This is a genomic window from Rugosimonospora africana (assembly GCF_016862975.1).
Classification (GTDB): domain Bacteria; phylum Actinomycetota; class Actinomycetes; order Mycobacteriales; family Micromonosporaceae; genus Rugosimonospora; species Rugosimonospora africana.
The window spans coordinates 1-50,336 of sequence record NZ_BONZ01000106.1 but is presented as its reverse complement, the minus strand read 5'-3'; the positions used below and the strand labels follow the sequence as shown (position 1 = coordinate 50,336).

General features: G+C 71.9%; 52 protein-coding genes and 1 pseudogene. 29 read left to right on the top strand and 24 right to left on the bottom strand.

Features of this window, described 5'->3' with window-relative positions; translation table 11 throughout:
• Window positions 1–1,074 (bottom strand): PHP domain-containing protein (locus tag Raf01_RS44825; RefSeq protein WP_203924265.1); only part of this gene is annotated, 1,074 nt, incomplete at its 3' end.
• Between the two features lie 155 nt (window positions 1,075–1,229).
• On the opposite strand from Raf01_RS44825, the gene Raf01_RS44820 reads away from it, so the two are divergent.
• Window positions 1,230–2,102 (top strand): DUF1932 domain-containing protein, encoded by an 873-nt coding sequence (locus Raf01_RS44820; protein ID WP_239134474.1) that lies wholly within the window; start codon window positions 1,230–1,232, stop codon window positions 2,100–2,102.
• Here Raf01_RS44820 and ybiA read toward each other — a convergent pair.
• Complete coding sequence (gene ybiA / locus Raf01_RS44815) at window positions 2,099–2,671, bottom strand: riboflavin biosynthesis intermediates N-glycosidase (RefSeq protein WP_203924264.1); 573 nt, start codon at window positions 2,669–2,671, stop codon at window positions 2,099–2,101. The two genes, Raf01_RS44820 and ybiA, sit on opposite strands and share 4 nt — an antisense overlap.
• Before the next feature lie 163 nt (window positions 2,672–2,834).
• Between ybiA and Raf01_RS44810 the strand changes: the two genes are divergently transcribed.
• A complete protein-coding gene (locus Raf01_RS44810) occupies window positions 2,835–3,140 on the top strand; it encodes a hypothetical protein (RefSeq protein WP_203924263.1) in 306 nt (101 codons plus the stop codon).
• Between the two features lie 58 nt (window positions 3,141–3,198).
• On the opposite strand, the gene Raf01_RS44805 is transcribed toward Raf01_RS44810, so the two are convergent.
• Together Raf01_RS44805 and Raf01_RS44800 are read right to left on the bottom strand one after the other, a co-directional pair.
• Complete coding sequence (locus Raf01_RS44805) at window positions 3,199–3,594, bottom strand: cupin domain-containing protein (protein WP_203924262.1); 396 nt, start codon at window positions 3,592–3,594, stop codon at window positions 3,199–3,201.
• A gap of 64 nt (window positions 3,595–3,658) precedes the next feature.
• Window positions 3,659–4,294 carry a DUF6518 family protein gene (locus Raf01_RS44800; RefSeq protein ID WP_203924261.1) on the bottom strand — a complete coding sequence of 212 codons (636 nt, stop codon included), beginning with the start codon at window positions 4,292–4,294 and terminating at the stop codon, window positions 3,659–3,661.
• A gap of 128 nt (window positions 4,295–4,422) precedes the next feature.
• On the opposite strand from Raf01_RS44800, the gene Raf01_RS44795 reads away from it, so the two are divergent.
• The gene (locus Raf01_RS44795; RefSeq protein ID WP_203924260.1) at window positions 4,423–5,250 is read left to right on the top strand and encodes a DUF1295 domain-containing protein; all 828 of its coding nucleotides are present in this window, start codon (window positions 4,423–4,425) and stop codon (window positions 5,248–5,250) included.
• 22 nt (window positions 5,251–5,272) lie between these two features.
• Here the strand turns inward: Raf01_RS44795 and pip are convergent, their stop codons facing one another.
• Window positions 5,273–6,223 carry a prolyl aminopeptidase gene (pip, locus tag Raf01_RS44790; protein WP_203924259.1) on the bottom strand — a complete coding sequence of 317 codons (951 nt, stop codon included), beginning with the start codon at window positions 6,221–6,223 and terminating at the stop codon, window positions 5,273–5,275.
• A gap of 453 nt (window positions 6,224–6,676) precedes the next feature.
• On the opposite strand from pip, the gene ahcY reads away from it, so the two are divergent.
• The 3 genes from ahcY (at window position 6,677) to Raf01_RS44775 (ending at window position 10,462) form a co-directional block, all read left to right on the top strand.
• Window positions 6,677–8,137, top strand: coding sequence for an adenosylhomocysteinase (gene ahcY / locus Raf01_RS44785; RefSeq protein WP_203924258.1), 1,461 nt, complete (start codon window positions 6,677–6,679; stop codon window positions 8,135–8,137).
• Between the two features lie 170 nt (window positions 8,138–8,307).
• On the top strand, window positions 8,308–9,096 hold the full coding sequence (locus Raf01_RS44780; protein WP_203924257.1) for a DUF6585 family protein: 789 nt from the start codon (window positions 8,308–8,310) through the stop codon (window positions 9,094–9,096).
• A 70-nt stretch (window positions 9,097–9,166) separates the two neighbouring features.
• Entirely contained in the window at window positions 9,167–10,462 is a 1,296-nt protein-coding gene (locus tag Raf01_RS44775; RefSeq protein WP_203924256.1) for an FAD-binding protein, read from the top strand.
• Here Raf01_RS44775 and Raf01_RS44770 read toward each other — a convergent pair.
• Window positions 10,444–10,872: a hypothetical protein gene (locus Raf01_RS44770; protein WP_203924255.1), complete on the bottom strand. Its 429-nt coding sequence runs from the start codon at window positions 10,870–10,872 to the stop codon at window positions 10,444–10,446. The genes Raf01_RS44775 and Raf01_RS44770 overlap by 19 nt on opposite strands.
• 286 nt (window positions 10,873–11,158) lie before the next feature.
• On the opposite strand from Raf01_RS44770, the gene Raf01_RS44765 reads away from it, so the two are divergent.
• The 6 genes from Raf01_RS44765 (at window position 11,159) to Raf01_RS44740 (ending at window position 15,970) form a co-directional block, all read left to right on the top strand.
• Complete coding sequence (locus Raf01_RS44765) at window positions 11,159–11,497, top strand: hypothetical protein (RefSeq protein WP_203924254.1); 339 nt, start codon at window positions 11,159–11,161, stop codon at window positions 11,495–11,497.
• Window positions 11,498–12,034: 537 nt separating this feature from the next.
• The gene (locus Raf01_RS44760) at window positions 12,035–12,784 is read left to right on the top strand and encodes an amino acid ABC transporter ATP-binding protein (protein ID WP_203924253.1); all 750 of its coding nucleotides are present in this window, start codon (window positions 12,035–12,037) and stop codon (window positions 12,782–12,784) included.
• 52 nt (window positions 12,785–12,836) lie between these two features.
• Window positions 12,837–13,742 (top strand): glutamate ABC transporter substrate-binding protein, encoded by a 906-nt coding sequence (locus Raf01_RS44755; protein WP_203924252.1) that lies wholly within the window; start codon window positions 12,837–12,839, stop codon window positions 13,740–13,742.
• A gap of 19 nt (window positions 13,743–13,761) precedes the next feature.
• Window positions 13,762–14,418: an amino acid ABC transporter permease gene (locus Raf01_RS44750; protein WP_239134473.1), complete on the top strand. Its 657-nt coding sequence runs from the start codon at window positions 13,762–13,764 to the stop codon at window positions 14,416–14,418.
• Window positions 14,415–15,281: an amino acid ABC transporter permease gene (locus tag Raf01_RS44745; protein ID WP_203924251.1), complete on the top strand. Its 867-nt coding sequence runs from the start codon at window positions 14,415–14,417 to the stop codon at window positions 15,279–15,281. The genes Raf01_RS44750 and Raf01_RS44745 overlap by 4 nt, the downstream gene beginning before the upstream one ends.
• 41 nt (window positions 15,282–15,322) lie before the next feature.
• Window positions 15,323–15,970, top strand: coding sequence for an MOSC domain-containing protein (locus Raf01_RS44740; protein WP_203924250.1), 648 nt, complete (start codon window positions 15,323–15,325; stop codon window positions 15,968–15,970).
• Between the two features lie 181 nt (window positions 15,971–16,151).
• Here Raf01_RS44740 and Raf01_RS44735 read toward each other — a convergent pair whose 3' ends face one another.
• Genes Raf01_RS44735 through Raf01_RS44725 form a run of 3 tightly spaced genes read right to left on the bottom strand, consistent with a single transcriptional unit; the run spans window position 16,152 to window position 19,050 of the window.
• The gene (locus Raf01_RS44735; protein WP_203924249.1) at window positions 16,152–17,834 is read right to left on the bottom strand and encodes a GMC family oxidoreductase; all 1,683 of its coding nucleotides are present in this window, start codon (window positions 17,832–17,834) and stop codon (window positions 16,152–16,154) included.
• Window positions 17,828–18,586, bottom strand: a complete 759-nt coding sequence (locus tag Raf01_RS44730; protein ID WP_203924248.1) for a gluconate 2-dehydrogenase subunit 3 family protein — start codon at window positions 18,584–18,586, stop codon at window positions 17,828–17,830. The genes Raf01_RS44735 and Raf01_RS44730 overlap by 7 nt, the downstream gene beginning before the upstream one ends.
• A complete protein-coding gene (locus Raf01_RS44725) occupies window positions 18,586–19,050 on the bottom strand; it encodes a hypothetical protein (protein ID WP_203924247.1) in 465 nt (154 codons plus the stop codon). The genes Raf01_RS44730 and Raf01_RS44725 overlap by 1 nt, the downstream gene beginning before the upstream one ends.
• A gap of 67 nt (window positions 19,051–19,117) precedes the next feature.
• Here Raf01_RS44725 and Raf01_RS44720 point away from each other — a divergent pair, with 67 nt between their 5' ends.
• A complete protein-coding gene (locus tag Raf01_RS44720) occupies window positions 19,118–19,666 on the top strand; it encodes a metallophosphoesterase family protein (protein WP_373319765.1) in 549 nt (182 codons plus the stop codon).
• A gap of 40 nt (window positions 19,667–19,706) precedes the next feature.
• Here the strand turns inward: Raf01_RS44720 and Raf01_RS44715 are convergent, their stop codons facing one another.
• The gene (locus Raf01_RS44715; protein ID WP_239134472.1) at window positions 19,707–20,501 is read right to left on the bottom strand and encodes an SAM-dependent methyltransferase; all 795 of its coding nucleotides are present in this window, start codon (window positions 20,499–20,501) and stop codon (window positions 19,707–19,709) included.
• A gap of 72 nt (window positions 20,502–20,573) precedes the next feature.
• On the bottom strand, window positions 20,574–22,043 hold the full coding sequence (locus Raf01_RS44710) for an MFS transporter (protein WP_203924246.1): 1,470 nt from the start codon (window positions 22,041–22,043) through the stop codon (window positions 20,574–20,576).
• Between the two features lie 176 nt (window positions 22,044–22,219).
• Between Raf01_RS44710 and Raf01_RS44705 the strand changes: the two genes are divergently transcribed.
• Window positions 22,220–22,909 carry a hypothetical protein gene (locus tag Raf01_RS44705; RefSeq protein ID WP_203924245.1) on the top strand — a complete coding sequence of 230 codons (690 nt, stop codon included), beginning with the start codon at window positions 22,220–22,222 and terminating at the stop codon, window positions 22,907–22,909.
• Between the two features lie 38 nt (window positions 22,910–22,947).
• Here the strand turns inward: Raf01_RS44705 and Raf01_RS44700 are convergent, their stop codons facing one another.
• Window positions 22,948–23,523 (bottom strand): MarR family winged helix-turn-helix transcriptional regulator, encoded by a 576-nt coding sequence (locus Raf01_RS44700; RefSeq protein WP_203924244.1) that lies wholly within the window; start codon window positions 23,521–23,523, stop codon window positions 22,948–22,950.
• 157 nt (window positions 23,524–23,680) lie between these two features.
• Here Raf01_RS44700 and Raf01_RS44695 point away from each other — a divergent pair, with 157 nt between their 5' ends.
• Window positions 23,681–26,224, top strand: a complete 2,544-nt coding sequence (locus Raf01_RS44695; protein ID WP_203924243.1) for an FUSC family protein — start codon at window positions 23,681–23,683, stop codon at window positions 26,222–26,224.
• Window positions 26,225–26,347: 123 nt separating this feature from the next.
• Here the strand turns inward: Raf01_RS44695 and Raf01_RS51115 are convergent.
• Window positions 26,348–26,542, bottom strand: a pseudogene (locus Raf01_RS51115) (MerR family transcriptional regulator); the annotation flags it as partial.
• A 236-nt stretch (window positions 26,543–26,778) separates the two neighbouring features.
• On the opposite strand from Raf01_RS51115, the gene Raf01_RS44690 reads away from it, so the two are divergent.
• From Raf01_RS44690 to Raf01_RS44680, 3 genes are all read left to right on the top strand, one after another.
• On the top strand, window positions 26,779–27,315 hold the full coding sequence (locus Raf01_RS44690; protein WP_203924242.1) for a LuxR family transcriptional regulator: 537 nt from the start codon (window positions 26,779–26,781) through the stop codon (window positions 27,313–27,315).
• Between the two features lie 84 nt (window positions 27,316–27,399).
• Window positions 27,400–28,917, top strand: a complete 1,518-nt coding sequence (locus Raf01_RS44685) for an MFS transporter (protein ID WP_203924241.1) — start codon at window positions 27,400–27,402, stop codon at window positions 28,915–28,917.
• Window positions 28,918–28,964: 47 nt separating this feature from the next.
• On the top strand, window positions 28,965–29,429 hold the full coding sequence (locus tag Raf01_RS44680; RefSeq protein WP_203924240.1) for a MerR family transcriptional regulator: 465 nt from the start codon (window positions 28,965–28,967) through the stop codon (window positions 29,427–29,429).
• A 30-nt stretch (window positions 29,430–29,459) separates the two neighbouring features.
• Here the strand turns inward: Raf01_RS44680 and Raf01_RS44675 are convergent, their stop codons facing one another.
• The gene (locus Raf01_RS44675) at window positions 29,460–30,452 is read right to left on the bottom strand and encodes a lysophospholipid acyltransferase family protein (protein WP_239134471.1); all 993 of its coding nucleotides are present in this window, start codon (window positions 30,450–30,452) and stop codon (window positions 29,460–29,462) included.
• A gap of 126 nt (window positions 30,453–30,578) precedes the next feature.
• Here Raf01_RS44675 and Raf01_RS44670 point away from each other — a divergent pair, with 126 nt between their 5' ends.
• A complete protein-coding gene (locus tag Raf01_RS44670; RefSeq protein WP_203924268.1) occupies window positions 30,579–31,985 on the top strand; it encodes a cytochrome ubiquinol oxidase subunit I in 1,407 nt (468 codons plus the stop codon).
• 17 nt (window positions 31,986–32,002) lie between these two features.
• Window positions 32,003–33,046 (top strand): cytochrome d ubiquinol oxidase subunit II, encoded by a 1,044-nt coding sequence (gene cydB, locus Raf01_RS44665; RefSeq protein ID WP_203924239.1) that lies wholly within the window; start codon window positions 32,003–32,005, stop codon window positions 33,044–33,046.
• A gap of 163 nt (window positions 33,047–33,209) precedes the next feature.
• Here the strand turns inward: cydB and Raf01_RS44660 are convergent, their stop codons facing one another.
• On the bottom strand, window positions 33,210–33,941 hold the full coding sequence (locus Raf01_RS44660) for a hypothetical protein (RefSeq protein ID WP_203924238.1): 732 nt from the start codon (window positions 33,939–33,941) through the stop codon (window positions 33,210–33,212).
• Between the two features lie 335 nt (window positions 33,942–34,276).
• On the opposite strand from Raf01_RS44660, the gene Raf01_RS44655 reads away from it, so the two are divergent.
• Together Raf01_RS44655 and Raf01_RS44650 are read left to right on the top strand one after the other, a co-directional pair.
• A complete protein-coding gene (locus tag Raf01_RS44655; protein WP_203924237.1) occupies window positions 34,277–34,633 on the top strand; it encodes a VOC family protein in 357 nt (118 codons plus the stop codon).
• Window positions 34,634–34,842: 209 nt separating this feature from the next.
• Window positions 34,843–37,233, top strand: a complete 2,391-nt coding sequence (locus tag Raf01_RS44650; protein ID WP_203924236.1) for an ATP-binding cassette domain-containing protein — start codon at window positions 34,843–34,845, stop codon at window positions 37,231–37,233.
• A 264-nt stretch (window positions 37,234–37,497) separates the two neighbouring features.
• Here the strand turns inward: Raf01_RS44650 and Raf01_RS44645 are convergent, their stop codons facing one another.
• The 3 genes from Raf01_RS44645 to Raf01_RS44635 form a co-directional block, all read right to left on the bottom strand.
• Entirely contained in the window at window positions 37,498–37,791 is a 294-nt protein-coding gene (locus Raf01_RS44645; RefSeq protein WP_203924235.1) for a DUF1330 domain-containing protein, read from the bottom strand.
• Window positions 37,792–37,903: 112 nt separating this feature from the next.
• The gene (locus tag Raf01_RS44640) at window positions 37,904–39,358 is read right to left on the bottom strand and encodes an MFS transporter (RefSeq protein WP_203924234.1); all 1,455 of its coding nucleotides are present in this window, start codon (window positions 39,356–39,358) and stop codon (window positions 37,904–37,906) included.
• Between the two features lie 26 nt (window positions 39,359–39,384).
• Window positions 39,385–39,747 carry a MarR family winged helix-turn-helix transcriptional regulator gene (locus tag Raf01_RS44635; RefSeq protein WP_203924267.1) on the bottom strand — a complete coding sequence of 121 codons (363 nt, stop codon included), beginning with the start codon at window positions 39,745–39,747 and terminating at the stop codon, window positions 39,385–39,387.
• Window positions 39,748–40,245: 498 nt separating this feature from the next.
• Between Raf01_RS44635 and Raf01_RS44630 the strand changes: the two genes are divergently transcribed.
• Window positions 40,246–41,025, top strand: a complete 780-nt coding sequence (locus tag Raf01_RS44630; protein ID WP_203924233.1) for a dienelactone hydrolase family protein — start codon at window positions 40,246–40,248, stop codon at window positions 41,023–41,025.
• A gap of 185 nt (window positions 41,026–41,210) precedes the next feature.
• Window positions 41,211–42,017 carry an aminoglycoside phosphotransferase family protein gene (locus tag Raf01_RS44625; RefSeq protein WP_308442705.1) on the top strand — a complete coding sequence of 269 codons (807 nt, stop codon included), beginning with the start codon at window positions 41,211–41,213 and terminating at the stop codon, window positions 42,015–42,017.
• Window positions 42,018–42,112: 95 nt separating this feature from the next.
• On the opposite strand, the gene Raf01_RS44620 is transcribed toward Raf01_RS44625, so the two are convergent.
• The 3 genes from Raf01_RS44620 to Raf01_RS44610 all read right to left on the bottom strand — a co-directional run bounded on the left by Raf01_RS44620 (window position 42,113) and on the right by Raf01_RS44610 (window position 44,657).
• A complete protein-coding gene (locus Raf01_RS44620; protein ID WP_203924231.1) occupies window positions 42,113–43,354 on the bottom strand; it encodes an MFS transporter in 1,242 nt (413 codons plus the stop codon).
• Window positions 43,351–43,971, bottom strand: coding sequence for a TetR/AcrR family transcriptional regulator (locus Raf01_RS44615; RefSeq protein WP_203924230.1), 621 nt, complete (start codon window positions 43,969–43,971; stop codon window positions 43,351–43,353). Before Raf01_RS44615 ends, Raf01_RS44620 begins: the two co-directional genes overlap by 4 nt.
• Before the next feature lie 104 nt (window positions 43,972–44,075).
• Window positions 44,076–44,657 carry a sugar O-acetyltransferase gene (locus Raf01_RS44610; protein ID WP_239134469.1) on the bottom strand — a complete coding sequence of 194 codons (582 nt, stop codon included), beginning with the start codon at window positions 44,655–44,657 and terminating at the stop codon, window positions 44,076–44,078.
• 170 nt (window positions 44,658–44,827) lie between these two features.
• Here Raf01_RS44610 and Raf01_RS44605 point away from each other — a divergent pair, with 170 nt between their 5' ends.
• From Raf01_RS44605 to Raf01_RS44595, 3 genes are all read left to right on the top strand, one after another.
• The gene (locus tag Raf01_RS44605; RefSeq protein WP_203924229.1) at window positions 44,828–45,913 is read left to right on the top strand and encodes an aminoglycoside phosphotransferase family protein; all 1,086 of its coding nucleotides are present in this window, start codon (window positions 44,828–44,830) and stop codon (window positions 45,911–45,913) included.
• 104 nt (window positions 45,914–46,017) lie between these two features.
• Window positions 46,018–46,287: a hypothetical protein gene (locus tag Raf01_RS44600; protein ID WP_203924228.1), complete on the top strand. Its 270-nt coding sequence runs from the start codon at window positions 46,018–46,020 to the stop codon at window positions 46,285–46,287.
• Window positions 46,284–46,700, top strand: a complete 417-nt coding sequence (locus Raf01_RS44595; RefSeq protein WP_203924227.1) for a hypothetical protein — start codon at window positions 46,284–46,286, stop codon at window positions 46,698–46,700. Before Raf01_RS44600 ends, Raf01_RS44595 begins: the two co-directional genes overlap by 4 nt.
• Before the next feature lie 227 nt (window positions 46,701–46,927).
• Here Raf01_RS44595 and Raf01_RS44590 read toward each other — a convergent pair whose 3' ends face one another.
• A complete protein-coding gene (locus Raf01_RS44590) occupies window positions 46,928–48,082 on the bottom strand; it encodes a coiled-coil domain-containing protein (protein ID WP_203924226.1) in 1,155 nt (384 codons plus the stop codon).
• Between the two features lie 96 nt (window positions 48,083–48,178).
• On the opposite strand from Raf01_RS44590, the gene Raf01_RS44585 reads away from it, so the two are divergent.
• Window positions 48,179–49,261, top strand: a complete 1,083-nt coding sequence (locus tag Raf01_RS44585) for a site-specific integrase (RefSeq protein ID WP_203924225.1) — start codon at window positions 48,179–48,181, stop codon at window positions 49,259–49,261.
• An 87-nt stretch (window positions 49,262–49,348) separates the two neighbouring features.
• Window positions 49,349–49,753, top strand: coding sequence for a hypothetical protein (locus tag Raf01_RS44580; protein ID WP_203924224.1), 405 nt, complete (start codon window positions 49,349–49,351; stop codon window positions 49,751–49,753).
• Window positions 49,754–49,879: 126 nt separating this feature from the next.
• On the opposite strand, the gene Raf01_RS44575 is transcribed toward Raf01_RS44580, so the two are convergent.
• Window positions 49,880–50,209 carry a putative quinol monooxygenase gene (locus Raf01_RS44575; protein WP_203924223.1) on the bottom strand — a complete coding sequence of 110 codons (330 nt, stop codon included), beginning with the start codon at window positions 50,207–50,209 and terminating at the stop codon, window positions 49,880–49,882.
• A gap of 12 nt (window positions 50,210–50,221) precedes the next feature.
• Window positions 50,222–50,336, bottom strand: a 115-nt coding sequence (locus Raf01_RS44570; protein ID WP_308442706.1) for a VOC family protein, incomplete at its 5' end; no start/stop codon positions are given.

Below are 50,336 nucleotides of genomic sequence, written 5' to 3'. Positions count from 1 at the left end.
GTTTCGGTCGCCGTACCGGTGCCGGGCGCCCTGCTCGGTGAGGTGGCGTAGCCAGCTCATCTCGGTGTGCCCGGGGCCCACCTCGCAGTCGGGGAGCGCGGGCGCGACCAGGTTCAGGTCGAACGCCAGGTCGGCGCCCAGCACGGCGGTGTGCGCGACCGCGCCGGGGTAGGCCGCGAACCGGGCCGCCATCTCGTCGCCGCCGCGCAGGTGCGCGACCGCGGCCGGGGGCAGCCAGCCGTCCATCTCGTCCAGCGAGCGGCGGGCCCGTACCGCGGCCAGGGCGGTGCCCAGCCGGTGCCCGCTGGGCCGGGCGTAGTGCACGTTGCCGGTGGCCACCGTGGCCAGCCGGTACCGGCGGGCGAGGGCGGCCAGGACGTCGTTGGCCTCGCCGTCGCCCGGGTACCCGTGGTCGGTCAGCTCCACCACCACGCCGTCGCGGCCGAACAGGGCCACCAGCCGGTCCAGCTCCCGGGCGGCGGCCGGGGCGCCGCCGGTGGCCAGCGCGGCGCGCACGTGGCCCTTGCGGCAGCCGGTCAGCACCACCGCGTGATCGCGCAGGGTCGTCGCGGTCTGTTCGAGGTCGTACGCCGGCCGGCCCTTCTGGCCCCCGGCGAGCTGGGCCAGGGAGATCGTCCGGGCCAGCCGGGCGTACCCGGACCGGCCCCGGGCCAGCACCAGCAGGTGCCGCCCGAGCGGATCGGGCTCACCATTCTGCGGTTCAGACAGCCCCAGGGACAGCTCGGACCCGAAGATCGTGCGCAGGTCCAGGTCCCGGGCCGCCTCCGCCACCCGGACCACGCCGTACAGGCCGTCGTGGTCGGTGACAGCCAGGCCGGAAAGACCCAGCCGGTACGCCTCCTCGACCAGCTCCTCCGGGTGGCTGGCCCCGTCGAGGAAGCTGAAGTTGGTGTGGCAGTGCAGCTCCATGTAATCCACCGAGGAGGTGCCGCGGACGAGCGCGGGCGCACGGCCGGCGCCCGGCGGGTCGGGCAGCAGCGGCCCGGACCCGGGCAGTCCGGACAGCACCGCCTCCAGCCGAGACCACGGCACATCCGGGTTGCCGAACGCCACTACACACCTGCTGACCTGCGAGAACACTGTACCACTCGATTAGAACATGTGTGCGATACGGATTTCCGGCGGGGCCGGGTCGGTCCCCCGGTAGGGTGAGGTGCCATGATCAACGACCACCCGGCAACCGGCCGGGCCCCGACGGGGAGGACGCGGTGACCGTCATCGGCATCCACAGCGCCGGCCACATGGGCGCCGGGCTCGGCTGGGCGTTGCGTTCCGGCGGGGCCGGCGTGATCACCACGACGGCCGGGCGGTCCAGTCGCACCGGCCGGCTCGCGGCCGACGCCGGCCTGACGCTGGTCCCGTCGCTCGACGACCTGGTCCGGGAGGCGGCCGTCATCCTGGTCGTCACGCCGCCCGGCGCGGCCCGATCCGCCGCGACCGACCTGGCGGCGGCCGCCGCCCGTACCGGCGCCGCTCCGCTGGTCGCCGACCTGAACGCCGTCGCTCCGTCCACAGTGGACGATGTGGCCGGCATCCTCGCGCCGCTGGACTTCGTGGACGGCTCCATCTCCGGGCCGCCGCCGACGGTACGGCCGGGTGCCCGGCTCTACTTCTCCGGTGCGCGGGCCGCCGAGCTGGCGGAGCTGCCCTGGCGCCACGTCGAGGTCCGGGTGCTCGGCGACCGGCCGGGCACCGCGAGCGCGCTGAAGATGTGCACCGCCAGTGTCTACAAGGGAACGGTCGGGCTCTACGCGCAGGCGATGCGTACGGCGGCGGCGCACGGCGTGCTCGCGGACGTGCTCGCCGACCTGGCCGGTAGCGGCGGGCACGAGCGGCCGGAGTACGACGTGGCGCTGGCGGCCAGCAAGGCGCACCGGTACGTGCCGGAGATGCGGGAGATCGCGGCCACCCAGCGGGCGGCCGGCCTGACCCCGGCGCTGTTCGAGGCGTTCGCCGAGGTGTACGCCGGGATCGCCGGCACCGAGCTGGCGGAGGCCGCCCCGGAGTCGGTCAGGACCGCCGACCCGGACGAGGTGGTCCGACGGCTGCGTCCCCGACCGGCGGCCGGCCGGGCCGGCTAACCAGCGGTCGTCAGGATCTCCCGGGCGCGCATCAGCGCGAAGCCGAGCAGGTTGCGTCCGCGCCAGCGGGTCGGGTCGGCCGCGAGTGGATCCGCGGCGGCGAGCCCGATGCCCCAGACGCGATCCACGGGACTCGCTTCGACCAGCACCCGGTCGCCGGTGCGGAGCAGGTAGTCGCGCAGGTCCGGATGCTGCCCGAACTTGGCGACGTTGCCGTCGGTCACGAGGTCGAAGCGGTGCGCGTCCCAGGTCGCGTCGTCGAAGGCACGCACCTGCCGGCCGAGCGCCTTGACCGCACCCGGCTTCGTCGTCGCCAGCATGCGCTGCGCGGTCGTCTCGTCACCGAACAGCCGGGCCTTGCCGACCATCATGTAGTGCTCGGCCGAGGCGTACCGGACTCCGTCCACCACGAACGCGGCCGGCCACCACTGGCTCAGGCATTCCGCGCCGACAGCGCCGTCGCGTCGCGGCCGGTGTCCCCAGAAGAGCAGGTACTTGACCCGGTCACCGCGGTTGACCAGTGCGCACAGGTCATCGACGTTGTGCGGGGCGGAAGCGGTCGCGGACACGCTGAGCATGGTGGCAGACACCGGTGATCGCGGGCCACCGGGTTTGGCGCGTCTGGCGACGCACCGGGACGCGACGCGACGCGGACCAGTCGATTCGGCGGATGGCGGGCCGACCCGTTAGCGTAGGACCCCGCGAAACGGGGACCTGTGGGAGGACGAGCGCATGTTGGGGATGGGCAAGCGGTACCGGGTCGTGCTGCGCGGCGAGGGCGGTGGCGTCCGGGCGTGGTCCGCGCAGACCCGCAACCAGGCGCTGGCGCGCTTCGGTCAGCGGGTGGCCGCCGGTGGGTTCTCCCCGTGGGATGGGCAGCGGTTGATGGTGGTGTCGGAGGAGGAGTGGGCCAAGCTGGGCGGCCCGGAGTTGGTGATCGACGGCGGCGGTGAGGAGTTGGTGGGCGCGTCGGCCGGTGGCGGTTCCGCGGGCGGGGCGCGGCGGTTGTTCGGGCTGTTCTCACGGTCGAAGCCCTGACCGGTCCGGCCCCGGTGCGTCTGGCGCGACGCGCCGACCCGGACCAGTAGTCGGGCGGTCAGTTCAGTTCGTGCCCGGTCGTGCTGTCCACGTGGCCGGGGATCTGTCCCTCGTGGCGGTCGCCGGTCGTCGAGGTGCCCGACGGCTCGAACATGAGGATCGACCCGCCCGGCGACGAGGGCTTGTGCTCGGTGCCCCTCGGTACGACGTACGTGTCGCCGGCCCGCAGCGCGACCGTGGTCTCGACGCCCGCCGCGTCGCGCATCGCGATGTCGAAGTGCCCGTCGAGCACCAGGAAGAATTCGTCGGTGTCGTCGTGCACGTGCCACACGTGCTCGCCCTTGGTGTGGGCGATCCGCACGTCGTAGTCGTTCATGTGCGCCACGATGCGTGGGCTGTAGATCTCGTCGAACGACGCGAGCGCTTCGGAGAGGTTGACGGGCTGCTTGGTCATCCACTCATGGTAGGCGGTGACCACTGCGCGCCTGTCCGTGCGGGCACGGTGGGCAGCGGCCCGGCTACCGGAAGACCAGCACGGTGAACAGGAACACCGCACCCTCGGCGAGTGCGCCCAGCAGGGTCAGCGGGACGAGCGCGGCTAGGCCGCGCAGCCGGTCGGCGGCGGACCGGCCCAGCAGCGGTGGCATCAGCACGCCGAGGCCGGCCATCAGCGCGGTCTCGCCGGCCTGGTGCAGCACGACGCCCAGGTAGAGCGCCTCGGCGAGGAACACGGCGCCGATCGCGCCCAGGGCCACCGCCCGGTGGGTCGGCTTGCCGCCCCGAAACAGTGCGCCGGCGGTACCGAAGATGGGGCCGGCGACGGCGGCCACGCAGATCCACACGGCAGGGCCGCGCAGCGTGTCGCCGTTGACGTCGTCGTGCAGGAACAGGGTGGTCGAGCCGTAATACCCGACGACCGCGAACGCGAGCAGCAGCGTACCGGCCAGCGCGGCACGGGCGCCGCGCACCGGCAGCAGGGCACCGGCGCCGAACGCGGCCAGCGACCAGACCGCCCCGGAGTTGCCGAGGTGGTTGAGGACGCCCGGCAGCGTGCCTTGCATGAGGAGAGTCACCCCGCCGACGGCGAGGCCGGCGACGGCGGCGATGGCCAGCGGGACCGCGGTGGTCCGGCGGTCCGGCAACGAGTCGATCACCGAACGATCATGCCGCGCCACCCGACTGCTCGCATCGGGGGACGCCCTGAGGAATCCCTGATCGGGTCGGCCGGCCCGACGGGCCGCCCGGGGTGGGCCCGCCGCCGGTTCGTCAGTAGGGTGCGGGCATGTCCGCGTTCGTTGTCTGCCTCACGATCTTCGCCGGAGTCTGCGCCGTCGTCTGGGTGGTGTCGCTGGTGACGGACGAGTATTCCTGGGTCGACCGGATCTGGTCGATCATGCCGGTGGCCTACGTCGCGGTGTTCGCCGGCGCCGCCGGGTTCGCCGATCCCCGGCTGGACACGGTGTTGGTGCTGGTCGCCCTGTGGGGAGCCCGGCTGACCTTCAACTTCGCCCGCAAGGGCGGGTACGCGCCGGGCGGCGAGGACTACCGCTGGGTCATCCTGCGCGGCCGCATGCGGCGCTGGCAGTTCCAGTTGTTCAACCTGTTCTTCATCACCATCTACCAGAACCTGATCCTGCTGCTGATCTGCCTGCCCGCGATGACCGCGCTGCGCCACCGCGGCCACCTCGGCCCGGTCGATGTCGCGCTGGCAGTGGCGTTCCTCGTCTGCCTGGTCGGCGAGACGGTCGCCGACCAGCAGCAGTGGAACTTCCAGCACTGGAAGAGGGCCGAGGTGGCGGCCGGTCGGCAGCCGCATCCCCGGTTCGTGGGGACCGGACTGTTCCGGTACTCCCGGCACCCGAACTTCTTCTTCGAGCAGGCGCAGTGGTGGCTGGTCTTCGGGTTCGGCGCGTCCGCCGCGGGTTCGCCGGTGCAGTGGACGGTACTCGGGGCGGTGCTGCTCACCCTGCTGTTCGTCGGGTCAACCCGGTTCACCGAGAGCATCAGCCGTTCCCGGTACCCGGAGTACGCCGACTACCAGGCGGCGACGTCTCCGGTCATCCCGTGGCCGCCCCGGCGGCTGCGGCCGGGCCGGGCAGCCACCTCCTGACCGGCTGACCGGGCGACCCGCCTCAGCCGCGGGTGGCGAAGAGGTCGGTCGCGGCCACCAGCGCCTCGCGCATGCCGGCGCTGCCGTCGTGCCCGGCGTCGTGGAACAGCAGCAGTTCGCTGCCCGGCCAGGCATGCGCGAGTTCCCACGGGGTTCCCAGCAGGTTGCCCGGGTCCAGCGCGCCCTGGACGATGACGCCCGGGATGCCGGCGAGCAGTCCGGCCTGCCGGAGCACGATGCCCTCCTCCAGCCACGACCCGTGACTCCAGTAGTGGGTCACGATCCGGGCGAAGGCCAGCCGGTACTCCGGATCCTGGAACCTGGGGTACGGCGGTGCGGTCGGCACGATCGCGTCCTCCCAGGCACACCAGTCCCGGGCGGCCTTGTCCCGTACCGCCGGATCGGGGTCCTCCAACAGCCGGTTGTACGCGGCGGCGAGGTCACCGTCCCGGTCGGCCTCGGGTACGCCGTCCCGGAATCGCGCCCACGCCTCGGGAAACAGTCGCGCGAGGCCCCGGGTCAGCAGGTCGGTCTCGGACCGGCGGGCGGTCACGGCGCTGACCAGCAGCAGTTCCGAGACCCGTCGCGGGTGCCGTTGCGCGTACACGAGTCCGAGCGCCGAACCCCAGGAGCCGCCGAAGACCAGCCACCGGTCGATGCCCAGGTGCTGGCGCAGCGCCTCGAGGTCGGCGACGAGGTGGTCGGTGGTGTTAGTGGACAGGTCGGCGGCGGGGTCGCTGGCGTGCGGGGTGCTGCGCCCGCAGTTGCGCTGGTCGAACAGGACGATCCGGTACGCGTCGGGATCGAAGGTGCGGCGGTGGCCGGGGGAGGACGCGCTGCCCGGGCCGCCGTGCAGCACCACGGCGGGTTTGCCGTCCGGGTTGCCGGACGCCTCCCAGTAGAGGGTGTTGCCGTCGCCGACGCCGAGCATCCCGCTGTCGTACGGCTCGATCTCCGGATAGTGCTGCCTCATCTGCCCACCCCCGAAACCTCGCCCGGCAGTGACGTCGCCCGGCGGTAACGTCGCCCGGCGGTGGCCGGGTCAGGCGAAGCAGGCTACCGCAATCCTCTCCGGTCGCGGGTTCGCGAAGCCTCCCGGGTTCGGGATCCGGTTGCGGTCGCCGGGACGGCAGCGGTAGCGTCGGGTGCATCGCGGCTCGTTCCGCGGTCAGGTCCGAGAGGCGCTGCGACGGACGCGTGTCCGCCACGCTCGGTCCCTGACTACCCGTAAAAGGGCGCCTCCTGTCACCAGGGAGGCGAGTTTCCTGCCACCGGTCGCCGTGTTCCGGCTCTCCACGATCCGCCATCACCGCCGTGTCGCTGTCGGCCGCCGGTGACGGAGTGAGGGTTCGCGTCACACGTCGAACAGCCGTGCCCACGGCCCGGCGGGAGGACCTCACGACCTCCCAGGAAGTGAGGAAGACGCATGAGCGTCACGTTCCAGAAGGTCAACGGACTGGAGTTCGCGGTCGCGGACCTGGCGCTGGCGGCGTACGGCCGTACCCAGATCCGCCTCGCGGAGCACGAGATGCCGGGACTGATGGCGCTGCGGCGCGACTATGCCGCGGCGCAGCCGTTGCGGGGCGCCCGGGTCGCCGGTTCGTTGCACATGACCGTGCAGACCGCGGTGCTGATCGAAACGCTCGTCGCCCTGGGGGCGCGGGTGCGCTGGGCGTCGTGCAACATCTTCTCGACCCAGGACGAGGCGGCGGCGGCCGTGGTCGTGGGTCCGGACGGCACTGTGGAGGAGCCGGCGGGCACGCCGGTGTTCGCCTGGAAGGGCGAGACCCTCGACGAGTACTGGTGGTGCGCCGACCAGGTGTTCCGTTTCTCCGACGGCGACGGGCCCAACACGATCGTCGACGACGGCGGTGACGCCACCGTTCTGGTGCACCGGGGCGCCGCCTTCGAGGCGAAGGGCGAGGTGCCCGAGGCGGCCGACGACGACTCGGAGGACTACGTGGCCATGCTGGCCACCCTCGCGCGCAGCCTGCGCGAGGACGACCGGCGGTTCACCCGGATCGCGGCCGGCATGCGCGGTGTCACCGAGGAGACGACCGCCGGGGTAACCCGCCTGTACCGGATGGCGCGCGACGGTGAACTGCTGTTCCCCGCCATCAACGTCAACGACTCGGTCACGAAGTCGAAGTTCGACAACAAGTACGGCATCCGCCACTCGTTGGTCGACGGCATCAACCGGGCCACCGACGTGATGCTCGGCGGCAAGCTCGCGGTCGTCTGCGGGTACGGCGACGTCGGCAAGGGGGCCGTGGAGTCGCTGCGTGGCCAGGGTGCCCGGGTGGTGGTCACCGAGATCGACCCGATCTGCGCGCTGCAGGCCGCGATGGACGGCCTGGAGGTGGTCCGCCTCGAGGACGTCATCGAGCGGGCCGACGTCGTCATCACGACCACCGGGAACACCGGCATCGTGCTGGTGGAGGACATGGCGAGGATGAAGCACCAGGCGATCCTGGGCAACATCGGCCACTTCGACGACGAGATCGACATGGCCGGGCTGGCCCGGGTGCCGGGCATCCTGCGTACCCGGGTGAAGCCGCAGGTCGACGAGTGGACGTTCCCGGACGGGCACGCGGTCATCGTGCTGTCCGAGGGCCGGCTGCTCAACCTCGGCAACGCGACCGGCCATCCCAGCTTCGTGATGTCCAACTCGTTCAGCAACCAGACGATGGCGCAGATCGAGCTGTTCACCAAGCCCGGTGAGTTCGACCGGCAGGTGTACCGGCTGCCCAAGCGGCTGGACGAGAAGGTGGCGCGCCTGCACCTGGACGCGCTCGGCGTGCGGCTGACCGAACTGCGCCCGGATCAGGCGGAGTACATCGGCGTGGACGTCGCGGGGCCGTACAAGCCCGAGCACTACCGGTACTGATCCGATCCCCGCTCCCGGTGGCCGGCCGGACGACCAGTCTGGCTCTGACACCGCGCGACGACCCAGACCAGTCGGGTCGCGGGCCGGCCACCGGGCGGATACCATCTATCGATCATGATCACCCTATCGGTGCCGATCGATGGTAGCCAGGGCGCGGGGAGCGGAGTGCGATGACGCAGCACAGCCCGGACGGCGTGGGGCAGCAGATCCCGCCGGAGGTGGCGGCCGCGGCCGCGGCGTACCAGCTCGGACCGTACGTGGCTCTGTTCGGCCCCAATCGGCTGCCGAAGCGCACCGCCGGCGCCATCATCTTCGGCGTGCTCGCCGTGATCGGCGTGGTCGTGCTGTTCACGTCGTTCTGGCCGATCGGGGTGCTGCTGCTGCTCGCCTGCGCGTTCGGCGCCGTGCAGTTCGCCCGGTCGTTCTCCGTGACCCGCAGCCCACGGCGGATCCACCTGTACGCGGGCGGCTTCGTCTACGTCGATCCGCCGGCGGCGCCCGTGGTGTACCGGTGGGACCTGATCCCGGCGGTGTACCAGAGCATCACCAAGCACTATCGCAACAGCGTCTACACGCACACCACGTACGTCTACACGGTGCACGGGCAGGGCGACGCCAAGGTGGTGCTGACCAACTTCTGGGACCGCATCGAGGCGCTCGGCGAGAGGATCGAGCGCGAGGTGACCCGCGTCCACCTGCCGATGGCGGTGGCCGCCCTGCAGCGGGGTGAGCCGCTGCGCTTCGGCGACCTGACCGTTGCCCCGAACGGGCTGATCAGCGAGAAGCGGGGTCTGCTTCCCTGGTCCGACATCGAGAAGGTGCAGGTGCGCGCTGGGTTCATCCACGTCAGCCGGGCCGGCAAATGGCTGTCCTGGTCCAACACGCAGGTCGCCCACATCCCCAACCTGTTCGTGTTCCTGACCCTGGTGGACTCGTTGGGGCCGGGGATTCGGCGCTGACCGGGCTCGCCGGCGTCCGCCGGTCACGCGGATCATGGGGCCTGCCCACGGTGGTCGTATGCTGGCGGCGATGGACAGCGTAATCGTGCCGGCCGATGGGGTCTCCGAGGGACACATCACCAACTGGGCCGGCAATGTGACATTCACGGCAACTCGCCTGCACCGGCCGTCTTCGGTCGACGACCTGCGCCGCTTGGTCGCGGACGCGCCGCGGGTCCGGGTGCTGGGCACCGGCCACTCGTTCAACCGGCTCGCCGACACCGACGGCGTCCTCGTCTCTGTTGCCGGGCTGCCCCCGTCGGTCGAGGTGGACCCGGCCGGCCGCGGCGTGACGGTAGCCGCGGGCGTCCGGCTGGGCGACCTGGCCACCCGGCTGCACGCGCAGGGGTACGCGCTGGCCAACCTGCCGTCGCTGCCGCACATCTCGGTCGCCGGTGCGGTCGCGACCGGTACCCACGGCTCCGGTACCCGCAACCGCAACCTGGGCGCCGCCGTGTCGGCGGTACGGCTGGTCACCGCGGACGGCGACGTGCGCACCGTGCGCCGGGGCGAGGACGAGACGTTCGACGGCACCGTGGTGGCGCTGGGCGCGCTGGGCGTCGTGACCGGCCTGACGATGGACATCGTGCCGACCTTCGACGTCCGTCAGTACGTGTACGACGACATGCCGCTGGACCGGCTGGTGGAGCGGCTGGACGAGGTGCTGTCCGCCGGGTACAGCGTGAGCCTGTTCACCGACTGGGCCGGTGAGCGGGTCAACCAGGTCTGGGTCAAGCACCGCGTCGGCGATCCGGGCGAGCCGCCGGCCGGGCCGTGGCTGGGCGGCACACCGGCCGACGGTCCCCGGCACCCGGTACCGGGGATGTCCGCCGCGTACGCGACGGCGCAGCAGGGCCGGCCCGGCCCGTGGCACGAGCGGCTGCCGCACTTCCGGCTGGAGTTCACCCCGAGTAGCGGCGAGGAGTTGCAGACCGAGTACTTCGTCGCGCGCGAGCGGGCGGCCGCGGCGATCGCCGCCGTCAACGAGATCCGTGAGCGGATCGCGCCCGTGCTGCAGATCTGCGAGCTACGCACGATCGCGGCCGACGAACTGTGGCTGAGCCCGAACTACCGGCGGGACAGCCTGGCGCTGCACTTCACCTGGGTTCCCGACATCGCGGCGGTGACGCCGGTGGTCGCCGAGATCGAGCGGCGGCTGGATCCGTTCGCGCCCCGGCCGCACTGGGGCAAGGTGTTCACGATGGCGCCGTCCACGGTCCGCTCCCGGTACGAGCGGCACGCCGACTTCGTGCGGCTTGCCCACCGGTACGACCCGGCGGGCAAGTTCCGCAACGACTTCGTCGATTCCTACCTGGCGGCGGGCTGAGACAGCAGGGCCACCATGTCGTGGTGGTTGAGGTAGACGACGATGCGTAGCCGTCCCTCGTCGCGCCGCAGCAGGAAGGTGGACTCGATCCGCAACCGCTGTGCGCCGGTGCGCTCGGCGGTCCAGGCGGCGCGCACCAGCACGTGTCGGGCGTCGAGGTCGAGTTGGCTGGCGTCGGCGAGTTGGAGCGGGCCGATTCCCGCTTTCGCGAACAGCTGGCGCCGCGCGGGCAGGGCGGCGACGAGCGTGCCGCGGGCGAGCACCCTGGCCTGGTTCGGGTCGAGGGTGAGGAACTCCTCGGCGAAGTGTTCGCCGGAGTCCGCGTCCGGGTTGGCGCCCCGGGCCGCGTATTCGGCGAAGAAGGCGTCGACGTCGGGGGAGAGAGTCGTGGTCCAGGTAGAGGTAGTCACCGGACGATGCTAACGCGACTCGGACATAGCATAACATAAACGAAGATTTTCCGCAAGCGCTCGCGGGTCACGATCCGACATCGGCGCGTGCGGGCGGGTGGCGTGCACCGGATAGTCCTCTGTGGACACTCGCCGGTCCGGTGAAGCGGCAACCGCAGGAGCCGCCCGTCCACGCGGGTTCCGCGCTGCCCCGATTGTGACCGAACTGGAAATTATCCAACACTTTCGAATGCATCACTGCCGTGTAGCGTCGAACGCGATGCGCAGTAGGTGGAGCCGGCGGCACTTGACGACGACCTCTCTGGTCGCCGTCGCTCTCGCTGCCCTCCTCCTTCTCGGCCTGGCCCGGGTGGCGGTGGCAGGCCCGCACCGCGATCCCGCCGCCGGTGTCGTCGCGACCCATTCCGTCGCCGGGCACACCGCGCCCCTGCTCGCGTTGCGCGCGTTGCGGGCGCGCACCGGGCTGCCCAGGGCGGCGCATCCGCTCGGCGGCGTGCCGGCCGGGCTCGGTCTGGCTGTCGCGCTGCTCGCTCTGGCCGCTGTCGCCGGGCGCCGGGCGTCGCAGCCCGCCCGCCGGTTGTCGGCGCCGGACGTGCGCGGGCCGCCGCGCGTCGCCGCCCGCTGAGCCGTTCTCGCGTCTGGTGCGCTGCCCCGCGCGCCACGCCCGTCGCTCGTGACGAGTCGCTCCGTGACGCGTCGTTGGTGATTCGTCGTTCGGGATCAGCCGTCGCGGGTCGGTCGCCTCTCCAGCCGCCGTGGGCGGTGGCGGGAGTCGCAGTACGCCGCGTCGCGTTTCCGTGGCATCGCGGGCGGTGTGCCCGACTCGGGCGTGAGTCCTGACCCGCGTTCCATTCCCCGTCTCGTTTCCGTTCCGTGGGCGGCAACCGGCGCAGGCCGGGAATGCCGCCTCGCGAGTTCCCTGAGCGCGTAGCCATACCGTTCCGGCACAGCCACAGCCTCAGCACAGCCACCGTCCCGGCACAGCCACCGAGGAGGAGTCAGCAGTCATGTCCGGCATCCACAGCGCTCCCGCGCGGTTCCCGCACCGGACCGTCTCCTGTGGACCGGTGCCGCGCAGGCCCGTGCCCCGGCGGCCGGTGACCCCGCGACCGGTCGACCCACCGGCACCGGTAACCCGCACCCAGTCCCAGGACGGTTCCCGATGACCGATCCCAGCACCCCGCTGATCGCCGTCGAGCACGTCGACAAGTGGTTCGGTTCCCTGCACGTACTGCGCGACGTGAACCTCGACGTACGGCGCGGCGAGGTCGTCGTGGTCGTCGGGCCGTCGGGTTCCGGCAAGTCCACGCTGTGCCGGGTCATCAACCGGATCGAACCCATCGACTCCGGTGTCATCCGGGTCGACGGCCGCCCGCTTCCCGCCGAGGGTCGGGCCCTGGCCCGGCTGCGCGCCGACGTCGGCATGGTCTTCCAGCAGTTCAACCTGTTCTCCCACCGGTCCATCCTGGACAACGTCACGCTCGGTCCGGTCAAGGTGCGCGGCATCCCGCGCGAGCAGGCCAGGCGCCGGGCCCGGGAGCTGCTCGCCCGGGTCGGCATCGCCGATCAGGCGGACAAGATGCCGGCGCAGCTGTCCGGCGGGCAGCAGCAGCGCGCCGCGATCGCCCGCGCGCTGGCGATGGACCCGAAGGTGCTGCTGTTCGACGAGCCGACCTCCGCCCTCGACCCGGAGATGATCAACGAGGTGCTCGACGTGATGACCACGCTCGCCGGCGACGGCATGACGATGGTGGTGGTCACCCACGAGATGGGCTTCGCCCGGCGGGCCGCGGACCGGGTCGTGTTCATGGCCGACGGTCAGCTGCTGGAGCAGGCGCCGCCCACCGACTTCTTCGACCATCCGCGGACCGACCGGGCCCGCGACTTCCTCTCGAAGGTTCTCACCCACTAGCGCCGCCGAGGGACGGCCGTGGGGCCGCCCGACCGGGGGAAGGGAGACATTCATGCGTACCACCCGAATGGCCGTGGTCGCGGCGGTCAGCGCGCTCGCGCTGGCGGTCGTCGGCTGCGGAAGCACCAAGGATCTGGACAGTGGCAGCGGCAGCGGCACGCAGCAGAACAACAGCACCGGGTACCAGCTGAAGGCGGCCACGAGCCTGTCCGGCTCGGTACAGGCCATCAAGGACAAGGGCAAGCTCGTCGTCGGTACCAAGTTCGACCAGCCGGGTTTCGGCCTGCAGAACCCGACGACGCAGAAGGTCGAGGGCTTCGACGCGGAGATCGCCCGACTGATCTCCATCAAGATCTTCGGCTCGCCCGACAAGGTGGAGTTCAAGGAGGCCAAGACCGCAGTCCGCGAGCAGGTCATCCAGAACGGCGAGGTCGACCTGGTGGTGGCGACGTACACCATCAACGACGCCCGCAAGCAGAAGATCGACTTTGCCGGCCCGTACTTCCAGGCCGGGCAGGACATCCTGGTGCGCAAGGACAACAGCACCATCGCCAGCGTCACCGACCTGGCCGGCAAGAAGGTGTGCACCCAGCAGAACTCGACGTCGCTGAAGAACCTCCAGGACAAGGTGCCCGGGCTCAAGGCACAGACCCTGGACAGCTACGCGCTGTGCGCCGAGGGGGTCAAGGACGGCACGTACGACGCGCTGTCCACCGACAACGTGATCCTGCTCGGACTGGTGAGCAAGAGCCCCGACGAACTCAAGGTGGTCAACAAGCCGTTCACCACGGAGCCGTACGGCATCGGGTTGAAGAAGGGCGACACCGCCCTGCGGTCGTTCGTCAACGACGCGCTGGACGAGGTCTTCACCAACGGCGACTGGGACAAGGCATGGGCGAAGACGGCCGGCCAGTTCCTGCCTCAGGCACCGGCCAAGCCGTCGGTCGACCGGTACTGACGCGGGCAGCGGGACGGCCGTGAACGGCGTCGACTTTCTCGCGGACAGCCTGCCGGTGTTCTGGGCGGGCTTCCGCATCACGGTGCTGCTGGCGCTGGCGTCCTACGCGGGCGCGCTGATCCTCGGCGCCGTGCTGGCCGTCCTGCGGATCAGTCCGGCGGCTCCCGCGCGGGCCGCCGGACTGGCCTACGTGGAGTGGTTTCGCAACGTGCCGCTGCTGGTGCACCTGTTCGTGGCGATCCTGTGCCTGCCGAAGCTCGGGGTGCGGATCGGCCCGTTCACGGCGGCCTTCCTCGTCCTGGCCATGTACACCGCGGCCCAGGTGTGTGAGGCGCTGCGTTCCGGGGTCAACGCGGTGCCCCGGGGCCAGGCCGAGGCGGGTCGGGCGCTGGGCCTGACGTTCGGGCAGAACCTGCGGCACGTCATCCTGCCGCAGGCCGCCCGGACCGTCGTCCCGCCGCTGGGCAGCGTCTTCATCGCGCTGGTGAAGAACACGGCGGTGGCCAGCCTGATCGGTGTGGTCGACCTGACGTACCAGTTCGGCGAGCTGGCCCGGGACGAGCCCGGCCAGGTCATGACGTTGCTCGTCGCGGTCGCGTTCGGCTATCTGGTGATGACGATTCCCGCCGGGTACGCGGTCGCCCGGCTGCAGCGACGGGCGGCGGTGGCGCGATGACCACAGTGGACGAAGAGCGTCCGGCACCACCGGAGCTGGCCCCGGCACGCCGGGTGCGCCCGACTCCGGCGACTGCACTCTACGACGCGTTCGGGCCCCGTGGACGCCGGCGGGTGCTGGTCGCCACCGTGGTGTCCGTCGCGGTACTGGCCGGCTTCGCCGTGTTCGTGCTGTACCGGCTCGACCGGTACGGTCACCTGCAGCGGGCCCGCTGGTCGTACGTGCTGTCGCCGGAGATCCTGCGCTACCTCGGCGAGGGGATGCTCAACAACCTGAAGGCGTCGGTGATCGCCGGGGCCCTGGCCCTGGTCCTCGGGCTGGTGCTGGCACTCGGCCGGCTGTCCGGTACGCGGGCGATCCGGGTACCGGCGGTGGCCTGGATCGAGTTCTTCCGGGGCTTTCCGCTGGTGCTGCTGATCCTGTTCCCGTACCTGCTGTTCCCGGTGTACCTGCGGGCGGTCGATCCGCTGTGGTACGTGGTGATCGGGCTGACGCTCTACAACAGCGCGGTGATCGCGGAGGTCTACCGCGCCGGCATCCTGTCCCTCGACCGGGGCCAGCAGGAGGCGGCGTACGCCGTCGGGCTGCGCCACGGCCAGGCGATGCGGCTGGTGATCCTGCCGCAGGCGATCCGCCGGATGGTGCCGCTGCTGCTGACCCAGCTCATCATCCTGTTCAAGGACTCGACGCTGGGCGTCGCGGTCACCTACCCGGACGCGTTGCGGCGGGGCGAGACGATGGGGTCGTTCGAACCGCGCGTGGTGTTCCAGGCGATCATCGTGACCGCAGTGATGTTCTTCCTCGTCGGCCTGGTCGCCTCGCGGCTGGTGGGGGTGTTGGAGCGGCACTGGTCCCGCGGATAAGGCGCTGGCCCGAGGGATGAGGCACGACCTAGGGTGGGCGCATGGGCAGCATCCTGTCGGTGAACCTGGCGGTCCCCGAGGCGAGCAGCGCGAAGTCGGTGGGGATCACCGGCATCAACAAGCAGCCGGTCGACGGTCCGGTGCTGGTACGGGCGCCGGGTGCGCGGCCGGGCAGCGGTCTGGTCGGTGACCAGATCTTCGACGCGGCCGGCCACGGCGGCGACGACCAGGCGGTGTACGCGTACGCCCGGGAGGACTACGACTGGTGGGAACAGCGGCTGGGCCGCACCCTGCCCGGCGGCATGTTCGGGGACAACCTCACCACGGCCGGCGTCGAGGTCAACGGCGCGCTGATCGGGGAGCGCTGGCGGGTCGGTGACGACCTGGTCCTCGAGGTGTCCTGGGCGCGCATTCCTTGCGTCACGTTCGAGGCGCGGATGGCGGAGCCCCACTGGGTCAAGCGCTTCACCCGGGAGGCCCGGCCGGGGGCGTACCTGCGCGTCGTGGAGCCCGGGCAGGTGCGGGCCGGCGACCGGGTGACCGTGGTGGACCGCCCGGACCGCGGGATCAGCGTCGTCGAGGGGTTCCGGGCCTGGACTCTGCAGCCGGAGCTGCTGCCCCGGCTGCTGGAGGCCGACGGCGTGCCGGACGGGATGAAGGAGAAGGCCCGCAAGCGGCTGGGGCACTGACTCGCGCGGTCACCGCCACGCCCAGCCGCGCAGGTTGTTGAGGATCTCCTCGCCGCGGTAGCGCTGGACAGGGGTTCGGTTCGACGCGTTCCCGTGGCACGCCACGGGAACGCGCGGCGCCATCCCCATGGTCTAGCATCCTAGGATGCCTTAGGGGTTGTGCCTCCGCTCACCCAAAGCGTCAGCCGACGAGGTGGGCCGCCGCTCTCGCGGCCAGGGCCATGATCGTCAGCGCCGGGTTGGCCGCGCCCTGTGTCGGCAGCACGCTGCCGTCGGTGATGTAGAGGTTGGGGATCGCGAAGGTCCGGAGGTCGGGATCCACGACACCGTCGGTGGGCCGGGCCGCCATCCGGGCTCCGCCGACGAGGTGGGCGTACCGCCTGATGGTCATGAGTTCGCCCGCGCCGGCCGCGCCGAGGACGTCCCGCATCGTGGCGATCGCCGTCTCGGCCATCACCCGGTCGTTGTCGCACTCGCCGAAGGTGAACCGGGCGACGGGTAGGCCGTGCCGGTCGGTCTGAGCGTCGAGGGTGACCCGGTTGTCGGGCTGGGGGAGGAACTCGCACAGCGCGCCGAACGTCGCCCAGTGGATGTAGTCGCGCATGTACTCGCGTAGTGGCGCACCCCAGTGCCCCTCGGCGAGGACGTGTTCGGCGAACGTGATCGGCAGCGGTGCCACCGTCTGGAGGGAGAACCCGCGCTGGTACGGGCGGCCCGGGTCGGTCTCGTAGTAGTGCTCGCTGGACACCGACGGCGGGGGTGCCTTGTACGCGCGTACCTCGGCGCTGAACCGGCCGGCGACCTGCGGGGCGCCCTGCACCATCAGGTACCGGCCGACCTGGTCGTGGTCGTTGCACAGGCCGTCGGGGAACCGCCGGTTGGCGGAGTTGAGCAGAAGCCGGGGCGTCTCGATGGAGTACCCGGCGACGGCGACCAGGCGGGCGGCCTGGAAGTGTTCGACGCCGCCGTGCAGGTAGTGCACGCCGGTGGCCAGTCCGGTGCGTTCGTCGAAGCCGATCCGGCTGACCATGCAGTCCGCCCGGATCTCGGCGCCGTGTGCCAGGGCGTCGGGGATGTGGGTGATCAGTGGGGACGCTTTCGCGTTCACCTTGCAGCCCTGGAGGCAGAAGCCGCGGTAGATGCAGTGCGGTCGGTTGCCGAAGCGGCCGTTGGTGATGGCGACGGGGCCGACCTTGGTGGGGATGCCGAGTGCGTGGCAGCCGGCCTGGAAAAGCAGGGCGTCGCCGGACACGGGGTGGGGGGAGTGCGGGTACGAGTGGGGCTCGCCCCATGGCCAGTGTTCTCCGGCGACGGGTAGCTCCTCTTCGAGGTCGCGGTAGAAGGGGCGTAGCTGTTCGTAGGTGATCGGCCAGTCGACGCCGACGCCGTCGCGGGAGTAGGTGGCGAAGTCGGACGGGTGCAGTCGCGGCGCGTACCCGGCGTAGTGCACCATCGAGCCGCCGACGCCTCGGCCGGAGTTGTTGCTTCCCAGCGGTACCGGGTTGATGCCGTCGATGACTCGGGGTTCGTTCCAGTACAGGTGGTGGGAGCCGGCCTCGTCGCTGACCCAGTCGACGTCGGGGTCCCAGAAGGGGCCGGCGTCGAGGGCGACGACGCGCCATCCGGCGTGGGCGAGCCGTTGGGCGAGTGTGCCGCCGCCGGCGCCGGCTCCGACGATGACGGCGTCGACTTCGTCGTCGTCGCGGTAGCGGCGCATGTCGCGGCGCAGTTGGTAGTTGGTGCGTTCGTCGCCGGTGGGCAGCAGCCAGGCGGAGGCGTTGCGGGCGGCGACGTGGTCGCCGGCGCCGGCGAACAGGCGTCGGGTGATGCGGGAGCCGATGCCGGTCACCGGTCGGTTCACCATTCGGGTTCGTCGTGGAGCGGGTCGCGGGACAGGCCGATCACGGGTGGGTGTGGGTAGTGAGTGTCGTGGCGGCGGGCGTCTTCGACTTCGCGGGCGAGTTGGACGAGGTCGCGGTCGGGGTCGCGGTCGGGGACCTCCCAGGGTTCGCGGCGGTCGAGGCCGAGGTTCTTGTACCCGCGGGGGTAGGCGGGGCCGCCGAATCCGATTTCGTTCCATGCCCAGGGGTGGGCGTAGAACGCGGCGGTGGCGTATCGGGTCCAGAGGCTCCAGACCCGGGCGGCGGGCATGCCGTGCCAGTCGCCGGTGCCGTGCAGGTTCATGCCGGCGATGGGGGCGATGATGTGGCCTTGTTTGGCCCAGGTGAGCAGGCCGAAGTCGGTGCCGTAGGCGCGCCGGGCGTCATCGTTGAGGGCGTGGAGGCTGTCGCGCCAGGCTTGGCCGTCGTGGGGTAGGTCGTGGTAGCGCCAGCCGTCGGTCTGTGATTCGGCGAGCCGGGCGTCGATCATCTGGAGTACGGGCACCCGGGGCTCGTGGCGTTGGTCGAGGATCTGGTCGAGGAGTGCGCAGGCGATGGGTTCTTCGTCCTGGGTGAAGTAGCGGATCGGTGGGGGTGGGCCGAGGCGGCGTAGGACGACTCCGGCGGTGACGACGTCCCAGGTGGGTAGTTGGGTGATGACGTCGTATCCGGGGAATTTCTCGCGGCGGTCGCCGGGGGTGCGGTTGACTCCCCGGGGGATCCGGTTGACGGCCATCAGGGTTCCCGGCGCAGGACGGCGGCGAGGAGGCCCATTCCGCCGACCATGGCCATGAGCATGGGGGCGAGCAGTGGTGGGCCCATTTCGATGTTGTATCGGGCGAGGGCCCAGCCGCCGGGGCGTTGGGCGATGCCGCGTACGTGGAGGTAGGTGCCCTGGATTCCGTTGGCGATGATCGCGAGGGAGGCCAGGGGGAGGGCGGTTTTGGCGGCTTTGCGGTTGACGACGGCGGCGATGCCGGCGAGTGCGCCGACGGGTCCGAGGGCGACGGGTATCCACATCATTTTGTTGCCGAAGCTGGCGCGGTCGTGTTCGAGGAAGATTTCTCCGGCGGTGACGAGGGCGCCGAGGGCGGTGAGCGCGGACATGGATCGCTCGAACCGGCCGGTTTCGATGTCGCGCAGCAGGCGGTCGAGCGTGTGCACGGGTGCCGGCTGGGTGTGCCGGTGGTTCCTGGCCACGCGGGTGTTTTTCCGGGTTGGGGCGGCTCAAACCGCCGATTGTGGGTGTCTGCGGACGGGGTGGGCGATGGTGGCCTCCGGTTGGGTGCGGCGGGTGGCCGGCCCGTACGGTGGTGGGGTGCGCGTGGTGATGACCGCTGATACGCATGTGCCGGTCCGGGCTAGGGATCTGCCGGCGGTGTTGTGGTCGGCGGTCGAGGCCGCCGATGTGGTGGTCCACGCGGGTGACTGGGTCGATGAGGCTCTGCTGGATGCGTTGTCGGAGCGGGCGGCGCGGTTGGTGGGGGTGTTCGGCAACAATGACGGTCCGCGGCTGCGGGCGCGGTTACCGGAGGTTGCCCGGGTCGAGCTGGGTGGGTTGCGGGTGGCGGTGGTTCACGAAACCGGGCCGGCGGCGGGTCGGGAGCGCCGGTGTGCGGCCCGGTTTCCGGGGTGCGATGTGTTGGTGTTCGGGCATTCGCACATCCCGTGGGACAGTGTGGCGCCGGGTGGTCTGCGGTTGCTCAATCCGGGTTCGCCGACTGATCGGCGCCGTCAGCCGAGTGCGACGTTTCTGACGGCGGAGGTGGTCGGTGGCGAGTTGACCGGGGTGGAGTTGCACGCGGTGTCCCGGTAGCCCGTGGGCCGCTGCCGGCGGGGTGCTGGTGGCGGGGTGTTCAGCGTTTGATGGCCACGCCGCCGTACATCTGCACCTGGGTGTCGTCGAGGGTGCCGGCCTGGGGGTTGGGGCGCCAGCGGTGGACGAGTGCGACGCCGGGGTCGACGAGGGCCAGGCCGGTGAACAGTGCTTCGACTTCGGCCCGGGTACGGGCTTTGGAGGTGATGCCCTGCGCGTTGGCGACGGCTACGCCTTGGGAGGTTTCGGGGGCGGTGTCGGTGGTGGCGGTGGACAGGGCGAGCACGCTGCCGGGGGCGAGTGGTTCCAGCAGGGTGTTGATGATCCGTTGCGCTTCCTGGTCGTCGAGGACGTAGTGCAGGATCGCGAGGAGGCTGACGGCGACGGGTTGGGTCAGGTCGAGGGTGTCGGTGAGTTCGGCGGAGCCGAGGATCTTGCCGGGGTCGCGTAGGTCGGCGTCGATGTATGCGGTGCGGCCGGCGGGTGTGCCGGTCAGCAGTGCGCGTGCGTGGACGAGCACGATGGGGTCGTTGTCGGCGTAGACCACCCGGGCGTCCGGGGTGACGTCCTGGACGATCTCGTGCAGGTTGGGTGGGGTGGGTAGGCCGGTGCCGACGTCGAGGAATTGCCGCATGCCGAGGTCGGCGGCCATGTAGTGGGCGACGCGGCTCATGAAGTCGCGGTTGGCGCGCATGGAGACGGGCAGTGTGGGCCAGTCTTCGACGATGCGGTTGGCCGCGTCGCGGTCGGCCTGGAAGTTGTCTTTGCCGCCGAGCAGGTAGTCGTAGATCCGTGCGGGGTGGGGGATGTGGGTCCTGAGATCCACTGGGTTCACGGCGCGCCTCCATGATCGTCCGCGGTTCAACCTATCCCACGGGCTGGGGTGTGCGCAGCGGCGGTCTCCGGGTTATCGGTCGCAGCGGGCGGCGGTGGCGACGTCGGCGGGGTAGGTGCGCCGGGTGGCCAGTGACAGGGCGCCGTTGACCAGCAGGGGGATGAGCATGATGAGGAACGCGTCGCGGAGGCCGGCGGCGCGGTTGGTGCCGCCGCCGAGGGTGTCGGCGATGAAGCCGAAGGTTGGTGGTGCGGCGGCTTCGGCGACCAGTCGCAGGACGGTGCGTACGCTTTCGGCCCGGCCCCAGAGTCCCCCGGGGACGATGTCGAGGCGGGCGGCGTCCAGTGGCGGGTTGGCGGAGGCGAGTGCGGCGGCGCCGGCGGTGAACAGGGGGATGGCGATCCACAGTGTGGAGCTGAGCAGGCCGGGGGCGAACAGGAGGCTGGCGGCGCCGAAGCCGATGGCGGGGGCGGTGACCCGGGCGGCGATGGCGCCGTGGCGCAGGGCGGTGTCGGTGAGCCGGCCGCCGAGGATGACGCCGGTGAGGGCGCCGAGTCCGACGATCGGTACGAGGCCGCTGAGGACGGTCTGGGAGATGTGGAACTGGCGTTGGATGAAGATGACGACGAAGGTGCGCAGTCCGGCGAAGAAGAAGTAGCCGACGGCGGAGGCGAAGATGAGGATCCGGTTGGTGGGGATGCTCAGCAGGTACCAGACCGATCGCCACAGGGGCAGTTCCCGGGCGGGTTGGCGCAGGACGCGGGTGTCGACGGGGGTGATGCCGGCCTGGCCGATGATGGCGGTGACCCGGCCGTCGCCGTGGTCGCCGGTGGCGGGTTCGTCGCCGGCCGGGGGTTGGTCGTTGCCGGCGAGCGGGATGGTGGGCGCGTCGTGTGGGATCCAGCTGGTGCCGCCGCGGCGGGGTTCGGGCATCCATCGCCATACGGCGGCGGCGAGGCCGAGGCTGGCGAGGGCGAGGAGGAAGAACGCGTACCGCCAGGACAGCGCGGCGGCGACGTCGCCGCCGACGAGTAGTCCGAAGCCGGCGCCGAGGAGTTCGCCGGACAGGATCCAGCCGTAGGCGCGGGCGCGTTCGGTGGGTGGGAACAGGTCGCCGACGAGGGAGGCGACGGCGGGTCCCGCGGCGGCGAGGGCGGCGCCGAGCGCGATTTGGGCCAGCAGGAGCGACAGGTACGAGGTGGCCAGGCCGGCGGCCAGCATCGACGCGCTCCAGATGGCGATGGTGACGACGAGGACCCGTACCCGGATGGTGCGGTCGGCGAGGACGCCGACGGGCAGGCTGATGAGTGCGCCGACTCCGGCGGATACCCCGGAGAGCAGGCCGAGTTCGCCGTGGTTGATGTGGAGGTCGTTTTCCAGTTGGTTGGCGACGGCTCCGATGGTGCCGGCGTTGGCGGAGTTCAGGGCGAGGACGCCGGCGAGGATGGCGATGACGCGGGCCCGGGCGGGGCCGCCGAGGAGGGCGATGAGTCGTCCGGCGAGGCGGCGCGGCGAGCGGGTGTCTCCGTTGCCGCTGTGCATTGTCCCCGTCCGTGTCCCTGCCGTCCGGTGTTCCCGGTTCGCGTTCCCCCCGGTCGGCGCCGGGTCGGGTCGCCGCCATCGGGTGAACGTCCCCCTGTCGCTGGTGCGGCAAACCCGGTGCCGGGCGCGTCGCGGTGCCCCCTGGCCGGGTCGCGACGTTGCTACCATCGGCCGTCGTGAGTGGGCAGGCCCCGGTGGGGGAGCACGGGCAGGTGCGGGTCGGTCTGGGCCGGTCGAATGGGTCGGTCGTGGTTCTGGTGCTGGCCTTCCTTCTCATCGTGATTTTCGCTGGCGGGTACGGCGGGTGGACGTCGACGCAGACGTCGGCGCGGGTCATCGGGTTCGGGGTGGCGGCGGGGTTCATGGTGCCGCTGGTGATGATGGTTGTGCGGCTGCCCCGGTTGCTGCGGCCGCGGTGGGTGGTCCTCGACGCGGTCGGGTTGCGTATTCAGCACGGCCCGGAGGAGGTCGTGGTGCCGTGGCCGGAGATCGTCGGGTTCGGGTTGGGGTATGAGGTGCCGCCGGCGGAGCGGTTCGCGGTGCCGTTGTCGAAGGACGACGTGGCGGATCTGGCGAAGGACTACCTGGCCGGCAGGGTGCAGGAGGCGTTGCAGGTCAGCGACAAGCGGCGTATCGCGTTGGAGATCTACCCGTGGCATCCGGCGGCGGAGCAGTACTACCGGAAGCTGGCGCCGTACTGGAAGCGGGATGTGCCGCCGGTGGCAGGGTTGCCGGACTTCCTGTGGCGTTTTCCGATGCCGCCGGTGGTGTCGATCGGGCAGGCGGTGGAGCAGGGTGCTCGGGTGGTGGCGCCGCAGCGGTGGTTGGGGTGGTTCCAGCGGCCGTGGAGCGGGTCGGCGAAGTAGTGGTCGTCGGCCGTGTCGGTCAGCGGGTCGACGCGCGGTTACCCACCCTGCGGCGTTTCGCCGTTCCTGTCCGTTTTCGCCGGTGGTCGGGCGCCGAGGTAGTGCTCGGCGACCGCCCGGTTGTACCGGGCGAACCCGTCGCCGCAGGCGCGCAGTTCTTCCTCGGTCCAGCCGGCGAGGAGTTCGACGAGGTTGTCACGGCGTAGCCGGCGGACCCGGACGGCGCGGGCGTGGCCCCCGGGGGTCGGGGTGATGATGCTGCGCCGCCGGTCGGCGGGGTCGGCGGCCCGGTCGATGAGGCCGGCCTGTTGCATCGCGGCGACCTGGCGGCCGGCGGTCGACGGGTCGAGTCCGATGGCGGCGGCCAGCGTGTTGATGTCGGCGGGGCCGATGGCTTCCAGGACGCGCAGCAGGAGGTAGCCGGCCCGGTCCAGGTCGCCGTACAGGTCGGCGCGGCGGCGCAGCAGTTCGAAGTTGCGGACCAGGACGGCGGACTGGACCTCGATCAGGTCGAGGGCGTCGGCCGCCTGTGCCGACCAGTGGCTGGCCGCGGTCGCGGCGGGCTGTCGACCAGCGGATTCCCGGTCGTCTGGCTGCCGCTCGGTAGCGATCATCACACCTTCTCGCCTGGCTTCCGACCCCGAATTATCGGTACTATACACATATTGGGTTGCCACGGTACGCGCGCCGGACGATCTGGCTGCAGGCGAGTGGCGCCGGGGGGTGAAAGAAACGGTCAGGCTCTCTTGGCTCCAGCGCGCCCGGGATCGGGTGGCGGGTTCCGACCCCGGCTGGACCCGGCTACGGATGGCGGTTTCCGGCGGTGTCGCGATCGCCACCGCGCTGGCGCTGGAGTACGGCATCTCCCGCGCCACCCACGCCTCGGCGCAGGCCCAGGTGATCGCGATGATGCTGGGTGCCGTGGTCGCCATGATGGGCTCGATGGCGCTGACCGCGGCCAGCGCCTGGGCGAACGCGCGCACCGCGGCGTTCTTCCCGGTGGCGCTCGGTGCCGGCATGGCCGCCGGTGTCGCGGTCGGTCGGCACACCGACCTGACCCTGATCGTGTTCGTCGTGGTCATGTTCGTCGCCGTGATCATCCGCCGGTTCGGCGCGGCTTTCTTCTTCTACGGCTTCCAGCTGTGGATGGGCTACTTCTTCGCGTCGTTCACCCACGCGACCGTCGGCACCCTGCCGTCGATGCTGGTGACCGTGGTCGCCGCGTCGGCCTGGGTTCTGCTGCTGTCCGTCACGGTGCTGCGGACCAGTTCGCGGCGCGCCCTGGCCCGTACCCGGCGGGCGTTCGCCGCCCGCTCCCGGGACGTGGCCCGGATGAGCGCGGCACTGCTGGAGACCGCGGTCACCGACCCGGAGCAGGTGCCGCGGGCGCGGCGCCGGCTGACCGCGCACCAGGCGCGGCTGGCCGAGGCCGCGCTGATGATCGAGGCGTGGTCCGCCGAGCCCGGCGCGCTGCCAGCCGGCCACTCGGCGGTGGCGCTGCGCCGGCATCTGCTGGACGCCCAACTGGCCATCGACGGAGTCGCGGCCGCGGCAGGGGAGTTGGCGGCAAGCGGCCAGACCGGGCTGATCGTCGAGGCGGCCGGGGTCACCGGGCTGCTGGCGGGCAACGAGTACGCCGCCGCCGACCGGGCCGCCCGCGACCTGCTCGCCCGTGACCCGGTCGGCCGGGACGCCGGCACCGCCCGGGAACACGCCGGCCCCGGGGCGGCGTCGTCACAGGCCCGGCACCTGGCCGCGTCGACGGCGCAGTTCGTCGCCGTCGCCCGCCGGGGCGTCGACCGGCCCACAACGGACCCCGCCGACCGGGCCGCCGACGAGTTCGAGCCGGCGGTCAGCCTGGCCATGGGCAACCTCCCCGGCTCGCCGGCCTTCGCCAGCGCGGTCGCCCCCCGGGGACGCCGGTGGAACCCGCTGACCCGGCTGGACTTCGTCGCCCGGCAGGCGGTTCAGGCCGCGGTGGCCGGTGGCCTGGCGATCCTGATCGGACGGGAGATCTCCCCGGCCCGGTACTACTGGGCGGTGCTCGCCGCGTTCATCGCGTTCAGCGGTACCGCGACCCGGTCGGAAACCTCGATCAAGGCTGTCAACCGGGTGATCGGCACCGTAGCCGGGCTGGTCGCCGGGCTGGCCCTGGCGCACGCCACCACGGGTCACACGATGTGGATCCTGGCCGTGGTCGTGGCCAGCATGTCCGCCGGGCTGTACCTGATGCGGATCTCCTACCGGTACATGATCTTCTTCATCACGATCATGATCGCGCAGCTGTACAGCGTGCTGCACGAGCTGTCCGACGCCCTGCTCATGTTGCGGCTGGAGGAGACCGCCGCCGGTGCCGCGATCGGTATCACCGTCGCTCTTCTGCTGGCCCCGCTGAGCACCCGGGACGTGGTCGGGACCGTCCGCGGTGACCTGTTCACCGCGCTCGGTGACCTGCTGCGCGCCGCCGCCGACCATGCCGGCGCCGAGTCCGCCGACGCCGCCGTGGGTGGCCAGCCGGCCGATACGCGCCATGACCTGGACGCGCTGATCCGTGCCGTGGACACCCGGCTGTACCAGCTGCGGCTGGCGGCGGCGCCGCTGACCCGCCCGCTGGTGTGGGGCAACAGCCCGAGCCGTACCCGGCACCGGCTGACCCTGTACGCGGCGACCGCGCACTACGCCCGCAGCCTCGCCGCCGCCGTCCGTACACCGGGGCCGTCGCCCCGCGCCGGGCAGCTGAGCGGGGCCCTGGCCGACGCGGTGACCGCGATGGCGCCGGGCGACGGCCCGGACCAGTCGCCGCGGCAACGCAGGGCCCTGGCGCTGGCCCACCTCGCCGCCGCCGACGAGGTCCTGTACGGCCGGCCGCTGCCCGCCGCGGCGAAGTGGCCCGCCGACCCGTGGCCGGCCGCCGGGGCACCCGCGCCGGCCGACGCGGCCGGCGACGCGACGCTGCGGGCACTGGTCCACCTGCGTCAACTGATCGGCGAGATCGTCGAGTTCGCGCTGCCCGGCCCCGGCTCACCGCCTGACGCGGGTACCGGCGACGAGGCCGAACCGTCCCGGGGACAGTCAGCGCCCGACCCCGGGGAGCCGGCCTCGCCGCCAGCCGACCGGTTCCCGTTCGGGGCGCGGGTGCGCCGGACGGCGACGAGAGCGGGTGTCCACCGCCGCACCGGTGACGCGTGGCCGGCGGCGGTGGACACCGCGCCGGAGCCCGGCGACGGCACCGCCGGCGAGCGGCACGCGCTGCGTGGCGGCGACTCCCGGACCAGCCGGCACCGCCGCCGGGGGGTGTCCCGGCCGGTCCGCTGAGCCCCGGCCGGATCGGTGACGGTGATGGTCACCTGGACGATGCGGGGCGTGGTCGGCTCGGGCATGGCGACTCCGTGTTCGAGATAGCGGTCTACCCGTCGACTCGGGGCCGTCGAGCACCTCACGGACGGCGTCGATGGGCAGGTCGACCCGCCGCAGCGCGCCGATGGTCCGCGCCCGGCGCAGTTGGTCCGGCCGGTACCGGCGGTACCCGGTGGCGGGGTCGACGAACGCCGGCCGGAGCAGGCCGAGTTCGTCGTAGTGCCGCGGCGCGTTGATCGACAGGCCGCTGACGAGGGCGAACGCTCCGATGCTCACCAGGTTGTCGTCGCTCACCCGGACAGGATCGCGTCTCGGGCTACCCGAGAGTCAACCCGCGTCCGCGACACCGTCCGAACGGCCCCGGTCGAGGTCACCGGCGAGCCGACCCGCAGGATCTCTGGACAGCCCGGTATCTGTCGCGAGACGGTGGAGGCGCACGGCCGCTCGGGCATGCGCACGCTGGGCGCACGCATCCGGGCGGAGGCTGTCGCCATCGCCCAGGAGGTTCTCGGATGAGTACCCCCCGCTACGTGGTCCCCACCGGCACCGAGGCCATCAGCGCCCTGCGCCGGCTCAGCCGCGCTGGCTGGCGTACCCGCGAAGGTTTCGCGCTCGCCGAACCGGCGTGGGACGTGACCATGAAGCGGCTGGTGCTCTACGGGCGGGTCGCCGACCTGGACACCGCGCAGTTGGCGGTGCACGCCGCGGCCCGAGGCGCCGGGGTGGTGGCCATCGCCGACCTCACCAGCGAGGTCGGCCGGACGCTGCTGGCCGATCTGGGCCGGCTCGGCCCGGTGATGCGCGACCCGGACACCGACGCCGCCGCCACCGAGGCGACGGTTCGGTCGGAGGCGCCGAGCCTGCTGCCGGAGCAGCGGGCGCTGCTGGAACGGCTGGCCAACGGCGAGACGATCGCCGCCGCCGCGGCGGCGGAGTACCTGTCGCTGCGCACCGCGAACCGGCGCATCGCGCAGGCCCGGCAGGCGCTGGGTGCGCGGACCACCCGGGAGGCGGTGCTGGTCTTCCTGCGCCAGCGCAAACCCAGCTGACCCGGCGCCGGCCGTCCCAGCTGACCCGGCAGCGGCCGTGCGCGGCTTGACCTGAAGCGCGCGCGAGGTTTTAGCGTCGGATTCATGAGCACCTCCCTTCAACCGGCCACCGTGACGGCCGGACGCGGCCCGGCCCCGGGCGACGTGCCCGAACCGAGCCAGCGCCGCCGGCTCCTGGTCCTCGCGATCTGCTGCGCCAGCATGATCGTCGTGGTCATGGACATCACCATCGTCAACGTCGCTTTGCCGGCGATCCGTCGCGACCTGCACGCTTCGGAGTCCGGTCTGCAGTGGACGATCGACGCGTACACCCTGGTGCTGGCCAGCTTCCTGGTACTGGCCGGGTCCACCGCCGACCGGGTCGGCCGTCGCCGGGTCTTCCAGATCGGCCTGGCCGCGTTCGGCCTCGGCTCGCTGCTCTGCGGTCTGGCGCCGGGCATCGGCTGGCTGATCGCGGCGCGGGCGCTGCAGGCCGCCGGTGGCACGATGCTCAACCCGGTGGCGCTGGCGATCGTGGCGACCACGTTTCCCGAACCGGCGCAGCGGGCCCGGGCGATCGGCGTGTTCGGCTCGATGAGCGGCCTGTCGCTGGCGCTCGGCCCGATCCTCGGCGGCGCCCTGGTCGACCGTCTCGGCTGGCACGCCATCTTCTGGATCAACGTGCCGATCGTGGCCGTCACGATCGTGTGCACCGCGCTGTTCGTCCCCGAGTCCCGTGCCGGCCGGGCGCGCCGGTTCGACCCGGTCGGTCAGACGCTGATGGTGCTGATGCTGGGCTGTGTCGTCTCCCCGGTCATCGAGTCCGAGCGGCTGGGCTGGACCTCACCGGTCATCCTCGGACTGCTCGCCGTCGCGGTGCTGGCCGCGCTGGGCATCCTCGGGTACGAGCGGCGACGTACGGATCCGCTGCTGGAGCTACGCCTGCTGCGCAGCGCGCCGCTCTGCGCGGCGATCCTGATCGCGCTGTTCGCCCTGTGCGGGTTCAGCGCGTTCCTGTTCGTGACCACCCAGTACCTGCAGGACGTGCGTGGCATGGCGGCGCTGCCGGCCGGGCTGTGCCTGCTCCCGGTCGGGCTGCTGGTCATCGTGCTGTCGCCGCGCGCCGGCCGGCTCGTCGGCGCGCGGGGCCCCCGGCCGCCGCTGGTGGTCGCCGGGGCCGCGCTGGCCCTGGGCGCCGGCGCGTCGCTGTGGCTCGGCCCGGCCACCCCGCTGCCCGCGGTACTCGCGACCTACCTGCTGTTCGGTGTCTTCCTGGCCGCGGTCAACCCACCGATCACCAACTCGGCGGTCGCCGGCATGCCCCGGTCGATGGCCGGGCTGGCCGGTTCGTTGGCCTCCGCCGGCCGGCAGACCGGCACCACCCTGGGGGTCGCGATCGCCGGAACGATCGTGGGAGCGGCGTCGACCCGCGGCGGGGCGGCGTTCACCGTCGCGGCGCACCGGGTCTGGTGGCTGGTGCTCGGGCTCGGCGTCGGGATCCTGGTCCTGGGGCTGGTCAGCACCGGGCGCTGGGCCGCGGGTACCGCCGGTCGGGCGGCGGCGCTGTTCGAGCGGGTGGATCCGGGCACCGACCGCCGGGTCGCCGCCGGAGGTCACCGGTGATCGTCGCCGGAGGGCCGTCTCCAACGCCCGCGAATAGGATGGGAAGCATGGCCGATGTCACGCCGCCGGTAGCCGAGCCCCGCGAATCCGATCCGCGGGCGGGCCTGAGCATCGCCGAGGCCGCCCGCCGCACCGGGGTCAGCGTGCACACCCTGCGGTACTACGAGCGTGCCGGCCTGGTCATCACCGGCGTCGACCGCACCGCCGGCGGCTGGCGCCGCTACCACCAGGCCGACCTCAAGTGGATCACGGTGTGCACCAAGCTGCGGGCCACCGGCATGCCGATTAGGGACATCCGCCGCTACGCCCAGCTGGTCTCCGCCGGCCCCGGCAACGAGAAGGAACGCCTCGCGCTGATGGAGGCACACCGCGCGGACGTCGTCTCGAAGCTCGCCGAGTTGCAGGACTGCCTCGGGCTCATCGAACGCAAGGTCGACATCTACCGGGAGCGGCTTTCCGCCGGACAGGCCGACCACCTGTGGACGCCCGAGCGCCTGAGCGCCGCTGGCTGAACCGGCCGCCGCTGGCTGGCGCTCGCGCCGTCAGGCGGGCGGGTGCCGCCGTGAGCGGGCGGTCGACACCGGGCGTACCGGGTCGATCCAGGCCGGCAGCCGTGGCTCGTCGGGGCGCAGCGCGCGCAGGTTCTCGGTGATCGTCGCCATGATCCGGTCGGTTGCCTGGGGTATCCGCAGGCCGGTCAGGTCGACCGGTGCGCCGAAGTGCACGCGTACCACCGGCCGGTGGACCAGGGCCCACAGCAGCCGCCGCACCGCCCCCCACGGGGCGCCCCACGGTACGAGCAGGTGCGCACCCCACTGCGACACCGGCACGACCGGCGCCCCGGTGTCGCGCGCCAGCCGGGCCAGGCCGGTGCGGCCGCGTTCCGGCCAGGCTCCGGGGTCCAGGGTGATCCGGCCCTCCGGGTAGGCCAGCAGCACCGACCCCTGGTCCAGTACCGCCCGGGCGGCAGGCAGCGCGGCGGTCACCTCGGCCCGGTACCGGTCGACCCGGACCAGCCCGCAGTGGCGCAGCACGGCGCCGAACACCGGGATCCGGAACAGGCCGCCGGTGGCCATGATGCGCGGCGCGATCCGCCGCACCCGGCACGCCGCCATCAACACGATCGGGTCCAGGGAACCGATGTGGTTGGCGGCCAGGATCACCGGCCCACCACCCGGCCGGCTGCCGGTCCCCGCGGCGGCTTCGCGACCGTCGCCCCCTCTGCTGTCGCCTTCCGCGCCGTCTCTGCTGTCGCCTCCTCCGCCGTGCCGGTCGGCTTTGCCGTTCCCGAGAGCGGGCAGGCGGGTGGGCAGCGGGGGACCGGTGACCCGCAGCCGGCAGAACGGCGCCAGCAGAACCCGGGCGACGACCAGCAGGGCACGCCACAGCCGCGGGGGCCGGCACGACGGCGTGCCGGCGCTGTCCCCGTCGGCGCTGTCCCGACCGGCGCCGACCGGGTCGGGGCCGGTCGGTCCCGTGCTGAGCGGGCCTGCCGGCGCGACGGTCACGGCATCGGGTCCGGCCGGCGCGGTCACGCCGCCCCCACGGCCCGCGCCGGCAGTGGTCCACGGCACATCCGGCGGGTGTGGTTGTGGGTCCGGCGCCCCACAGGGATACGTTGGTTGCCTACAGGTAGCGAGGTAAGAGATGAGGGGATCGGGGTGCACTCGCTCGACGTCGCACGGTGGCAGTTCGGAATCACCACCGTGTACCACTTCCTGTTCGTACCGCTGAGCATCGGGCTGTCCTTCCTCGTGGCCGGCATGCAGACCGCCTGGGTGCGCACCGGCCACCCGCGCTGGTACCAGCTGACCCGCCTGTACGGTCAACTGTTCCTCATCAACATCGCCCTCGGCGTGGTCACCGGCATTGTGCAGGAGTTCCAGCTCGGCATGAACTGGAGCGCCTACTCCCGCTTCGTCGGCGACGTCTTCGGCGCCCCGCTGGCCCTGGAGAGCCTCGCCGCGTTCTTCCTCGAATCCACCTTCATCGGCCTGTGGATCTTCGGCTGGGACCGGTTGCCACGCCGGATCCACCTGGCCACCATCTGGATCGCCGCGTTCGGCAGCCTGCTGTCCGCGTACTTCATCCTGGCGGCCAACTCGTGGATGCAGCACCCGGTCGGGTACCGGATCAACCCGGCCACCGGCCGCGCCCAGATGACCGACGTCGTGGCCGTCTTCACCAACAAGGTCGCCCTGATCACCCTCGTGCACACGCTGGCCGGCGCGTTCCTGGCCGCCGGCGCCCTGGTCGCCGCCGTGGCCCTGTGGCGGCTCATGCGGGGCACCGGCGGGGCGGACGACTCCCCGGCCATGCGCACCGGCATCCGGCTGGGTTCCTGGGTCACCCTCGCCTCCGGCGCCGCGCTGGCCATCACCGGCGACACCCAAGGCAAGATCATGACCGACGTACAGCCGATGAAGATGGCCGCCGCCGAAGCGCTGTACCACACGGCGTCGCCCGCGCCGTTCTCGATCCTGACCGTCGGCTCCCTCGACGGCAGCCACCCGATCCTGTCGCTGGAACTGCCCCGGCTGCTGTCGTTCCTGGCCACCGGCAACTTCTCCGGCAGAGTCCAGGGCATCGACGACCTTCAGGCCCAGTACCAGCAGTTGTACGGCCCCGGCTCGTACACCCCGAGCATCCCCGTCACGTACTGGACCTTCCGCCTGATGGTCGGTGTCGGCATGCTCGCCGTCGTCACCGCCGCCTGGGCCCTGTACGCCACCCGCCGCGGACGGACGCCGTCGTCCCGGTGGCTGCTGCGCGCCACGCTGGTCACCCCGCTGCTCCCGTTGCTCGGCAGCGCCTTCGGCTGGATCTTCACCGAGATGGGACGCCAACCCTGGATCGTCTTCGGTCAACTGCGCACCGCCGACGGCGTCTCGCCCGGCGTGTCCACCGGTGAAGTGATCACCTCACTGACCCTGTTCACCCTGCTCTACGTCGCCCTGGCCGTCATCGAGACCCGGCTGCTGCTGCGTTACGCCCGCGCCCCGCTGACGTCACCCGCACCGCCGGGAACTCCCGCACCCGACGAGCCACCGCTGGCCTTCGCCTACTGACACCGGGGGAGCGCACCATGCACCTGACCACCGCCTGGTTCACCGTCATCGCGTTCCTGTGGACCGGATACTTCGTCCTGGAAGGCTTCGACTTCGGCGTCGGTGTCCTCGCCCCGCTGCTGGGCCGCGACGAACCACAACGCGGCGCACTGCTGCACACCATCGGACCGGTCTGGGACGGCAACGAAGTGTGGGTGATCACCGCCGTCGGCGCCACGTTCGCCGCGTTTCCCGACTGGTACGCCAGCCTGACATCCGGCTTCTACCTGCCACTGGTACTGATCATCCTGGCGCTGATCGTGCGCGGGGTGGCCCTGGAGTACCGCGGCAAGCGACCCGAACCGGTGTGGCGCAAGCGAGCCGACATCGCCATCGCCGCCGGCTCCCTGCTGCCGGCGCTGGGCTGGGGCGCCGTCATCGCGTCCATGGTGCACGGGGTACCCATGGACGCCGCCCACACCGTCACCGGTGGAGCCGCCTGGATCCTGCGCCCCACCGCACTGCTGGGCGCCGCCACGTTCCTGGCCCTGTTCGCCACTCACGGGGCGCTGTTTCTCGCCCTGAAGACCACCGGAGCGCTGCGCACCCGCGCCCGTACCGTGGCGTTGCGCGTCGGGCCGCTGACCGTCGCGCTGCTCGCGGCGTTTCTGGCCTGGATGGTGCACCCGCACCGTACCGGGGTCACGGTGGCCCTCGCGGTCGCCGCCCTCGCCTGCCTGGCCGGCGGGATCGCCGCGACGGTACGCGGACGTGACGGGTGGGCGTTCACCGGCACGGCAGCCACCGTCGCCCTCACCCTGGCGGCACTGTTCGCCACCCTGTACCCGGACGTGCTGCCCTCGACCCCGAACCCGGCCAACAGCCTGACCGTGGCCGGCGCCGCGTCCAGCCCCTACACACTGACCATCATGAGCTGGGCGGCGGCCGTGTTCGCCCCGCTGGTCCTGGTCTACCAGGGGTGGACCTACTGGGTGTTCCGCCGCCGGATCACCCTCCCGGCCACCGCCTCACCAGCGGCACCGGCCTCGCCGGCCGGAGCCGCCGCCGGCCGGCGGGGGTAGCGACCACCGACCCGGCCGGGCCTGGACCCCGGACCCGCCACGCCGGACCCCGGGAGCCCTGGCCCGGTGCCCTAGGCCCGGTGCCCTGGACGCCGGGCCCGCTCGGACGCCGAGCGGGCCGGCGTCGGCCGCGTTCACCGGCCGCGCGGTGACCCGGTGCGGCTCAGGTCGCCTCGCCGGCCTCGCCCAGTTCGGCGAGCTTCGCCTCGATCTCGGCCAGCTCGGCGCGCAGCCGCTCGGCCTGGTTGCGCGCCTCGGCCCGCTCGGCGGACACGATCTGCTCGACCGCCTCCTGCACACCGGCGACATCCAGCATGCCGACCATCATCAGCGCCTCGGTCGCCTTGATGACATAGGGCTTCGCGAGGACCTTCGCGCCCTGCTGCGCGGCGACGGTCCACTCGCTGTCGGCATACGACAGGGTCACGGTCAGGCCGGGCTGCGGCTTCGGCTTGGCCTGCTTGGCGGCCTTGCGCGCGGCCGGACCGCGTGCCGGTGCGGCGTCGGCGGAGGCGTCGGGCTCGGCGGGGGATGCGTTGTCGTCATCCACGGTCGGGGTCGACATCGGTTCCTTCTCCTCGCGGGCAGTCGGGATCGGGGGATCGGAGAGCTTGAACTCCGGGGCGGGCTTCGCCGGCTTGCGGGGCGGGGTCTTCGGCGCGATGGCCAGGTCGGCGGGGGAGAAGGGCAGTTCGTCACGGCCGAAACGGACGACGAGGAAGTCGTCGCCGACCTCCGGGTCGGTCAGCTGGACGACCTGGCCGAGCTGGCCGACGATCTGCCCGGCGGCCTCGGTGAACACCACCTTCGGTCTGCGGCCGGCGACCAGCCCGTCGCGGATCGACTCGATGTCCTGGTTGGACAGACCCTGGCTGGCGCCCGGCGCGGTGCTCATCGCGGCCCTCCGTACATTCGTTTGATTGAGGAATTCCTACCAGCCGCCTACGACACTTGTGGCAGCCACCCCGCTCGGCCGATCCGCCGGCGGGCCGCCGAGCCGGTCGGTGGCCGAGCCGCCCAGGTCAGCGAGCGGCGCCGTGCCTGACTGGCCGGACGACTGGTCTGGGTCGTGGTGTGGCGCCGGACGCGCCGAGCCAGACTGGTCGAACCGATCAGGATTCAAGAAGCGCCGGCCCGCCGGCCGCGGATAGCGTGAGCTTCGTTCGACGGCGTCGCCGTCCGGGACCCTCCGGGTCCGACCACACATCACGCAAATTATGAGGAGCAATCATGACCGACTCGTCCACGCAGGGGATCAAGACCGTCCTGCACCCCGTCTCCGATTTGGCCAAGGCCAAGGAGGTGTACGCCGCCCTGCTCGGCATGCAGCCGCAGACCGACTCGCCCTACTACGTCGGTTTCGAGGCCGAGGGCCAGCAGATCGGACTGGTACCCGCCGGCGGCCCGCAGGGCATGACCTCACCGGTCGCGTACTGGCACGTGTCGGACATCGAGGCGAAGCTGGCCGAGGTGACCGCGGCCGGTGCCACCGTGAAGGAGGCCGCGCACGACGTCGGCGAAGGCCGCCTGGTCGCCACCTTCACCGACCCGGACGGCAACGTCCTCGGGCTGGTCCAGGACCGGTGAGGACCGGCCCCGGCACCCGGGTGGCCGGCGCCCCGGCTGGCGGCAACCGCCGCCGGGGCCGCACCACCCGGTGAACACCGCCGATCGACCGCCCGGCGTACCGTTGGCGGAACTGCCCTGACCACAGCGAACCGGCCAGAGTGAATCGGGCCAGGCGACGCCCACGCAGACCCGCCGCGACAGCGGCCCGCCCGAGAAACGGAGACACCATGAGCAAGGCCGCGAAGACGGACGCCGCGCCGCCCGCGCCACACGACGCGGACAGCCACGACCTGATCCGCGTGCACGGCGCCCGGGAGAACAACCTCAAGGACGTCACCGTCGAGATCCCGAAGCGCCGCCTGACCGTGTTCACCGGCGTCTCCGGTTCCGGCAAGAGCTCGCTGGTGTTCGACACGATCGCCGCGGAGTCGCAACGGCTGATCAACGAGACCTACAGCACCTTCGTGCAGGGATTCATGCCGACACTGGCCCGGCCCGACGTCGACGTGCTGGACGGGCTGACCACCGCGATCATCGTCGACCAGCAGCGGATGGGAGCCGACCCGCGCTCCACGGTCGGCACCGCGACCGACGCCAACGCGATGCTGCGCATCCTGTTCAGCCGGCTCGGCAAGCCGCACATCGGATCGGCGAAGGCGTTCTCCTTCAACGTCGCCTCGATCAGCGGCGCCGGGGCGGTCACCCTGGAACGCGCCGGGCAGACGGTCAAAGAACGCCGCAGCTTCAGCATCACCGGCGGCATGTGCCTGCGCTGCGAAGGCCGAGGGTCGGTCACCGACTTCGACCTGTCCGCCCTCTACGACGACACGAAGTCGCTCAACGAAGGCGCGCTGACCATCCCCGGCTACAGCGTCGACGGCTGGTACGGCCGCATCTTCACCGGCTGCGGGTTCTTCGACCCGGACAAGCCGATCAGCAAGTACACCAAGAAGCAGCTCCACGACCTCCTCTACAAGGAACCCACGAAGATCAAGGTTGAGGGCATCAACCTGACCTACGAGGGCCTGATCCCACGGATCCAGAAGTCGTTCCTGTCCAAGGACGTCGACGCGATGCAGCCGCACGTGCGCGCCTTCGTCGAACGGGCGGTCACCTTCACCATCTGCCCCGACTGCGGCGGCACCCGCCTGAACGAGGGCGCCCGATCGTCGAAGATCAAGGGGATCAGCATCGCCGACGCCTGCGCGATGCAGATCAGCGACCTCGCCACCTGGGTACGCGGCCTCGACGAGCCATCGGTGGCGCCGCTGCTGACGGCGCTGGGGGAGACCCTCGACTCGTTCGTCGAGATCGGGCTGGGCTACCTGTCCCTGGACCGCCCGTCGGGCACCCTGTCCGGCGGCGAGGCCCAGCGCACCAAGATGATCCGCCACCTCGGCTCGGCGCTGACCGACGTCACGTACGTCTTCGACGAACCCACCATCGGCCTGCACCCGCACGACATCCGGCGGATGAACGACCTGCTGCTGCGCCTGCGCGACAAGGGCAACACGGTACTGGTCGTGGAACACAAACCGGAGACGATCACGATCGCCGACCACGTCGTCGACCTCGGCCCGAGCGCCGGCACCAAGGGCGGCGAGGTGGTCTTCGAAGGCACCGTCGACGGACTGCGGACCAGCGGAACCCTGACCGGCCGGCACCTCGACGACCGCGCCCGCCTCAAGCCCTCGACACGCACCCCGTCCGGAACACTGAACGTCCGCGGCGCCAACACCCACAATCTTCGCGACGTCGATGTCGACATCCCGCTCGGCGTCCTGGTCGTGGTCACCGGCGTGGCCGGATCGGGAAAGAGTTCACTGATCCACGGCTCGGTGTCCCACCAGGACGGGGTGGTGTCGGTCGACCAGAGCGGCATCCGCGGCTCCCGGCGCAGCAACCCGGCCACGTACACCGGCCTGCTCGACCCGATCCGTAAGGCGTTCGCCAAGGCCAACAACGTGAAACCGGCTCTGTTCAGCGCCAACTCCGAGGGCGCCTGCCCGAACTGCAACGGCGCCGGGGTCATCTACACCGACCTGGCGATGATGGCCGGCGTCGCGACCACCTGCGAGGAGTGCGAGGGCAAGCGGTTCGACGCGTCGGTGCTGGAGTACACCTTCGGCGGCAAAGACATCAGCGAGGTGCTCGCGATGCCGGTGACCGAGGCCGAGGAGTTCTTCGGCACCGGTGAGGCACGCACCCCGGCAGCACACAAGATCCTCGCGCGGCTCGCCGACGTCGGCCTCGGGTACCTCAGCCTCGGCCAGCCGCTGACCACTCTGTCCGGCGGCGAGCGGCAGCGGCTCAAGCTGGCCACCCACATGTCGGAGACCGGTGGGGTGTACATCCTCGACGAGCCGACCACCGGCCTGCACCTGGCCGACGTCGAACAGCTGCTCGGCCTTCTCGACCGGCTGGTCGAGAACGGGAAGTCGGTCATCGTCATCGAGCACCATCAGGCGGTCATGGCGCACGCCGACTGGATCATCGATCTGGGGCCCGGCGCCGGCCACGACGGGGGCCGGATCGTCTTCGAGGGCACGCCCGCGGACCTCGTCGCGGCGCGCTCGACGGTGACCGGTGAGCATTTGGCCGCCTACGTCGGCGCCTGAGCCGACCCGGGGCTCCCACCCAGGCTCCGCCACTGATTCGATAATGCACATTATGTCAACCAAACGGGTGGGAGGCCGCCGCTCGTCGGGGTCGGCCCCCCGCCGACATCGAGGCCGACGTCCGCGCCGCCGGGAACCGTCGCCGGACTGGACATCACCGCCGATGCCACTGGCCTGACGCTGTTCGCGACGGTGCGGCGCGCTGACGAGCCGGGGTGATCCCCGCAGTCGGCTTCGTGTTCGTCGCCGACGCAGCCTCGATCGTCAGTCGAGGCCTTCGACGATGCGGAAGTCGCGCTCGACGCCGTCAGCGAGTGCGGCCAGCGCCTCCTGGTAGGCCGCACTCGCATGTGCGGCGACCGCCTGTTCGAAGCTGTCGAACTCGATCAGGACGGTGCGCTCGGCGATTCCGGCGTCGTGTGCGACGATCCGACCGTCGCGGGCGAGCGTCCGCCCGCCCGCGGCCTTGACGGCTGGACCAGCCAGCTTGTTGTAGGCAGCCAGCTTCTCGGGGTCTGAAATGGTGCGGTAGACGCTGACCCAATAGCCCTTGACCACGGTACCTCCTGTGTTCGGAATTGATGCTCAGAAGCATGCTCAGATCCATGGCCGGCGCGCTGTGGGTCAGCGAGCCGACGGAGACGGCGTCGAAGTCGGACGGCTTCGATCCTCAGCTTCCGGTTCGACTCGACCGGCCCAGGCTCGGCACACCGACTGGGGCTGTGATCGGATTGGTCTCGGGTGAGCGTCGGCGGGCGAGGGCGAGGCTGGTCATCGTCGTGATCGCCATCGCGGCGACGCCGACCAGCGCCGCGGTCGTGTAGGCGTCGTGGTTCGGGAAGAGGCGGCCCTTGGCGGTGCCGGCGGCCAGGAAGAGGCCGCCGATGGCGCTGCCCAGGGAGTACCCGACGCTGCGGACGACGTAGTTGAAGCTCATGGCGCTCGACGTCTCGCTCTTGGGGGTGACGGCCAGGATGACGCCGGGCATGGCGGCGGAGAAGCTGCCGACGCCGAAGCCCAGCACGCCCATGGCCGCGAGCAGTTCGGCCAGGTTGGACCGGGCGGTGGCGAACAGGACGAACCCGCCGCCGACGATGGCGGCGCTGCCGGCCAGGAGCAGGGGGCCGTCGATCCGTTCGCGGACCCGCGGCGTGAGCTTGCCGGCGACGAACCCCAGCACGGAGAACGGGATGAGGACCAGCCCCGCCACGAAGGTGGTCAGTCCGAAGCCGTAGCCGGCGCTGTGCGGCGTCTGCGCGTAGCGGGTGATGAGCGTGAGCAGGAGGTACATGCCGCTCCCGCCGACGAACATGGCGATGTTCGCCCCGGCGACCGCCGGGTGCCGTACCGCCCGGACGTCGACCAGGGGCGTCTTGGTTCGCAGTTCGGAAACGGTCCAGACGCAGAGCAGGAGTACGGCGGCGACGGCAAGGGCCACCGCCACGGCGAGATGCCGGCTCCACAGGCTCCTCTCGCCGGCCAGGAACAGGACGAGGAGCAGTCCACCCGCCAGGACGAGCGCACCGGCCACGTTCACGTGAGCGGAGCGGCCTTCGGGAGCTGCGGGCACCGAGCGCCACGCGGTCACGAAGGCGATGGCGGTGACGAGCAGGCCGAGGCCGTAGGCGGCCCGCAGTCCGCCGAACTCGGCGAGCAGCGCGGCCAGCGGGTAGCCGACGCCGGCTCCGATGATGGAGACCACTGAGATCAGGGCGATCGTGGCCGCGCTGCGCTCCTCGGGAAGATGGTCACGGGCAACGCCCATCATCAGCGCCGTGAGACCGAGTCCGACGCCTTGGGCCGCTCTGCCCACGAGCAGCCAGGCGAACGGCAGCGGTAGCACGGTGAGCGCGCTGCCGGCGACGACGATCGCCAGCGTGGCGAGAATCGTGGCCCGCCGGTGCGGACCGGCTCCGAGCCGGCCGAGGACGGGTGTGGCGACGGCGCCGCTGAGCAGGGCGATGGTCAGCGTCCACTGCGCGCTGTCGAGGGAGACGTGCAACCTGGTCGCCACGCTGGTGATCAGCGGCGTCCCGAGGCTGGCGACCGCCGCCACGACCAGGGCGATGAACATCAGGGCGGGGACCAGCAGACGTGCCTCGGAACGTATCAGGGCAGTGCTCACGGGCTGGTCATGAGCCTGGGCCGCGGTCATCGGTCCGACTCCTCTCGGGCGTGGCTTTCGAGCTCCGCCAGATGCAGCAGCGCCGGAAGGGCCGCTGCCAAGGCCTCGACCTCGTCACCGGTGAGTTCGTCGATCAACCGCGCGTACGCGTCGACGCCCGCCTGGCCTCGCGTCCGGACGTACGACGCGCCGGCCTCGGTCAGGCACACCAGCGTGACCCGCTTGTCGGACGGATCGCCCTTCCGCTCGACCAGCCCGGATTCCTCCATCACCCGGACCAGGACAGTCATCGCGGGCTGGGTGACGCCCTCGGCCACCGCCAGATCGGTGATCCGTCGCGGGCCGGTCTTGTCCAGGGTGGCCAAGGTGGCGGCGGACGTCAGGCTCATGTCGCGGGGAAGGCGTCTCACGGCCCTGGTGGCCAGACCGTAGAGGGCTGACCCGATGGCATCAGAAGCGCCGTGTGCGGCGTCTCGACGACTCATGCCTGAAGCATAGCAGCTTTATATGAATCCTTTATGCATCTCCCGATCTTGGTTCGGCGATGCCCGACTTACTTCGGGCAGGTCCCGCGGACGAGTGCGTACCAGGAGCGCGGCCGCCCGGACCGCACCCCACAGTCGGGACAGCATCGGGCCTGCTCATCGCAGGTGATCAGGGCCAGCATTCGCCGGGCTGGCCGACCGCTTCCCCACCGGTCCTCGGAAAATGGTTGGCCGCAGACGTCGTCGCGCGGTAGCGTGCGGTACGCCGTGGCATCGCGCGAGGAGGTGAGACCCATGAACGCTGTATCGAGGTGGGTGCTCCCTCGCTTCGTCACGGTCGGGCGATTGACGTAGGGGTCGCCGGGAGCGCTTCGACGAGGCACTCCCGAAAGGCAACAACCCATGCATTCTGTGCACTTCACCGCCCAGACATCGGCGAACGGTGTCGTCGAACGCGACTTCGTCGTGGGCGAGGTCCCCGGTGTGCTCTGGTCCCCCGCATCCGGCTCCGATCACGCGCCCCTGGTGCTGATGGGTCACGGTGGCGGCCTGCACAAGAAGACCCCGGCACTCGTGGCCCGGGCGCACGACACCGTGACCACCTGGGGTTTCACCGTGGTCGCCATCGACGCGCCCGGACACGGCGACCGCCCGCGTACGGCGCAGGACGAGCAGGCCCGCGCCGGCCTGCGGCAGGCGATGACGGCGGGCGACGGCGAACGCGTCGCGTCGATCAGCGCCGGCTACGGCGCCGCACTGGCACAGCGTGCCGTGCCGGAATGGCAGGCGACCCTGGACGCCCTCCAGCAACTGCCCGAGATCGGCACCGAAGCGCCGATCGGCTACGGCGGTGGCATCTCACTGGGCACCGCGATCGGGATACCGCTGACGGCGGTCGAGCCCAGGATCACCGCCGCCATCTTCGGTGGCGGGTTCGTCGTCGACCAGGCGCTGATCGAGGCGGCGAGACGGATCACCGTACCGGTCCAGTTCCTGCTCCCCTGGGACGACGAGCACGTCGACCGCCAATCCGCTCTGGCACTGTTCGACGCGTTCGCCTCGCCGGAGAAGACGCTGCACGCCAACCCGGGCGATCACCGCACCATTCGCTGGTTCGGGGTCGACAACGAGTTCCTGGCCCGGCAACTGCGCCGGGCCGACGCTGGCGCGTCGGCGGCCTGACCTGACCGGTGTCGGCGTCCAGCACCGTGCCGGACGCCGACACCGGCGCCAGCGGAAACTCACTTGGCAGCGCTCAAGTACCGTGACTCGCCGTGCTTGAATCCGAGTTTGAGATCAGTGAAGCTCTGGTCCGCGACTTGCTGCGGGAGCAGCATCCGGACCTGGCTGGGCTGCCCATCCGCGAGGTGGCGGGCGGCTGGGGAAACCAGATGTGGCGCCTCGGGGACGACTTGGCTGTCCGGATGCAGCGGATGGACAAAAGCTTCGATCTCCAACTCAAGGAGCGCCGCTGGCTGCCGCTGCTGGCCTCACGCCTGCCGCTTCCGATCCCGACTCCGGTGCGAAGCGGTACACCGTCCGAGCGCTTCCCCAAGATCTGGACGGTCATGACCTGGGTTGAAGGCACGCCCCTGGACCACGGCTCGATCACCCGCGGCGACCACGCGGCCGACATGCTGGCGGCCTTTCTCAAGGCGCTGCATGTCGAGGCGCCCGCCGACGCGCCGGACGCCTCGGACTTCGGCGCTCACCCCAAGGAATGCACCGACGGCTTCGAGCACTTCCTGCGGGCCGTGGACCTCGACGGATTCGCCGAGGACGACATCCGGGCTGTGTGGGGCGACGCGGTGGCGGCTCCGGAGTGGCAGGGCCCACGGGTGTGGGTGCACGGTGACCTGCATCCCGCGAACGTCGTCATCGCGGACGGCACACTGGCGGGCATCGTCGACTTCGGCGCGGTCTTCGCCGGCGATCCGGCGTGGGACCTCGCGGCCGCCTGGCTGCTGCTCCCCGAGGGCGGCGCCTCGCGGTTCTTCGACAGCTACGGGCAGGCGGACGAGGCGACGGTCCGACGGGCGCGCGGGCTGGCCGCGATGAAGAGCCTGTTCTTGATGCTGATGGGCCAGAACGGGGATCGCGGCCTGCCCGGCGGCAAGCCGAACTGGGGGCCCGCAGGCCGGTCGGCACTTGATCGTGTCCTGAAGGGCCTTTGACGTCGGCATAGACCGGGCTCTCCCCCGGCGGCCGCAACCAGAGCGCACCGGACCCCGCCGCGGCCCCTCCGGGTGAAGGGATCGGGCGCGGTCGACTATCCGGATCGGGTGGCGGCCCGCCGGTCGTCGCGCGGGGCGGACGCGTCGCCGGTATCCAGCGGGCGGACGCTGGTGGCGAGCAGGGTGGCCAGGCCGAGCAGTACGGCGACGAGTGTCAGCGCGCGCAGCACGGTGACGTGGTCGCCGAGGAAGCCGATGGTGGGCGGCCCGCCGAGGAAGGCGCAGTAGCCGATCGACGCGATGACGCTGACCCGGGCGGCCGCCCGGCGCGGGTCGTCGGCGCCCGCGCTCATCCCGACCGGGAATCCGAGCGAGACGCCGCCGCCCCACAGCAGCGTGCCGAACGCGTACACCGGCGACGGCCCGAAGACGAACAGCAGCGCACCGGCGATGCCGATCAGCGCGAAGGTCCGCACGACCGGAACCCTGCCGTAGCGGTCGAGCAGTCCCGGTCCCACCCAGCGGCCGACGGTCATCGCGAACAGGAAGCCGGCGAAGGCGAGCGTCCCGAGCGCGGCCGGCACGTGGCGGTCGTCGATGGTGGCGACGCTGATCCAGTCGTTGCCGGTGCCTTCGGCGAACGCGAAGGCGAGCACGAACACCCCGACGAGCAGCGTGCGCGGCTCCCGCCAGGCGGTCAGGGCACTCGACCGGGCCGGTTGCCCGGTGCTGACCGGCTCGGTGTCGTCGTGGTCGGGTACGAAGCGTCGCGCGGACCACGACACGGATGCCGCGACGACGACCGCGACCGCGGTCAGGTGCACGGCGACCGACACGTGCGTCGCGACCATGGCCGCGCCGAGCAACGCGCCGGCGACGGTGCCGAGGCTGAACCCGGCGTGGAACCGGGACATGATCGACCGGCCGAGGTGCCGCTCCACGACGGTGCCCTGGACGTTCATGGCCACGTCCCACGCGCCGTTGCCGAAGCCCAGCAGGACCAGCCCGACGACCACCGGGACCACGCCGACGAGGGAACCAAACGCCGCGGTGGCGAGGCCGACGCCGAGCACGACGGCCATCACCCGGACCGTCGTGGCGGACCCGAACCGGGTGACGAGGGGGCCGGACAGCGGCAGCGCGAGCAGCGAGCCGGCGGCGACCGCGAGCAGCACGAGGCCGAGGGTTCCCGGGGACAGGTGCAGGCGGTCGCGTACCTGCGGGATGCGTGCGGCCCAGCTGGCGAACGCGAACCCCGAGCCGATGAAGGCGGTGAAGGTGGCCGCGGTGGCGGCGCGGACGGTGGCGGCCGCGGGCGGCGCGGTGGTCAAGGTCATCGGCGTCCTCCGGGTTCGGGGGTGGGTGTGCCCGGCGCGGCGGTACCGGGCTCGGGCGCGACAGCGCGGGCGACCGCGGCCCGGGTGATGTGGCGCGGGAACGGTGCGGTCGACAGCATGCGGTGCATGACCAGGCCCTCGATCAGGGCGTCGAGGCCACGGGCGGTGTCCGGGTCGACGTAGCGTTCCAGCACCGTGCGGCTGGTGCGCATCCACTCCTCGGTCACCGTCCGCAGTGCCGGGTCGCGCAGCGCGGCCAGGTAGAGCTCGTAGCTGACGGTCCACTCCCCCGCGTCGGCGCCGACGTTGCCGTGCACCATGTCGGTGATCGCCTCGATCAGCTCGTCGGGCGTGCGCACCGCGTCGAAGTGTGCCGCGTACGCCGCCGACAGCCGTTGCGCCAACCGGGTGAACGCCTGCGCGCGCAGGTCGTCGAGGCTGGTGAAGTGGTACGTCAGCGAGCCCAGTGGCACGTCCGCCGCCTGGGCGATCAGCCGGTGCGTCGTGGCCGCCACGCCGTGTTCGGCGATGACCTCGATCGCGGCGTCCAGGATGCGTTCCCGGCGTTGCGGGTCGAACCGCCGGACCCGGCGGCTCGGTGCGGGCTTCACCTCCATCTGTACAACTGTACACATGGAGTGTACGGATGTACACAACGCGGTGGCCGGCCGTCCGCGGCAACACGACGGCGCAGCGCTGCGACGGGCCGGCGCGGCGACGGCTACGGCGCCAGGTGCCGGATGACGCGTGCCGGATTGCCGACCGCGACGACGTTGGCCGGCAGGTCGCGGGTGACCACCGCACCGGCCCCGACCACGGTGTTCTCCCCGATCGTGACGCCGGGACAGACGATCGCGCCGCCGCCGAGCCAGACGTTGTCGCCGATCGCGATCGGTCGGGCCGCTTCCCACTTGTCTCGCCGTGGGCCCGCCTCGACGGGGTGGGTGGGCGTCAGAAGCTGCACGTTGGGGCCGATCTGCACGTCGTCGCCGATGGTCACCCGGGCCACGTCCAGGCACACCAGGCCGAAGTTGGCGAACGTCCGCGCGCCGATGAAGGTCTGGTAGCCGTAGTCGCAGTGGAACGGCGGCCGGATCTCCGTACCCTCGCCGAGCGCACCCAGCAGCTCGGCGAGCACCGCCCGGCGACCGGCGCCGTCCGTGGGATCCATGGTGTTGTACCGGTGGCTCAGCGTCTGTGCGCGGGCGGCGTCGGCGGCCAGGTGCGGATCGTCGGCGATGTACAGCTCGCCGGCCAGCATCCGCTCGCGCATGCTCTCGTCGGTGGACACGTCTTCGACCATCGCACGGTCATACCAGCCGGGGCGCGTTGGCCGTTGGTCGGTGCCGGGATCTGCTTCAACGATACGGGGCGCGGGGGCTCAGATCATCGGCCCAGAAGCGGATCTTTCCGGCACCCGGGGTCGCTACGGTGGCCGTCATCCATCCGCGCGTCCGCAACCGGGGGCCCATCGTGCAGACCACCGACGTCGACCTGTCCTGCCAGATCCTGCCCGACGTTCTCGGCGGCCGGATCGAGACCGCGACACCGCTGCGGCACAACGAGGGCAACGCCGCCACCGGTGGGATCTGGCGGGTACGGGGGCCGGGCGGTACCGCCATCCTGAAGGTGGCCCAGCCACCGTCGGGCACGGCCGGCTCCTCGTGGCCGACCAGCGACGAGCCGACCCACTACAACTACTGGCGGCGCGAGGTGCTCGCGTACACGACGGGGCTGGCCGGCCGGGTGTACGCCGACGCCGGCATCGCCGTACCCGAGCCGCTGGCCACCGGTACCCGCCCGGGTGGCGCGGTGGAGTTGTGGCTGGCCGACGTGCCGGGCGTACCGGGGACCTCCTGGCCGGTACCGCGGCTGGGAGCCTTCGCCCACGAACTGGGTGCCGCGCAGGCGCGGTGGGCGGGCCGGGTGCCCGACCTGCCGTGGCTGTCACGCCGGTGGCTGGCCCAGTACCTGGACCACGGCCCCAGCCGGGTGGTGTGGATCGACCGCGATGAACACTGGAACCATCCCCTGGCCGAGGTGTGGCCGGCCGGCGTACGCCAGTGCCTGCGGCAGCTGTGGGAGCGCCGCGACCGGTACCGGGCCGCCGCCGAGGCACAGCCCCGGACGCTGTGCCACCTCGACGTGTGGCCGACCAACCTGATCGACGACGCGGGTACCAGCGTGCTGCTGGACTGGTCGTTCATCGGCGACGGCGCGATCGGCGAGGACGCCGCCAACCTGATCGTCGACAGCGTCACCGACGGGCTGATCGACGCCGTGCTGCTGCCGGAGATCACCGCCACGGTCACCGACGGGTACCTCGCCGGCCTGCGCGACGGCGGGTTCACCGGCTCCCCGGACCCGGTACGGCGCGCGATCGCGATCTGCGGTGCCGCGAAATACTGCTGGTTCGGGCCGGCCGTGCTCAGCCGGGTGCTCCGGGACGGGACATTCGGGCATCCGCAGTACGGGCAGGACGAGGGCGGCCAGGCGGCGGTGGACCGGCTGCGGGGCCTGGTGGAGCTGCTGGCCGCATGGGCCGGCGACCTGCCGTGACCCCGCGCCGGCTGGCGGCGCGACGGCCCCGGCACCTCCGCCCGGCGCTGGTAGGATCGCGGTATGACCGCTCGCCGTGCCGCTCACCCCGCCGGGAGGCCCGCATGACCGCCAAACGCAGCATCAGCGTCCCCGACGACGTCGCCGCCTGGCTCGACCAGCAGGACAACGTGTCGGCCGCGGTGACCGACGTGGTACGCGCCCACATCCACGCCGAGCGCACCGACGAGATCCTGCGGGCGGCCGGTTTCGACATCACCGAGGCCGGCAAGCGCCGCTGGCGGGACCGGCTCCGGGAGCCGATCCCGGCGGACGCCCTCACCGAGGCGCGGCGGATGCTCGGCCGCCCCGGCGCCGCCGGTGAGGCGGCGTGAGCGATGTCGCGGCGGTCCTGGACACCTCCGCGCTGCTGGCGTACGTGGCCGGGCACGTCGCGGTCGGCGAGCTGATCGCCGAGATCAGCGACGAACGCCGGCAGTTGGGCATCCCGGCGGTGTGCCTGGCCAGCGCCCGGGCCGCGGTCGGCGACGACGGGGCGGCGGCGCACCTGCGGCTGCTGACCACGACCTCGGCGATCGTGATCCTGCCGCTGGCGACCGACCGGGTCGGTGGGGTGGATTCGGTGTGGCAGGTCGGTGAGCTGGCCCGGGCGGCCGGCGGGGACCTGTCCGTCGGGCACGCCGCCCGGGCGGCGCTGGAACTGGAGGCGTACTACGCGACGACCCGGCCGGAACAGGCCGCCGCGGTCCTGCCACCCGGGTGGGGAATCCTCGACCTGGCCGGGTAGAGGCGGCCCGCCCGACAGGGGGCGGGCCGAAGCAGGACGGGACCTGACCTACATGGGGGCTAGCGTCGGTGGCACTGTCCCGCGTGCAGAGGAGCCACCCACATCGAGGACGTGACGCCCAAGGAGACGCAGCGACGCTTCGGCGACCCGAAGTTCACCGCGGCGATGGAGTACCTGCAGCGCCCCGAGACCGAGATCTTCCCCAGGAACTGATCCCCCCACCGGTGTCACGCGGGGCCGCCCCCGAGCGGTTCGGGGGCGCTCGCCGTGGTGTCGCTAGCCGTGGTGGCCGGCGCGACCGCGGCCGGCAGCGCGGCGGCGAGCCGGTCGACCAGCGTCTCGGCACGTTCGGCGCGGCGGACCGCGGCGGTGGTGGCATCGGTGGCCGCGACCAGGTCCCGCCCCAGCCGGTCGGTGTCCGCGGCAAGCCGGGACGCTTCGGCCGCCGCGGCGTCCCGCTGCCCGGCGGCGGCCTGAAACTCGTCGGCCAGGGCCCGCGCCCGGTCGGCGTCGGCCCGCTGCTGTTCGCGTAGCGCGTCGAGTTCGGTCCGCAGCGCGGTCAACTGCTCGCGCAGGTGGGCGGCCTCGGTCGCGGCGAGATCCGCCCGGGCACCCGCCGAAGCGAGCTGGGTACGCAGGTCGGCCGCCACGGCATGAGCCGCGTGCAACTCGGCGCGCACCCCGTCACGGTCGGCCAGCGCGGCAGCCGCTCGCTGGTCGGCGGCCTCACGCCGGCGCACCTCCTCTGCCTGGCCCGCGGTCGCCAGCGCACCCGCGGCCTCGGCCTGGCCCCGGGACCGGTCCGCCTCGGCGACCCGGTCCCACGCCCGGCGGACCTGCTCCTCGGCATCCCGGCGCGCGGCCTCCGCCCGCTGCTCGGCCCGCCGGGCGTCAGCCTGGGCGACGTCACGGTCCGTCTCGGCCTGCTGCGCGGCCCGGGTGGCCCGGTCGGTGTCGACCTGCGCGGCGGCGGCACGCTGATCGGCGGCGGTGCTCGCGCTCTCCGCCTCACCGATCCGGGTCAAGGCACCGTCCCTGACCTCAGCGATCGCGGTGAGGAGGTCGGTCAGCTGCCCGGCCAGCGGTTCGGCCGCCGCGATGACCCGGGAACCGGTGGCACGGAAGGAATCCAGCGGACCGTCGAGACCTGCGGCACGCTCCGCGACGCGGGCCGCCGCGGCCATCTGCCGGCAGCTGCGACCGCCTGGCTCCCAGCGGCGGTCCGGGCAGTACTCGGGCGGCCGGCCACGTCCGTCGTAGTCCAGCGCGCGCCCACACTGGCCGTATCCGCAGCGCCGGACCTGCCCGTCGGGCACCGTCGCGGCCCCGCTGCCGTCCCGTGCACCGCTGTCGTCGCCGGCCATCCCCCACCACCGATCCATTAGTTACGTCGTAACAAAGAAGTGTTTCTACATTATCGGGAACAGTAACTATCACGCGCAAGACAGAACGACTGATTCCCGATAACATTCCTTCTCGTGAATCAGATTGAGGGCCCCCACGGAGCCGGGAAACACGGGGCCGGAAGAGACGGAGCCGGGAGACAACCGGCCACCCTGACCCCGACGGCGGTGGAACCGGCCGGCGGTGGCCTGTCCGAAGCGACCCGCCGCCGGGTCGCCGAATCCGTACCCGCCTCCACCCGGCGGGTCTACGCCGGCGACTGGTCGCGATTCACCACCTGGACCGCCCACCGCGGCCTGGCCCCACTGCCGGCGACACCCGCCACCCTGGCCGAATACACCAACACGCTCGTCGACGCGGGCAAGGCCCCGACCACCATCGAACGCGCCCTCGCCGCGATCTCCACCGCGCACCGCGCCGCCGGCCACGAACGGCCCGACCTCGGACTGGCCCGGGCCGTCCTGCGCACCCACCGCCGGGAGCGCGCCGTCAACGGCACCCCCCAGGTGCACAAGGCCGCCCCGGTCACAGTGACCTCGCTGCGCGCGATGGTCACCGCCCTCGATCTCGACACCCCCGCCGGAGTACGGGACCGGGCACTGCTCGTGGTGGGCTTCGCCCTCGGCGCCCGCCGCTCCGAACTCGCCGCCCTCGACCTCGGCGACCTGGTCGTCACCGACGCCGGCCTGCAGGTCACCATCCGCACCTCGAAGACCGACCGCGACTCCGCCGGCCGGATCGTCGCACTGCCCTACGGATCGCACCCCGACACCTGCCCGGTACGTGTCACCCAGGCGTGGCTGGCCCTGCTCGCCACCACCGACCGCACCACCGGCCCGCTGTTCGTCCGCGTCGACCGGCACGGCCGCCTCGGCCGGGCCGCCGCCGGACGAGGCACCACCGACGGACGGCTCACCGGCCAGGCCGTCGCCCTGATCGTCAAACGCACCGCGCTCGCCGCCGGCCTGGACCCGGCCGCCGCCTGGTCAGGGCACAGCCTGCGCCGCGGCTACGCCACCGAGACCTACCGCGCCGGCGCCGACCCGCTACGCATCGCCCGCCACGGCGGCTGGAAAGACGGCTCCGCCACACTGCTCGGCTACGTCGAGGAAGTCGACCGCTGGCGCGCCAACCCCCTGGTCGGCGTCGGCCTGTAGCAACCCGACCCGACCCGACCCGGCACGGCGCGGCGCGGGCGCTACCCTCGGAACCGGCCGTACCCCCGACCCCCGGGAGTCCCGTCGATGCGCCACGAACTGCTGCGCCGCCACCGGATGCCCGCCGACTGCGTGTTCACCCTGTGGCTGGACTTCGGAGCCGGACGCGATCGCGACGAAATCGACTTCACCGAGTTCTACGACTACCCGTCCCGTGCGGACAAGGACGGCCGCGAGTACGCGTACTCCGTCTACGTACCCGCACGAGACCTGAACCGGCTCGTCGACGCGCTGGGCCGCCGCTGCGGGCAACAGCCACCCGAACCCGACCCGCGCGACACCCTGGTCGCCTGCTTCCGCGCCCTCGTCGACCGGGGCGACCTCGGCGACCACCTCGCCATCGAGGGCAACGTCCGGGCGTTGCGGTCCTGGCTCGACGAGGCCGGCATCGGCCACCGCGAAGGCCGCTGGGCCTGGTTCGACAGCGACTGAGGGCCGCCCGGCCACACCGGACGGCCCTCACCGCACGAGCCAAATCAGGTGGGCCTACCGTGCGGCCACGCCCTACGCCGGGGGCGGCCGACCGGGGGCCGGCCGACCGGCCCCCGGGATGCCCACCTACCCAGCCAGCCCGACCCCACCGCACGGCACCAGGTCCACCCGCTGCGGCCGGCCGTCCACCAGCGCCATCACGTCGGCCATGCTCACCGGCGGATCCTCGGCCGTCCGCGCCGCCTCCAACGCCGCGTTCACCGCGGCCTCGTCGGACCACACCTCGAACGCGTACACCGTGTCCGGATCCGCCCGGTCCTGATTGATGACGTACAGCTCACAGCCCGGAAAGTCGCGCAGCGTACCCGCGACCCGCACCAACGCGGCCGCCAGCTCACCACCCCGCCCCGGATGCGCCTTCGCGGTCATCAACCGCCCCACCCGCGCCTCGCTCACGACAACCCCACCTCAGACGCTGGTGCTGATGCAGAATGGGTGCCCGGCCGGGTCCAGCAGCACCCGCCACCGGTCCGGCTGCGGCTGCGCCGACGGCTCCGTCGCTCCCAGAGCGATCAGGTCCGCC

Bases quoted from the DNA above. Each gene is read 5' to 3' on its own strand.
- Raf01_RS44810 (WP_203924263.1), top strand. From the start codon at position 2,835: ATGTTGGGGATGGGCAAGCGGTACCGGGTCGTGCTGCGCGGCGAGGGC.
- Raf01_RS44805 (WP_203924262.1), bottom strand. From the start codon at position 3,594: ATGACCAAGCAGCCCGTCAACCTCTCCGAAGCGCTCGCGTCGTTCGAC.
- Raf01_RS44795 (WP_203924260.1), top strand. From the start codon at position 4,423: ATGTCCGCGTTCGTTGTCTGCCTCACGATCTTCGCCGGAGTCTGCGCC.
- pip (WP_203924259.1), bottom strand. From the start codon at position 6,223: ATGAGGCAGCACTATCCGGAGATCGAGCCGTACGACAGCGGGATGCTC.
- ahcY (WP_203924258.1), top strand. From the start codon at position 6,677: ATGAGCGTCACGTTCCAGAAGGTCAACGGACTGGAGTTCGCGGTCGCG.
- Raf01_RS44780 (WP_203924257.1), top strand. From the start codon at position 8,308: ATGACGCAGCACAGCCCGGACGGCGTGGGGCAGCAGATCCCGCCGGAG.
- Raf01_RS44775 (WP_203924256.1), top strand. From the start codon at position 9,167: ATGGACAGCGTAATCGTGCCGGCCGATGGGGTCTCCGAGGGACACATC.
- Raf01_RS44760 (WP_203924253.1), top strand. From the start codon at position 12,035: ATGACCGATCCCAGCACCCCGCTGATCGCCGTCGAGCACGTCGACAAG.
- Raf01_RS44755 (WP_203924252.1), top strand. From the start codon at position 12,837: ATGCGTACCACCCGAATGGCCGTGGTCGCGGCGGTCAGCGCGCTCGCG.
- Raf01_RS44745 (WP_203924251.1), top strand. From the start codon at position 14,415: ATGACCACAGTGGACGAAGAGCGTCCGGCACCACCGGAGCTGGCCCCG.
- Raf01_RS44740 (WP_203924250.1), top strand. From the start codon at position 15,323: ATGGGCAGCATCCTGTCGGTGAACCTGGCGGTCCCCGAGGCGAGCAGC.
- Raf01_RS44735 (WP_203924249.1), bottom strand. From the start codon at position 17,834: ATGGTGAACCGACCGGTGACCGGCATCGGCTCCCGCATCACCCGACGC.
- Raf01_RS44730 (WP_203924248.1), bottom strand. From the start codon at position 18,586: ATGGCCGTCAACCGGATCCCCCGGGGAGTCAACCGCACCCCCGGCGAC.
- Raf01_RS44720 (WP_373319765.1), top strand. From the start codon at position 19,118: ATGGTGGCCTCCGGTTGGGTGCGGCGGGTGGCCGGCCCGTACGGTGGT.
- Raf01_RS44710 (WP_203924246.1), bottom strand. From the start codon at position 22,043: ATGCACAGCGGCAACGGAGACACCCGCTCGCCGCGCCGCCTCGCCGGA.
- Raf01_RS44700 (WP_203924244.1), bottom strand. From the start codon at position 23,523: ATGATCGCTACCGAGCGGCAGCCAGACGACCGGGAATCCGCTGGTCGA.
- Raf01_RS44690 (WP_203924242.1), top strand. From the start codon at position 26,779: ATGAGTACCCCCCGCTACGTGGTCCCCACCGGCACCGAGGCCATCAGC.
- Raf01_RS44685 (WP_203924241.1), top strand. From the start codon at position 27,400: ATGAGCACCTCCCTTCAACCGGCCACCGTGACGGCCGGACGCGGCCCG.
- Raf01_RS44680 (WP_203924240.1), top strand. From the start codon at position 28,965: ATGGCCGATGTCACGCCGCCGGTAGCCGAGCCCCGCGAATCCGATCCG.
- cydB (WP_203924239.1), top strand. From the start codon at position 32,003: ATGCACCTGACCACCGCCTGGTTCACCGTCATCGCGTTCCTGTGGACC.
- Raf01_RS44660 (WP_203924238.1), bottom strand. From the start codon at position 33,941: ATGAGCACCGCGCCGGGCGCCAGCCAGGGTCTGTCCAACCAGGACATC.
- Raf01_RS44655 (WP_203924237.1), top strand. From the start codon at position 34,277: ATGACCGACTCGTCCACGCAGGGGATCAAGACCGTCCTGCACCCCGTC.
- Raf01_RS44650 (WP_203924236.1), top strand. From the start codon at position 34,843: ATGAGCAAGGCCGCGAAGACGGACGCCGCGCCGCCCGCGCCACACGAC.
- Raf01_RS44635 (WP_203924267.1), bottom strand. From the start codon at position 39,747: ATGAGCCTGACGTCCGCCGCCACCTTGGCCACCCTGGACAAGACCGGC.
- Raf01_RS44630 (WP_203924233.1), top strand. From the start codon at position 40,246: ATGCATTCTGTGCACTTCACCGCCCAGACATCGGCGAACGGTGTCGTC.
- Raf01_RS44620 (WP_203924231.1), bottom strand. From the start codon at position 43,354: ATGACCTTGACCACCGCGCCGCCCGCGGCCGCCACCGTCCGCGCCGCC.
- Raf01_RS44615 (WP_203924230.1), bottom strand. From the start codon at position 43,971: ATGGAGGTGAAGCCCGCACCGAGCCGCCGGGTCCGGCGGTTCGACCCG.
- Raf01_RS44610 (WP_239134469.1), bottom strand. From the start codon at position 44,657: ATGGTCGAAGACGTGTCCACCGACGAGAGCATGCGCGAGCGGATGCTG.
- Raf01_RS44600 (WP_203924228.1), top strand. From the start codon at position 46,018: ATGACCGCCAAACGCAGCATCAGCGTCCCCGACGACGTCGCCGCCTGG.
- Raf01_RS44590 (WP_203924226.1), bottom strand. From the start codon at position 48,082: ATGGATCGGTGGTGGGGGATGGCCGGCGACGACAGCGGTGCACGGGAC.
- Raf01_RS44580 (WP_203924224.1), top strand. From the start codon at position 49,349: ATGCGCCACGAACTGCTGCGCCGCCACCGGATGCCCGCCGACTGCGTG.